Source organism: Salinicola avicenniae (assembly GCF_023736115.1).
GTDB lineage: Bacteria > Pseudomonadota > Gammaproteobacteria > Pseudomonadales > Halomonadaceae > Salinicola > Salinicola avicenniae.
In genome coordinates, this window is the sequence record NZ_JAKQZC010000005.1 from 171009 (window position 1) to 228679 (window position 57671).

The window sequence follows — 57671 nt, forward strand, 5'->3', positions numbered from 1 at the left end:
CCGTCATCATGAAAGGAGAAGTTGACCGAACGGAAGCGCCTTTTTCCGTCGATCGACCGGCAAGTAACCACCGCATAATCGCCTGCAACTTCCTGGGATTACCGAAATGGCAGACGCAATGGCCGCAACGCAAACCTCGCCCCGCAAAGGGCGCTCGCTGATCGTGATCGGACTACTGATCGTTCTGCTGGCTGTCGCCAGCTCGGTGGCAGTGTTTTTCTTTCTGGACTCGCGCAGCAATGCCGGCAGTGCCGAGGTCACCGAGGAGACACCGCCCCCGCCCCCGGTGCCGATCTTCGTGACAATCGCACCGTTCACAGTGAACCTGCAAAGCGATTATGGCGACAGACTGCTCTATGTCGGCCTCTCGCTGCGCGTGAGCGACCAGGCGACCAGCGACTTCCTGACCCAGCACATGCCGGAAGTTCGTAGCCGCCTGCTGATGCTGATGTCGGGCAAGAGCGCCGACGAGCTGATCCGGCCCCAAGGCAAGCTGCAATTGAAACAGGAAATTCTTGGGCTGTTCGACGACCCGATCACCACACCGCAGCCGACGTTATCGGTGGATGACGTGCTGTTTTCCGATTTCATCGTGCAATAGACAGCGCCAGGCTCCCCATGTCCCAAGAAGATTTGCTGTCGCAGGAAGAGATCGACGCCCTACTCAACGGCGTCAGCGGCGACGACGACAAGAAAAAGACCGAGGATGCCTCCGGCGAGCGGCCTATGCGGCCATTCGATCCTGCCAACCAGCACCGGATCATCCGCGAACGCCTGCAAACGCTGGACATCATCAACGAGCGTTTTGCCCGGCTTTTTCGCGTCGCCCTATTCAACCTGATCCGGCGTAGCGCCGATATCACGGTCTCGGGTGTTCGCTATCAGAGCTACAGCGAATTCGCGCGCAATCTGCCGGTACCGACCAACCTCAACCTGATCAGCCTGAAGCCACTCAAGGGCACGGCATTGCTGGTATTTCCGCCGAGCCTGGTTTTCATGGTGGTTGACAACCTGTTCGGTGGAGATGGTCGTTTCCTGACCAAATCGGACGGTCGGGAGTTCACGGCGACGGAGCAACGCATCATCCAGCGTCTCATGTCGCTGGCTCTGGAAGGTTACGAGGATGCCTGGAAGTCGGTCTATCCAGTGGAAACCGACTATATGCGCTCGGAAACCCAGGTTCGCTTTGCCAACATCACCAACTCGCCCAACGAGATCGTGGTCAACAGCACCTTCCATCTCGAGGTCGGAAATCTGGCAAGCGATTTCAACATCTGCATTCCCTTCTCCATGATCGAACCGATTCGCGACGTGCTCTCCAGTCCGATAGGTGCGTACGGTAGCGAGGATACCCAGTGGGAGTCGCGACTGGCCGGCGAGATAAGGCAGACAGAAGTCGAGCTGATTGCCGACTTTTCGGAGATACCCTCGACGCTGGGCGACGTAGTCTCGCTTTCGGTCGGCGACATTCTACCGATCGAACTTCCCAAAACGATCAACGTTCGCGTCGACGGGGTACCCGTCATGGCTTGTGAATATGGCACGCGCCGCGGCCAGCGTGCGCTGAAAGTGAAGCATCTTATTGACCATGGTACGTACTCCGCCATGAAGGACTTCGACAATGAGTGATGATCAGAAACCCGCATCGACCGATGACAACAACCTCGATCCCGATGATTTGTGGGCCGCAGCCATGGCGGAACAGGGCGTCGACCCCGAGGCGCAGGAGGAGGAAGCCGAAGCAGCAAGCCAGCCGGAGCCGAAGGCCGAACCAGAGCCGAAGGCCGAACCGACTGCGGCTTTCTCGTCGCCCGGAGAAGAGGTCTTTCCCTCGTTCGATCAGGGTAGCGATCCCCGCCAGAGCCGGGATCTCGATATCATCATGGATATCCCGGTCAAGCTGTCCGTTGAACTGGGTCGTACGCGAATTACCATCAAGCAGCTGCTGGAACTCGCCCAGGGTTCCGTCGTGGAGCTCGACGGACTTGCCGGCGAACCGATGGATATTCTCATCAACGGCTATCTGATCGCGCAGGGCGAAGTTGTGGTGGTCGACGACAAGTATGGAATTCGGATTACCGAGATCGTGACACCCTCCGAACGCGTGCAGAAGCTGAATCGATGAACGGAGAGTCCGCTCAAGTTGCCGGCGGCAGTGACGGCATGGGCCTGCTGCTGCTTGGCAAGACCGCGTTGTCCCTACTCGTCGTCGTCGGCATCATTCTCCTCTGCGCCTGGCTGCTGAAGCGCCTGGGACCGAATCGCCGTGCCGGCGGCCAGCACCTCCGCGTCGTGGCGAGCACCCCCGTTGGCCAACGCGAGCGAGTGGTCATCGTGGAAGTTGAGGATCGCTGGTTGGTGCTTGGCGTCGGCAGCGGCCAGGTCAGCAAACTGGATACCCTGACACCGCCCCCCGAACCGTCTCACACCACCGAGAAAACGGACACGCCGTTGAGTGGCAGTTTCGCTACTCGGCTGGGACAGGCCTTGCGACACAACGCGAGCCAGTCCCTGAAGCGCCGGCCGGACAGTGGAGCGGACTCTTGAGACTCGCCGTTTTTGGCAAGCCGCTGCTGCTTGCGCTAATCACGCTGCTAGGCCTGACCGTGAGTCAATGGGCTGCAGCGCAAGCGCTGCCCGGCATCATCAGCCAACCCCTCGACAACGGTGGCCAGCGCTGGTCGCTGAGCGTCCAGACGCTACTGTTCTTGTCATCGCTGGCCTTCCTGCCGGCCATGCTGCTGATGATGACCTGCTTCACGCGCATCGTCATTGTGCTGGGGCTGCTGCGCACCGCCATGGCAACCCCTTCGGCACCGCCGACGCAGGTATTGCTGGGACTGGCACTGTTTCTGACGTTCTTCATCATGTCGCCGGTGCTCGACCGGGTCTATGACGAAGCCTGGCAGCCCTTCTCGGCCGACGAAATCTCCATGGAGGAGGCGCTCGAACGTGGCAGCCAGCCGTTCCGAGAATTCATGTTCGCACAGACCCGCGAGGCCGACCTGGCGATGTTTGCACGAATCGCCGACATCGGGGACCTTCAAGGGCCGGAAGACGTTCCCATGCGTATTCTGGTGCCATCCTTCGTCACCAGCGAGTTGAAGACCGCGTTCCAGATCGGCTTCACGGTTTTCATCCCATTCCTGATCATCGATCTGGTCGTCGCCAGCGTGCTGATGGCACTGGGGATGATGATGGTACCGCCGGCGACGATTTCCCTGCCATTCAAGTTGATGCTCTTCGTGCTGGTCGACGGGTGGCAACTGCTGATCGGTTCGTTGACCCAGAGCTTCTACATGTCATGAGCCGCCATCCGGCTCGAAGGAGATGACGATGACACCGGAAATGGTGATGAGTCTTGCCTATCAGGGAATGAAACTGACACTGATGGTGGCGTCCCCTCTACTGCTCACGGCGCTGGCTATCGGCCTGCTGGTCAGTCTTTTTCAGGCAGCAACCCAGATTAACGAAATGACGCTCTCTTTCATCCCCAAGATTCTCGGCGTCTTTGCCATGCTGATCGTCTCCGGCGCCTGGCTGATCCAGTTGCTGACCAACTTCACGACCCAGGTTTTCCAGAACATCCCGATGATGGTCAACTAAGCAACCGCCACGGCGATGATCGATATCACCTACGCCCAGTGGCAAGGGTGGCTCCAGCTCTTTTTCTGGCCCACCCTGCGCATCCTCGCCTTCACCATGGCCTCCCCCCTGTGGAGTATGCCGAGCCTGCCGAGGCAGGTTCGCGTGCTGTTCGGCGTCGGCATTGCCGTAGCGATCGCCCCTGCGCTCCCTGCCATGCCGACCATTCCGATTGTCTCTCTCGAAGGGCTCGGGTTGATGGTTCAGCAGATACTAATCGGCGTCGCCATGGGGCTGGTACTGCGCATCATGATTGCGGTGGTCCTAACGGCCGGCGAATTTATCAGCATGCAGATGGGGCTCGGGTTTGCGACCTTCTACCAGCCTGATTCAGGGACCAACACCATGGTCCTGTCCCGCATTCTGGAGATGTTTACGCTACTGATGTTTCTAGCGATGAACGGTCATCTGATCGCCCTCGAGATTCTCGCCTGGAGCTTCGAGATGTTGCCGATCGGCACGACTTCCATCGATGCCAGTTTCGCCGAGACGCTAGCCCGCTGGGGCGGAACCATATTCACATCCGGCATGCTGATGGCCGTGCCCATCATGACGGCCCTGCTGATGATCAACCTCTCGCTGGGGATACTCAATCGCGCCTCGCCGCAGCTGTCGATCTTCTCGGTCGGCTTTCCCATGACCCTGACCGCCGGACTGGTCCTGATGACCGCTCTGATCCCCAGCCTCGGCAATTTCTGGGGCGACCTGTTCAGTCAACAGCTGCAGTTCATGCAGGGCATAATCGAACAGATGAGCGGCGCCAACGGCAGCTGACTGTCGATCCCCCGGCGCCATCCCCATCGCGGTGCTACCCAAGAGCTATCCCTGAGCTATTCAGGTAACTTGCACGCCATCTCGGTCTATCTCGCTAGCCTGCCCCTTCGACAGCGCACGACGGAATCTTGGTGAGCCCGATAAGGCTAGCGGTGGTCACGGCATCTTTTATTCGCAACGGCCATGGCCAAACAACGACAAAAGCCCGCGCGAACGCGGGCTTGGCAAGAAGGCGGGCTGGGCCGGGCTGGAAGAACCGAGTTGCCCTACATCATCTCGAACAGCGATGTCCCCTGCAGATTCATGAACGCCTGCTGCGCGGCCTGCAAGCCGACCTGGCGCAGCATGTAGTCGGATACCGCGGTATTGTAGTCCAGGTCGATCAGGTCGCTACGCGTCTGCTCGTAGGCAATATTGCGATCGGCACCGACACTGTCCAAGGTATCCAGCTCGTTGAGTCGTGCGCCGACCGAAGCCCGTACTGTCAGCACGTTATCGAGTGCGTTATCGAGCTGACGACTGGAAGTCGACAGCGTGTTGGTAAACGCGGCACGGTCAGCGTCGGAGTCGAGCGGATTTTCGAGAACACCGAGCATATTTTCCAACGTCGTGAAGATGTCCGGATCGGCGTCTGCCGCCGGCCCTACCGTGAACTTATCACCATCGACTGGCTGCCCCTCAAAAGTCAATCGAACACCATTAAGCTCGATGGCCTTGCCCGACTCATAGGGCCGGTCTTCCAGGTTGCCATCCTCATCGTAAGCCTGATAGGTGACATTTCCATCGCCATCCACACTGAATTCAAGATCGAACGTCTCTCCGTAGCGATCTGCACTACTGTCTGCGATCGAAGGGCCTGTAAATGTCACCGTTCCCTGGTTATCACCAGCCCGAGCGACTTGTGACGCACCAGAGGTCACGCTCTGGAAGACGTCGCGACCGGTATCACCGACTTCCATCAAGCGTGACGAGTCGACTTTCTGCTGCCGAATAGAGTCTGATCCAGCATACTCGACAGCGCCGTCGGCGTTTTGGGTAAACGGCGCAGCGTCATCTTGGTACCCCGCAAACAGGTAGCTGCCGTTACCATTCGTGGAGTTTGCCTGACCAATCAGCGCTTCGTAGACACCACGGAGTTCCGCTGCCACGGATTCACGATCAGCATCGGTAAGCGTTCCGTTACCTGCCTGAACCGTAAGCTGCTTGGCTCGCGTCAGTGCGTCGGCAACACTCCCCAACACGCTTTCCTCCTGACTCAGCGAGTTGCGAACGGTCACTCGGCTATCGCTGTGCTGCTGGGTCGCCGCCAACGACTGAGACACACCGATCGCACGTGAGGACGCCTGGGGGTCATCCGAGGGTCGGACAACGCGCTTGCCGGAAGCGATCTGTTCGCCGACATCCATGAACGCGCCCTGCTGACGGTTCATGGAGTTGACGCTACGCTCAAACATCATCACCGTACTAACACGCATGACTCTCTCCTCTCTCGCTTCCCGATCCTATCGAGAAGCTATCATTCAGTCGTCGTTATCGAGCGGCTAGTTCAGCTGCGCAGGCCAAGGATGGTATCCAGCGTGGTGGTACCTGCTTCGATCACCTTAGCATTGGCCGAGTAGTACTGCTGATAGCGCATCAGGTTGGCGTACTCTTCATCCAGGTTCACGCCGGACTCCGCCTGCTGATAGCTATAGATCTGATCACGCAGACCCTCTTGGGTGGCGAGATTCGCCTGGGTGATGGCGGTCTGATTGCCAACACTACTAACCATCGACGCATAGGCTGCATTGAAAGTCGCTCGCCCGCCGACCAGATTGCTCTGCTGCAGATCCAACAGGCGCAATGCATTGCTATTGTCACCACTGCCGGAATATTCGCCACCGGCGGCCGCCAGTTTGCTAGTGTCGGTAAAAGCGACGTCAAATCCGGAAGCCCCGTTACGCGTCGGCTGGACGAGGAAGGAGTCTCCCTCCTCAGGCGTGCCGGAGACCGTCACCGTCACGCCGCCGAACTGCAGCTCATCACCGTCGAGCGTCAGCGTTTCCTTGCGACCACTGGTGAGATTCTCGAGTTGATAGTTGCCATCCTCGAATGTAACTCGGTAATCGTCGGCAGTGACACCGCTGTAGCTCCGCGTCTCGCCCGCCGCCACGGCGTCATCGCCGGTAAAACGCACCGCCATTTCGACATCGCCGCGATTTCGGTCGTTGGATTTCGCTGTCGGGGCACCAAGGCTGAAGAACGCTTCGCCTGCCTCCCCGTCAAGATCGAAGCCTTGCTCCTGAATGGCATTGAAACTACCGCCAACGGAGATGGCCAACTGACCGAGACGATTCTGTACGCCGTCCAGCGTGTCATGCCGAAAACTCAGAAGACCGCCCAGCTCTCCGCCGCCGATCACTCCCTCGTCGATCTGCAGCACATTGTTGCTGCCATCGCGATAGCCCACAGTCACGGCTTCCGGATCGGCTTGATCCTGTATCGCCGCCAGCTCATAGGCCCGATTGCCGGCCACCAGCGAAAGCCCGTTTCCGAGCGATACCTGGTAGGTGGAGCCATCCTGAACCGTGACGTCCACGTCGACCAATTGGCTCATATCGTTGATCAACTTGTCGCGCTGATCCAGCAGCGAATTGGGTTCCTCACCACTGCGAGCACGCGCCACCGTGATCTGCCGGTTGAGATCGGCAACCTGACTGCTCAGATTGTTGACTTGGGTCACCACGTCACCAACCTGACTGTTAATGCCATCCTGCATATCTGTCAGATAGTTGTCGTAGGACCGAAATTGGGCGACGAGGCTCTGGGCGCTGCCCAACACCCCCTGGCGCGCGGCTGGGTCCGCCGGCGAGCCTGTCAGATCCTCGATGCTGGAAAAGAAATTCTGCATCAGCGCGTTCAAGCCGGAATCGGAATCGGCGAGCAGATCGTCGATCTGATTGATCTGTGTCTGATACGTTTCCAGCGATGTCTGGCGACTCTCCGCCTGATTCAACTGCGTCGAGATATATTCGTTGTACTGGCGCTGAATGGCGTCAACGTTGACACCGCTGCCCATGGAGCCGCCGGTGGAGCTCTCGCTCAGCAACGTCAGTTGACGGTTGTAGCCATCGGTATACACGTTCGTGATGTTGTTGCTAGTCGTGGACAGCGCATTCTGGGCGGCGCGCAGGCCGCTGAGTCCAATCGAATACAGGCTCATGTCGAATTCCTGAAAGACGCCGCGCAAGTGCCGCGGCCATTGAATGCAAGGTTATGATTCTTATCGGCGCCCCACAGGCAGACTTGAGTCGACAGTGGGCGTCTTTCGCAACGTTTTGTTAACGCCGCCGACGTGTGACGCACGTCGCCTGCTCAGAAAATGGCGCTAGGTACGCGAGACGGTCCAAAGAGATCGATGTTACCGGCATCGGCCATCAGCGCCTCCCTGCCAGTCGGCGCAAGTGGGCCGATCTGCCCCATGATCGTGTGCAGTTTCTCAGCGTAGCGCGGATCCGTCGCGTAACCGCCCTGCTGCAAAGCGACCGCCGCCGCCTTGGGCGAACCAGCCTCTGTCACACCGCGGTAGCGCGGATTATTGCCGATCAATTGTGCATAGTCGGCGAAAGCGTCCGCGTAAGAGTCATAGACACGGAAGCGATCCGCGATCTTGACCGGCCGGCCGGCGACGTATTCGGTCGTCGTGATCGTGGTGGTTTCCCCGTCCCAGCTCGAGCCAGCCTTGATCCCGAACAAATTATGGCTGTTACCGCCGGAAGCCGTGGGAATTTCGCGCTGACCCCAACCGGTTTCCAACGCCGCCTGGGCCAGAATCAAAGAGGCGGGCACACCGGAGGATCGCTCCGCCCGCTGTGCAGGCTCCGCTAACTGATCGACAAAGGCCGCCACATGCGGCGGGTGCGTCTGGGGAGCGCTATCCGCAGCCCCTGTACTCGGCGTGGCATCCATCTGACGCGATGCGTTCTGATGCGCTAACTCACTCTTTGGCGACGGAATTCGCAGACCATCGTGCAACACTCGCGGCGTCCCCCTCGGGATACCGGCAATCAGGCTGGAAATTTCTTCATTGGCAGCTGTTTTACCGCCAGAGGTCCCCGGCAAGCCACTCCCCTGAAGCTGAGCCACCAGCTGCTCGGCCAGGCCGATGCCCTTGCCCGCCAACACCTGGGCCCACTGTTGGTCCTGCATCGACTGCATCGTGTCCATCTGCTGACTGTGCATAAGGCCCGATTGCGGCGACGCTTCGCGCATACTTTTCAGCATCATCTGCAAAAAGACAGCCTCAAACTGGCGAGCCGCTTCATGAAGGCTCTCTTCCGGCGCGTTCGCCGCCTTGTGTCGCAACCGCTGGACGCTTTGAACATCCAGCGCGAACTGCCCCGAGAGATCGTTGCCAATCGCCATCAGATAATCTCCAGATCGGCATTCAGAGAGCCCGATGCCTTCAACGCCTGCAGAATGGACATCAGATCCTGTGGAGACGCTCCCAGCGCGTTGAGCGCATTGACCACGTCCATCAGGTCGGCGCTGGTCTCCAGCATCTGCAACGCACCGCCCTCCTGCTGAACCGTGATATCCGCGTTGGGCACGACAGCCGTGTCGCCGCCCGCCAGCGCATTGGGCTGGCTCACAATGGGGTTGGCGTCAATCACCACCGACAGATTGCCATGCGCCACCGCCGCCCGATTCAACGTCACCGTATCGGACAGCACCACCGAACCCGTACGCGAATTGACGACGACCCTCGCCGGGCCCCGGTCGGTGGCCACATCAATGGACTGCACTCTAGCCAGGAAACTGACTCGGGAATTGCTGTCACCGGGTAGCTTGAGCTGAACCGTACGCCCATCCAGCGCCGCCGCGATCGGCGCCCCAAACTCCCGATTGATCGCCGCGACGACCCGACGCGCGTTTTCGAAATCGGAGCGTTTGAGAAACAGGTCGAGCGTGCCATCTGCCGTGCCGAGCCGCAGCGGCACCTCCTGCTCGACGATCCCCCCGTCGGGAATGCGACCGGCGGACTGATGATTGATCGATACGCTGCTCCCCGCAGCCTGAGCGCTGGCACCACCGATATAGACGTTGCCCTGTGCCAGTGCGTAAACGCGGCCGTCCGCTCCCTTGAGCGGCGTCATCAGCAGCGTTCCCCCGCGCAAACTGTCCGCGTTACCGACCGACGACACCGTCACGTCGATTTCCTGGCCCTGCCGAGAGAACGGCGGCAGCTGGGCGGTCACCATGACCGCAGCGACATTGCGAAGCTGCATGTTGGTGCCTTCCGGCACCGTCACGCCAAGCTGAGAAAGCAGGTTGGTGATGCTCTGTCCGGTAAAAGGCGCCTGCGTCGTCTGGTCGCCCGTACCGTCGAGACCGACAACCAGCCCATAGCCGACCAGCGGGTTATCACGCACCCCGGCGAAGCTGGCAAGTTCCTGAATGCGCTGCGCCTGCGCACCGATGCTGAAACCGAGTGCGATCAGCAGCAGCAGGCTCTTGGCGAAGGTGAAGCGGCGTATTGAGGTCATAGTCATCAGAACGGCGAGATGTTGAGGAAGAAGCGCTGCAGCCATCCCATGGTCTGCGCCTCATTGATATAGCCATCACCGATATACTCGATGCGGGCATCGGCCACTTCGGTCGAGGGCACCGTGTTGGCGCCGCTGATCGCACGTGGATTGACCACACCGGAGAACCGGATGTACTCGGTCCCCTGGTTGATCGCGATCTGCTTTTCGCCGCGCACCATCAGGTTCCCGTTGGCGAGCACGTTGTAGACCGTCACCGTGATTCTCCCGGTGAAAGTATTGTTGGCATTCGCCCCGCCAGCGCCGTTGAACACGTTCTCGCCCGCCATGTCGATGCCATAGTCTTCGAGGAAGTCGAGCGCTTCAGGAATCTGCGCCAGGTTCAGCGCAGTGGAACCATTGCGCGAGGCGTTGGCCGCCGAGTTCTTGCTCGCACTGACGTCTTCGTTAAGCACGATCGTGATGATGTCACCGACCTGTCGGGGACGGCGGTCCTCGAACAGCGGCTGGAATCCGAAACGGGCCTGATAAATCGAGCCATTCGCCTGCGTCGGCGGCGTCGTCGGGATCTCCACCGGATCGGAGTTCTCGACCACCGAGTGGCGCGGGATCTGCGCGCAGCCACTCAGTATCAGCAAGACCACAAGCGCCAGCGCAATCGCCAAGCGGGAGCCGCCGTTTACCTTGCCCGCGCGCGTCGGATGCGACATCTCACACCTCATTTAGAGCTGACTCAGACGCGCAAGCATCTCATCGGACGTCTCGACAGCCTTGCTGTTGATCTCGTAGGCGCGCTGCGTCTCGATCATGCTGACCATCTCTTCGACCACGTTGACGTTGGAGGTCTCGACGTAGCCCTGATAGATCGTACCGGCACCATCCAGGCCCGGGTTGAGATCGTTGCGCGGGCCGGAAGCCTCGGTTTCGAGATAAAGGTTCTGGCCGATACTCTGAAGCCCGGTCGGGTTGATGAAGGTCGTTACCATCAACTGACCGACTTCGTTGTTCTGCGAGGTCCCCGGCTGGGTAACCGATACCGCACCGTCCTGACTGACACTGATCGACAGGGCGTTCTGCGGCACCACGATCGGCGGATCAACAGGGTAGCCACCCGCGGTTACCAGCTGACCGTTCTCGTTGATCTGGAAGCTGCCATCACGCGTATAGGCGGTCGTACCATCCGGCATTTGAACGGCAAAGAACCCCTTGCCGTTGATCGCCAGGTCACGCGAGTTCTCGGTGTTCTGCAGGCCGCCCTGCGTGTGCAGCCGCTCGGTCGCGACGGGCCGCACACCGGTACCAACCTGCATCCCGGACGGAAGTGTGTCGACGACGGAAGACTGGGCGCCGGGCTGGCGCACGTTCTGGTAGAGCAGATCTTCGAAGACTGCCCGAGAACGCTTGAAACCATTGGTCGAGACGTTGGCCAAGTTGTTGGAAATGACATCCAGCTTGACCTGCTGCGACTCGAGCCCCGTCTTGGCGGTCCACAGTGACTTGATCATGGAGAAAACCTCGTTTCAATGTACCGGGCGGCAGATTAATGGGCGGTAGACCGACCTGAGCCAGGTAGGGGAAATCGTTAGCCCGAGATGGAAAGCAGGCTGTTCGCCCGTTCGGCATTCTGATCAGCGCTCTCGATGACCTTCATATGCATGTCGTAGCGCCGCGAGCTGTCAATCATGGTAATCATTGCCTCGGTCGCCGTGACGTTGCTGCCTTCCAGCGCACCGGGCACCAGGCGCAGCGTGTCATCTGCCGGCACCGGCGCAGCCAATTCCTCGCCTTCCGCCGGTGTCATGCGAAATAGGCCATCTTCGCCCCGCACCAGGTTCTCGTTGCCGGGTGCCACCATTTTCAGGCGGGCCAGCGGTGCCACCGCATCCGGGTTCTGCCCCGGCTCCAACACGCTGATCGTGCCGTCGGGCGCGATGGTGACATCGCCTCCCAGCGGCACCACGATCGCTTGGCCGTTATCGGACAGCACGGGGTTGCCCAGAGACATCAGCAAGCCGGTATCGTCAACCTGGAAATCACCGCGCCGGGTATAGGCCTCGCCACCGTCGGGCGACTGGACCGCCAGCCAATTGTCGTCACCCTGCAACGCCACATCGAGACTGCGCCCGGTCGTGCTGACGTTACCAGACGTGAAGTTCGATCCCGGCGTCGACATCATCGAGGCCACGCGCGTGGGCAGTCGAGCTTCGCCTTCGACTGGCACGGCGCGCATTGCCATCAACTCGCCCCGAAAGCCCGGCGTACTGACGTTAGACAGGTTGTGGTTGTTGACCGCCTGTTGCGCCATCGATTGGCTCGCGCCACCGCCGGCCGTATAAAGAATGCGATCCATGAGGATCTCCCTAGCGAGAGGCGCCGCCGCTCACGACAAGCGGCAGCGCGGACCCATCAGCGCAGCTGCGCGATCTGATCCATGACTTCGGACTGGGTGCGAATCGAGTTGGTATTGGCCTGGTAGTTGCGCTGGGCAATGATCAGGTTGACCAGCTCCTGGGTCAGATCGACGTTGGACGCTTCCAGGGTTTCCGCCTGAATACTGCCCAACGTGCCGGTACCAGCGATTCCAAGGATCTCGTTACCGGAGTCCGCCGTTGCCTGGAACAGGTTGCCGCCGGACGGCGTCAGGCCTTCCGGATTGCGGAAGTTCGCCAGGGCGACCTGCCCGAGGTCAACGCTACGCTCGTTGGTGTAGTTGCCGACGACTCGACCGTCATCGGTGAAACTAATACCGGCGAGCGAACCGGAGGCATAGCCATCCTGCGCCACGCTCTTGACGGTGGAGTCATTGGCGTACTGCGTGGTACCGGCCAGATTGAACATCGCCGTGATGGTGTTGACACCGTCCGGTAGCTGACCTGCGTCACCGTTGCTGACGAACTCGAGGTTCGGCCACTCATAAGCAGGATCGGTGATGTCAGCGATGCCCACCGGGTCGCCAGCCGCATCGAGCTCCGAGAACTGCGTCAAAGCACCATTTTCATTGAATGCAGCGCCGAACTCCTGATCGCTCAACACCCCATCCAGCGCGGTACGAGCCGTCCACTGGTTGTCACCGCCCTTCTGGAAATAGAGCGTGGCGCTGTGTTGCAGACCCTGTGAATCGTAAACGGAGAAGCTGGTCGAATACTGATAGTTCAGCGTCGTCTGATCGACCGGATCGTTGGTACCGTTACTGTCGCCGAGCGTGTCGTACAGCGTGACCGATGAATAGGTCGTGGGATCGCCGGCATCATAGGCAGCAGTGCCGGAATCCAGGTTCAGTTGTAACGCCACACCTTCACCGGAATCCCCCGTGGCGCTGGCAGGCATGTCGGCCGCCGGGACATTGATGACTTGAGGCGCACCACCAACGACGACACCGGAAGTGACATCATTGGCATTGGCCAGCCCGTAACCCATTAGTCGCGCGCCTTGGGCATTCTCCAGATAACCATCAGAGGTCATGGTCAACTGGCCGTTGCGCGAATACCCGATCTGCCCCTCCTGCTGGAAACGCAGAAAGCCGTCACCGCTGATGGCGATATCCAGGTTGCGGCCCGTCGTTTCCAAGCTGCCCGTCGAAAAGTCCTGCAGCACGCCGGAAACGCGCGTCCCCAGGCCGACAGCACTATTGGCGAAGACATCGGCAAACTGGACAGAACCACTTTTAAAACCGCTGGTCTGCGAGTTCGAGATGTTGTTGCCGATCACATCCAATTGCTGGGATGCAGCGTTGACACCACTCAGTGCCTGCGAAAAACCCATGATTGACTCCCTGCTTTTTCAAGCGTTGCGTTATCAAGCGTCGTATATCGTCAAAAACGGTGATGGACGTTCAAATGCACTCAGAGAATTTGACGCACGTCCGCCAGCGTCACGGGATCCTGAGTGGGCCCCAGGTCCAGCCGAGGCGCACCGTCGCTCTGCTGGGTCACACCATTGACCAGCGCATAATTGAGCGTGGTCGGCGCGGAGGTCTCGTCACCATTGATCGCGGTGATCTGGGCGGTGTAGACCGAGTCGGGCGAGGCGTAGCCACCGCTTTCCAACTGGCCATTCCAGGTAAAGCTGTGAACGCCCGAGCTCAGCGGCCCGGTCGAGAAGGTATCCAGCGCCTCGCCATTGGCACCGCGGATCGTGATCTCCAGATCCTCGACCGCGTTGTTGAGGTCGACACCGATCGGCGTCGTGGCCACCTCACCGGTCGTTTCGTCAGCCGCGCCCACCAGAATCCGGTTGCCCGGCACCATGACGCCTTGGCCGATCAGCGCCGTGGCCTGCAGCGCCCGGCCGGCATCGATCTGGTCGTTGATCTGCGCCAGGCTGTCGTTGAGCTTCTCGATACCACTGACCGTGTTGATCTGCGCCAACTGCGCAGTCATGTCCGAGTTTTCCATCGGCTTGGTGGGATCCTGATTCTTCAACTGCGTGACCAGCAGCGTCATGAATCGATCATTGAGATCATCACCGGAGTCCACCCCGGTACTGCGCGAATCACCTGTCGGGGAAGCGTTGATGTTGGCCAGCGTGTTGCTGCCGATTACCGGGCTGGACATCCTTTCTCCTTGCGCTTACGCGCGGCGTTGTATCGTTACCGAACTACCATTCTTACCGAACTACCGTTGCATCCGCGGTTGGCGTGACGGCACTTGAGTCCTTAGCCTTCACCGATTCTCAGCGTCCGGCTCATCAATGTCTTCGCCGTATCCATGACCTCGACGTTGGCCTGGTAAGAGCGGGATGCCGAAATCATGTCAACCATCTCGTTGACGGGATTGACATTGGGCAACTGCACATACCCTTCTTCGTTCGCCAACGGATCGCCCGGACGGTACTCCATGCGCATGGGGGTCGTGTTGTCCTCGACCACGCGATCGACCCTCACACCGCCAGGGCCGCCGCCGTACTGCTCGAGCGCTTGAAACATGACCTGCTTGGCGCGGTAGGGCTGGCCATCAGGACCGGCCACGCTGTCGGCGTTGGCCAGGTTGCTGGCCGTCACGTTCATCCGCTGCGAATTAGCGGTGAGCGCCGAGCCCGAAATATCGAATACACTGAACATGGACATCGACTTACTCCGATTGCATGGCGGTCTTGAGACCCTGAATCCGCCGACTGATGAAAGTCAGGTCCGCCTCGTAACGCAGCGCGTTGTCAGCGAAGGCCGTACGCTCGCGGTCCATATCCACCGTATTGCCATCCAGGCTCGGCTGATCGGGGACACGATAGAGCAGCTCGTCGACACCGCTCGACCCCTCGACGCCGCCAGCAATATGACGCGCCGACGTACGAGACAGAGACAATCCATCACTACCGGCGGCCCGCCCCTGTTCCATGACACGCCCTAACTCCTGTTGGAAGTTGAAATCACGGGCCTTGAAATTGGGCGTGTCGGCGTTGGCGATGTTGTTGGACAGCACCTGCTGACGCTGCGAGCGCAGATTGAGAGCTTCCTGTTGAAAGCGCAGCGCGTTATCCAGCTTGTCGAGCATGCCGAAGACTCCTCCAGAAACTGAGCAGGTCTCTAATCACGACACCTCATCGAGAAGAGGGTCTGTCACCGAGAGATCGCCTGCCCAGGGAAATTGACAGGGTGGAGAATAGCGACCCACTCGTCTCGACAATCGCGTAAACAGACCCTCAATTGCGTGTCATTTTCGCGATTGCCGACCTTCGCCCCTCCGTACAATCGCCTTCAACGCTATCGTTCCGTCCTTCCGATACCCGTTTTCTGGCGTTTCAGGCCTGTCTATCTCGCCCCAGGCCGGTTCTCGGAATCCCCGATGCGCAGGAGACCTCATACGCATGAACGGCGCCCTACCCCCAGACAACTACGAATCTCTGCGCCACCATCGCAAGACACGCCTTCGTCGGCTGCTACTCGCCTGTGCGTCGGCGCTGATCGTGGCGCTGTTCATTATTGCGCTACTGCCACTGCCGACGATTGCGCATGCCGCGGCCGGCAATTCCAGTGCCAGCGAAGCCAGCGCTGAAGATCCTGTCACGACCAGCGTTCGCCACTTCCTTCAGGCACAGACATCCTCACTGGGCGATCACGTCACGATCGAGGTATCTCCCTCGACGGCCGATCTGGGGGAATGCGCCAGCCCGGAACCATTTCTGCCTCGCCCCGGGGTGCCACAGGGCCGCGTTGTCGTCGGTGTTCGCTGCGCAGACGGGGACGGCTCCCGCTATCTGCGTGCCGAGATCTCGGCCATGATTCGCCACCTGGTCGCAAAGCAGGCCGTCGCGCCAGGCGAAATCGTGGATAGCTCGACTCTGGACTGGCAGACGTCGGATATCTCCCGCCTTCGTCGGGGCTATCTCACATCGATGGAAGGGGTCGCAGGTCAAGTGGCGACCCGACGTATCCCTCAGGGCGCCACACTGACCGACGCCATGGTCAGAAAGCCCTGGATGGTCAAGCGTGGAGATACCGTACAACTCTCTGTCATCGGCCAGGGCTTCCGTATCAGTCGTCGCGTGGAAGCGCTCGAGAACGGCAGCATGGGGAGCACGATTCGACTCAGGACCGGGGACAACCGAATCCTGCAGGGCACCGTCACAGGGCCTGATAGCTTGAGCGCCGGTGATCAGCGTCGCTAAATAGCGACGCGAAAGATAAATTTCTTAACAAAACTCAGGCGAAAACGCTTTTAGTTTCCGAGAGGGTTGCCGATAACGTAGGCAAGCACACAGACGTGCACCCAGCCACGAGGTGATCATCTTGAAAATCGATCAGACGCATCCGTTGACCCGCCCTACGCAGAGCGATGCCACGGAACAGAAGAAGGCAACAGCCCCCGCAGCGGATACCCAAACCGTCGCGGGCTCCACAACCACGTTTAGCCAGCTCTCTGCCCAGGATGACAGCAGCGATATCGATACCGCACGTGTCAACGAGATCCGACAGGCCATTGCCGATGGCAGTCTGGAGCTCGACACCAGCAAGATCGCCGACGGCCTGGTCCAGAGCGTTCGCGATATGCTGGGCCGAGACAGCTAACGTTTCTCGCCACTGATTCTGAAAACGCCAGGTAACGCCCCATGACACTTACCGCCTTGTTGAATGAACAGCGCCAGGCCATGCAGCAATTCCTGGCGGCGCTGGAAACCGAGAAGGTCTGCCTGAATGCCGCTCAGGTCGACGGCAAGCGGTTAGGCGAGGTCGCCGAGCAGAAGCAGGCCTTGCTGACTCGGCTGGACCAGCTTGAAGCTGCCCGCCGAGAGCAGCAGCGTGAGCAAGGGTTTGGCGAAGGGACGCGCGGCGCCGAGCGGCTGGCGATTTCGCATGAGGCGGGAGAATGCTGGCAGCAGATTCGACAGCTGGCCGAAAAGGTCAGGCAACATAATACGTTCAATGGCTACATCATCTCTCAGCGCCTGGAACATAATCAGCACGCCATCGATTTTCTGAACCGCGCCGTCGGTGGCAGCGTTTATGGCCCTACCGGCCATTCGCGGCATAAAGGGTTTGGGGGTATCAGCTCGAAGGCCTGACAGCATCGGTGGCACAGCTTCTCCTTCTCCGACCGCGCTATTCGCTGGGCCGCACTCTGGCGTGCTTGCATCAGAGACGGCTCGCGCTCGAGCCTGCTTTCAGGATGCATCCTCCTCTTACCAAACCCACGCCAATTCACCTCCCCCCCCACCGTCGCGTGATGTCGCCCTCGACAGGTCAGCAGTACGATGATCGAGCAGCGGCGTTGCGTCAGTCGCGACGACTCAGGCTCAGCTGACTGGCGGCAACACGGGTCAACATCAACAACGTGGCCGAATAATAATCTTCCTGCGCCCCCGCGCGATCGCCGATGGCCCACGGGCGCCCTACCAGCAGCGCGTTGATGGCACGTCCCCCCTCGGAGAGCGAGTACGGCGCGACCGCATCGGTTTGTAGATCGATCCACGCTGGCGGGGCGTCCCCTGCCCAGAACTGCGCAATATCGTCCAGTGTTTCGACCTCCCTCAGCCCTCCCCAAGTGAAATAGAGCGGGACACGGATGTTTTCGAACCCGAAGCGTGGCTCCCACCCCTCGGCCGGAGCCAGCGAGCCATCCACCGATAATCGGAGCCAGTCGGCGGGCAGATCGAACTGGCCGAACCGGGCGCGCTCCAGCAGCTGGCGACCGGAGTCGATCAGCGCTTGCCAAGGGCCGGCAGGTTCCCGCGCGGCAAAGTCGCGCAGCGCGGGAACGATCCAATAGGAAAGATTGAGGTTTGCCGATCCCGTGTGACGGAAACCACTCTCACCCGGCAATAGCACCGTATACCCAGCGATATCGGTTACCAGATGGTCATTGATCGCCTGGCGAATGTCATGGGCGCGTACCGAGTAACGCTCTTCTCGCCAACGATCTGCTGCCAGCTGCAGGGCCCAGGCCATGAAAAGATCCCCATCACTGGCATTGTTCCAGTCCGGCACCGCGGGGTCGGCCTGCGGATCGTAGCGCCAGGCGAAAAGCGCCACATCCGAACGCGCGAGATGCGCTTCCGTCCAGCCCCACAAACGATCGAAGGCCTCTCTATCGTTGAACTGAACGGCAAGGAACATCCCCCACCCCTGACCTTCCGTGTGGCTGACGTCTCCATTACCGGTATCGACGATGCGCCCCGCGGGCGTCATGAAGCGCGCTCGATAATCCCGCCATCCCGTGTCATCCTGATTGAAACTTCCCGATGCCATCGTCGGCGTGGCCAGCAGCAACTGCAACAACAGCAGCAAAAAGCCTACGGTGAGCAGCGCGCATCGCCTGCCACGGCGTTTCCCATGCCGGTATTCTCTCGTCGCGCCTAGCGTTGTTGTTGTCATGGTTGTCGTCCTGGGCCACCGTAACGGAAGAGCAGCGACTGTCTGTCATCCTGCCGGATGATGCGGACTCGCCCGGTGCCGCCCTGAGTGGCGAGCCACCCTTCATAAAGACCGGCAATGATCGCGCCCATCCCCGCGGCGGCATCTCGGTATACCAACCCGAAGGTCGGCACATCACCATGTTCGATCAGCAGGTACTGCTCATGATCGCGTAGCAGGCACCAGCCCCAGTCCAGTTCGCCCAGACGCCGATTGACGATGTGTTCCAGGGCTCGCAGCGTCGCTGGCGCCCCAAGCGGCAACTGCCTCGCCATCTGCAAACCGACGCGGTGCAGGAACGCTTCATCGTGCTCGCTACTTGAGGGTGCCTCCTCGCTCAGGGGCTCCTGAATCACCGTGAGAAGCGCATTCAACAGAGTCCGGCCGGGGGACAACGTCTCAGCGTCGTGCGCGTCGCTCACGGAGGAGCGAGGCGCCTCGTTGTCGCGTTGCTGCCGTTGGCGCAGCAAGGCACGTGGTGGCGATGTTGATTCGCTTTCGGCTTGCGGATGACGATTCATGGCTGCCCCTCGAGACGATAATCCAGAAAGAGCGATGCCGAGGTCTCCGAGTAATCCCCGAAGGAGTCATACCCCAGCGCCCCGCCTACACTCAAGTTGGGTGCCAACTCGTAGTCGAGTCGCCCCCCCAGCGTGATACCGAACCCGGATTCACTCTCGCCGCGGTAACGTGCACTGTTCAGCAGCCCCACGGACGTCAGGGTTTCCAGCGCCGACTGGGCATCGGCATCATCCGGAAAAATATCGGCATCGTCCTCTTCATAGCTCTGGAACCCCGGTGCGGCGCTGAGACGATAACGCCAGCGGTCCCGTGTTTCCTCGTAGCTTATCGGCAAAGAAAGACTCACATAATTCTGGGGACTGAAGTACCCGCCATGGCCGTAGGTGAAGTAGCGCAGGTTCTTGTCGAACCCCATATAACCGAGATTGACGCCCACCTGCAGCTGGCGATCCGACTCGTTGATCGGCCGCACATAGGCCCCCGTCGTAAAAGTGACTGAATGGTTGTCGGCAACGTGTTCGCCCTGATAGACATAAGCGCCGGCACTGGCATAGGCGCCACTGCCACCATCATCGTAAGTGATGCCAACCTCACCGCCGGTGCGCGTTACCGCCCCCCAGGTCTCGCCGGTCAAGGGATCCTTGACCCCCGCATAGGAGAGCACGCTGTCCTTCACCGCGCGGCGCTCCGCCTTGAGGCTGAGCTGCGTGTTTCGGCTGAGCTTGGGCTGCCAGGCGATGCCGCCCACGATGTTGGATTGCTCGAACCCTTGCGGTGTGGCGCCGATATCCGCGCTCACGTCACCGATCCGATAACCGATATCCAGTCCCACACCGGCATCGCTGATGGAACCGGGATCGCGCGCGGCACTGGGCAGGCCGGCGAGTCGCGTGGCGAGACCTTGCTGCACGCTCGCCAGGCTCCGCTCCAGCAACTGGCGTTGATCGTCGACATCCCCGGCGTCGAGGTCGCTCCAGTCGGAATCGAACAGCCTATCGATGTCCGCCAGCAGCTCGGATTGCCGTGAGGCCGAGAGATTGTCGGTGACAACGAAATCGGTGACCGCCGCGCGGAACTGGGCAAGCTGCTCCCCGCTCAGCGACGCAGTGTCGATGCCGGCCTCATAAAACGGATTGCGCTGCAGCGCCTGTTCGAGCGTCTCGGCGGCGCGTGCCAGACGAAGCTGGATCAACGGATCGTCAGGGTTCTCCTGACGTTGCAGCGACAGTTCCCGGTAGCTGTCCGCCACATCCTGAATACTATCGAGAAGGGTGCTGACGTTGGCGAGTCGAGACTGCAGGGTCTCGGCGGCCACCGTGAAAGTACCGGTACCGTAGCGATCGTTGGCGCTGCCGCTGATCTCGCCGGCCGAGATGTACTCCGGGGAGAGCGAAATTTCCAGACGTCCGCGCTTGAAAGGCGACGCCGACAGGCGCATCTCGCCACCGATCGACGTCAATTCGCTCAAGCCGGACTCACCGTCGCGCAGCCGCAGCTGCACCCCCGGCCGAAGGTAGGTCGCAGTCTCGCTCTCGAGCGATGACAGCAGTCGCTCGACTTCCGCACGGGTATCCGCGTCGTTCGTGCCTTCGGCGCTCGCGGCCGGCGACAGCACCGTCCGCCCCGACACGGCATCGCGACGCGCTGCGGCTTCGCGGGTGTGCCGGAAAGGGTTGCTCCCCGATGCCAGGCTGATACTGGCGGCGGAAGTCGCCGGCAGGATCACGAGCCCTTCCGCCTCGGCATCCAGTTGGCCGCGCGCCTTTTCCAGTAGCGCGATGGCCTGACGTCGGTCCCCCTGTGCCCGCGAGGTGCGTGCCGCCAGCACAACCAGCGCCGGCGATTCCAGCGGCGCATGCTCGACCAGCAAGGCTTCGGCACGCTGCGTATCGTCTTGCGCTAGCGCCGCGTTCACCGCACCGGCCAGGACCGTTTCATTCTCGGGTGCCCGTTCCAGCAGTCGATCGTAGACGGTGCTCGCTGCCGCCGGCATATCACCACTGGTGTACAACCGCCCCAGCGCCAACAGCAACCCTGTATCATCCGGGCTCGCCTGCAGCTGAGGCTGCAGCACATCATAAGCTTCGGCGTAGCGCTGCTGCCCCCGCAGCCGATCCGCTTCCATCACCGCCAGCCCTCGCTCGGTCTCTGCGACACGGGCCTGCAATCCGCTTTCACTTGCCCGGCTCGCGATACGCCCCAGCAAGGCTCGTGCTTCCTCACCATGGCCCGCGCGCGCCAGCACCAGCACATGGTTGAGATAGGCTCCCGGCTGCGCCGCGATATCGGCCCCGTCGAGCTGTCTTCGCACCATTTCCAACGCCATGCCCGGCTGGCCCGCGTCCAGCAGCAGCATCGCGACACTGCCGACGTCGCCCGCCTCACTAGGTGGCTGACGATACCAGGCGTAAAGCGCCTCCCTGGCTACCGGATGGCCATTCGCGAGGTCTTCACGAACTTGTTGCAGACGGCGTCCGAAAGCCACTCGCGAGCGCAGCTTGGCCAAGCTGTCTGACTGAACGTCCGCCGGGAGCCGCGCGATCAGTGTCTCGGCATCGGCCCAGCGTGACTGTTCGGCCGCCAGCATCGCGCCGGCTTGCAGGGCCTCCGGCGTCGCATCCGCCCCCAACACGGGGGACATGACGAAACTCGCCTGATAGGGCTTATCTTCCAACTGATAGAGCCTCGCCAGATCCAGCCGAATCCAGGGGTCTTCAGGTGTCAGCGCCAGCGCCTGGCTGAGGCGCTCGTGCGCGGTATCCCGTTGGCCCCGGGACAGCAATGTTCCGGCCTCGGCGCGTAACTCCCGTGCTTGCTCCTTGCGCGGATCTCCCAACGCCGCCTGCTGCGTGGCAGACAAGCCTCGCATCGCCATCGTCGCCTCCTGCCACCGCTGCTGGTCGCGCAGCACGACGACCAGCCCCTGTCGCGCTTCGACGCTGCCCGGCGAGGCATTCAATACGCGGCGATACCAGCGTTCGGCGTCAACCGGATTGCCGCGACGACGCTCGAGATCCGCCGCCAGAAGACGCGCAGCGCGCCCTGTCTGCCCCGATTCGTTCGTCAGCGGCATCAGTTTGGCCAAGGCATCATTGAATCGATCCGCCGCCGCCAGTTGGCGAACGCCATCCAGCTCGGCGTAGAAGCTGGCGCTGCGAAAGGCGGCCACCCAGTCATCCCGAGGCGCCGGCGCCGCCTGAATCGCCTGACCGAGCCGGTCCCGAGCCTCGGCGAACCGCTCGCGCCGAAGCGCGATCAGCCCCAGCCCCGCCAGGGCGTCCGCATCGGCATCATTGTCCGCAAGTGCCTGTTCGAAAGCGGTCCGAGCGCGAGACAACTCACCCTCGTCCAGTGCCTCGTAGCCCTGCTGCCGAGCCTGTGCTGCCGGATCGGCCTCCGCTGCTGCCGTCTTGGCCAGGAAGTACTCCCGGACGGCCTGATCGTCCGGATATCGCTGCAGATAGCGTTCGTAAAGGCGCTGATCGTCCTCGGTGGCATCCAGCCACAACAGCGCCTGGCGCCAGGCAACGCGAGTCTCCGCAAAAGACGGCATCTCACCGAGATCGTTAATAGACTCTCGTCGGGTCGCCTTGCGATAGCTCAGCACCCGAGCCAGCGCCAACGCGATCTGCGCGTTACCGGCATCGCGTCCGGCCAGTTGCTCGAGGCCGGCGCGCGCGCGCTCCCAGCCACCGTCGGTGCCCGCCAGCGTCTCGTAATACTCCGGTGCGAGATCCCAGGGCGGCGGCTCGTCGCCGAACAGCCGCTCGTACTCCCGCGCGGCGCCTTCAGCGTTACCTGCCGCGGCCAGCGCACGGGCCCTCGACAGCCCCGCCGGATCGATTCGACCGCGATCCAGCGCCTGTCGAAGTCGCTCGGCAAGGGCGCCATCTGGCGCCACCTCACGCAGCCTCTCTAGCCAGCGCTCCGCGCGATCATCCTCGCCGGCATCGATCGCCAGCCGCCCGAGCCGATAGAGGGCCTGCTGGTTCTGCGGGTCCGATTCCAGCACCCGTTGCAAAGCTTGTGCCGCGAGGTCGCTCCTTTGCCGCGCCTGCCAGAAGGCTGCCTGTTCGAAGAGTGGGGAGAGTACCGTCTCGCTCTCCTTTGCCCGACTTACCTGTGTCCGGCTTTCCTGTATCGGGTCTTGTTGTGTCTGAACGCCTCGTCCTGGGAGTTCCTGCGCCTGGAGACCGACGCTCCCGCTCGCGATGGCCGTCAGCATGACCCAACGCCGCAGCTTTGTTCCTTTGGCGCGCCGCACGCCCCAACCACACTCATCCATCCTGTTCCACCTCGGCCATGGGCGAGCGCGAGCCATGCTGTCGTTGCTCGGCGCGCCGCTTCAACAATGGGTAGACCACCGCGGTGCACAGCAATAGCGAGCCGATCAGTAGCCACATCAACCACCAGGGGCGCTCGCCGAAAATCCAATACCAGCGCAACCACCAGGGCAGATCGCCGACTTGGTACGGCCGAGCGACCTGGAAGGACGTCACGCTGCCGTCCGCGTCGATGAGCGCCACATCGCCTCTCACCGCCTCGCTGACCCGCCGTTGCCCCAGCAGGTCAACCATTGCCGGTAGCGATTGCGCTTCGCTGGCCGTCATGACGACTACGCTGCGGCCTGCCTGCCAGGGGGACTCGAATCCCAGCAAGGCGTTGACATGACGTCGGCTAACCAGCGCACGACGCAGGATTTCACGGTCATCGCGCCAGTTCCCCCGCAACCAGTCACCGAAACGCGCCTGCAACGACGGCGGGCGTGTGGTCAGCGCCCCCGCCGCCACGTCGACCCGTGTCCCAGCCAACGCCGCCGCGAGAAGCGGCGTGTCCGTCGCGCCAATGATCAAGAGGTCGCGATCCTTAAATCGAGCAATGCCGCTCGCGCCCACGCCAACGCCCAAGCGAAGCGCGGCCATACCCGTGGATTCGCCCACTCGCGCGGCGAGATCAAGCACGGCTTCCAGCTCCGCATCGTCAGGGTCGACCGGCACCACGAATGCGCTCTCGGCCAGGTCCGGCTGTCGCGTGAAGGGAAAACCGGCACCGACGAAATAGGAGAGATTCGGCAGCGTCGCGAAATGTCGTGCAGTGCTAAGGTCGAGCGTCGAATCAGGCGCAATACGGCTCAGGCTGTCCTCGCCGAAGGCCGTCGACGCCGCCTCTCCCGTACCGTCAGCGCCGAGTACGACGTCGGCGCCGCCCGGTGGCGTCGTTCCGTCACCCGCCGCCTGCAGGCACGTCTGTCCGGGCCTGGCGCGCAGGTCGAAGTAGAGGCTGAGCGTGTTTTCGCCGTAGATCAGATAAGGCGGTATGTTCAGGGTCGCGCTGTCCTGCCTGACATCCCCGCCCAGCCACCCCCAGAAACGCTCCAGCAAGCCGTGGTGATTGACCCCGAACGATCCGAGATAGGTGTCGTTCAGGGTGACATCGAGGCGGGAGGCCGACTCGTCGAACCAGTCGGCTTTGGGAAAGGTGTAATTCAGGGTCAGCGGGAAGGTCTGCCCCGGCCAAAGGAAGAGGTCCGGCGAGGCACGAAAGTTGATATCGATCGCCGAGTGCGACAGGCCCGCACTCTGGAGTACTGCGGGGTCGACCAGCGACGACAGCGTCACCGGTTGCGAGGAAGAGATCCAGGCCGGCGCGCCGAGGCTTGGCCAGTCGGGCAAGGCCACGGAGTCCGCGGTTCGCTGCTCGCCCGATAGTGTCGTCTGGTTGATGACAAAATCGCGAGCGGCGGCGACCAGCCCGGCGGCATCGTCGCCATGCACCAGCATCAAGGTACGCGCGGGGTTACGCGGATTGGCGACGAGACGCACCCCACTGCCCATGTGAAGCGACGCCGGCAAGCCGGGTAGCGCGTCGTCGCCCTCGAGAAACACGATGGCGTCAGCATCCGGCAGGCGATCTCGAGAGACTTGGAAAGCCAGCGAGCGCGTCGCCGTCTGGCTACCGAGATGCGAGGCGAGCAGTGCCGCCGCTTGCAACGCACCTGCGTCGGGACGGGTCGGAAACACCATCATTACCGACGAGGAAGCCATCGCAACATCGCTGTAAAACGGCAGCGGGAACCGGGCCAGGTCCCTCTTCAGCGGCAGCCGCTGCAAGGCAAGCTGCAACAAGGAACTTTGCTCAATGACCAGCGCGCCCCCGGGGTTTGCCGGCGCCAGGCATTGACGTTCCCGCTGCTCGGCCAGCGAAAAATCCAGTCGGTTATGTGTCACTAGCAGGTGCGGTTCGACCGGCAATTCCAGCTTGAACAGTTCGCCGGGGGCGTGTTCCAGCATCAGGCTGCGCAGGGATACACCATTGAGTGAGACGTTCAGACGTAGCCGCTCTCCCCGTGCTGCCGTAGGCATGCGCATGTCCAACATCAGCGACGCCTCGGTGGCAATGTCGTCCGGACGCAGGGAAAACGCGATTCCCGCCCGGGCGCCAGGCCCGCCAAGGCGAATGTCGCGGCCGACCAGTCTGCCGAAAGTCGCGCTTTCCCAGACTGTCGATGCCGGCTCGGTGATCTCTGCCGGGTAGTCGAATGCCGGAGAATGGGAGCCCGACTGTTTGGCCGCACTCGATGTCGGCAGCAACGGCGAGAAAGACAGTCTGCCGTCCGCATGGACCGAGGGCGCAGGCAATGGCCCTGTCGAGGACAGCGGTTGGCTCATGGCCGAGCGAGCAGAAAGCAGCAGCAACAGCGTCAGCGCGGCCAGCCCCAGCACGCGCCCGGCAATCCAGTGGGCGCCGACGCCAGCACCGGCGCGGAACGGCTTCCCCTCATGACGCTGACGCTGCCAGGATGTGAAGAACAGCCCGAACACCGCCTTGAGTACCCACCAGAGCGAGCGCAGCGGGTGGTCCACGAAGCGCGGCCGATCCAGCCACGCATCCGCCCGCCCCATCACGGCAGCCACCAGCTGGCGACGCTGGGCGATATCCAGTCGCCCGAAGCGCAACCGGATGCTGTTTCCGTGACGCGCTATCTCGCGGACCGGCAGACCCGACAGCCGATAGCCTTCCCGAAACTCGATCCACGCCAGTGGCGCCCCGGCGTCAGCGACCGCCGAGCTCGTATCGAACTCGACCAGCACACCGCCCATGGAGAGATTGCGCGTCACGGCCTGCTCGACCCGCCCATCATCACGATAAACAACCGTCGGCAGACTGACATCGAGTCGCACATGGTGGCGGATCTGGCGCGCTTCCCGCGCGACGGCAATCGCCGCCAGCAGCATTACCAGACTGAAGGATGCCCAGAACAGATTGAGCAGCATGACATTGCGCTCGATACCGAACGTCTCGTTCCAGATCAGCCGCACAATGCCCCAGACGATCCCTGCACAGAGCAGACCGGCGACCACAAGATGTGGGCGAACGATGCGAAAATCGAAAAAACCTTCCGGCAGCAAGCCGCCCTTGTCGGTCACGTTGAATTTTCCCCGCCGGGGACTGAAGAGCGTGACCAGAGTCGTGCGAACCAGATGGAAGGAGAGCACCGTTTCGTAGATCTCCGCCCAAAAACTGAAACGGTAGCGCCCCTGTAACAGTGAATTCAGGATCAACGTATGCGCCAGGTGCGGCACGGCGTAGACGAAGATCATGGCGGCTGACGCCGCGATGATGTTCTGTCCGATCAGCAGGTAAGCCAGCGGTGCTGTCAGAAACACGATTCGCGGCAGGGCGAACTGGAAATGCAAGATGGCGTTCAGATAGCAGAGCCGTTGCATCAGTGAAAGCCCACGGCCGAACAGCGGGTTATCCAGGCGCAGGATCTGCGTCATGCCTCGCGCCCAACGCATGCGCTGGCCGACATGCAACGACAGCCGTTCCGTGGCCAGTCCTGCCGCCAGCGGCAGATCCAGATAGGCGGTGCGCCAGCCACGGCGCTGCAGCTTCAATGCCGTATGCGCGTCCTCGGTTACCGTCTCGACGGCAAAGCCACCGATCTGGGCCAGCGCAGTGCGTCGGATCACGGCACACGAGCCACAGAAAAACGTCGCGTTCCAGAAGTCATTACCCTTCTGAATCAGCCCGTAGAACAGCTCATCCTCGCTCGGCATACGCTCGCCGACACTCAAATTGCGCTCGAACGGATCGGGGGAATAGAAATGATGAGGTGTCTGCAGCAGTGCCAGCCCGGGGTCGGCCATGAAACTGCCAAGAGTCATCTGCAGGAAGCCCCGCGTAGCGACATGATCGCAGTCGAAGATGCAGATCAGTTCGCCCTGCGTGCAGGTTAGGGCATGATTGAGATTTCCCGCCTTCGCATGCGCATTGTCGTCGCGCACGATATAGCCGATACCGGCGGTGGCGGCGAACCCGGCAAACGACTCACGCCGGCCGTCATCGAGCAGGTAGACGTTCAGCTTGTCGGCCGGGTAGTCGAGGTTCTGCGCCGCCAGCACCGTGTCCTGGACGATTTCCAGGCTCTCGTTGTAGGTCGGAATGAAGACATCCACGCTCGGCCAACTGGCCATGTCCGCGGGCAGCGGTACCACTCGGCGCTGCAATGGCCACAAATTCTGTAGATAGCCCAGGATCAGAATGATCCAGGCATAGACCTCAGCCGCGAATAGCCCGTAGCCCAGCACGGCTTCCAGCGTACTCTGGAAGACCAGCGTTTCCGTGGCCCGCCAATAGAGATAGCGCGTCGAGATGGCCGCCGACAGCAGAATCAGGAAGATCGCCAGCGGCCGGGAGCGCGCCCGCAACCGCAACAACACCAGCATGGCCACAACCGTGATCAGTCCGAACAAGCCCTGATTCGCGACCGACATCGGCGTTGTCACGGTCAACATCACGATCGGCAGTGCCAGCAGCACCACCACGACGGCGATCACGGCAGACAGTCGCCCGGCGCACAGAGAAGAAAATCTGGATTGACTCATGGGGTATCCGGCTCACCCAGCGGACTGGCGGTCGGTTGCCGTTACGCCTCCCGACGCATAAAGCGGGAACCGAGAAGCCACCGCTCTGGCCGCCTGTTCGATGTCGTGCGCGGCGGCACTGAAAGGCGACTGAAGGATGACCGGCCGCTGGTCCGCCAGCGCCTCGCTCATGGCTTCATCGCGGTGAATCGCGCCGACCAGCTCGGGCGAAAAGCGCTCCAGCATCATCTCGGCGATTTCCCGCTTGAGCGGCGAGCGGGAGTCAATCTGATTGATCAGATAGCCGAGACGTCCGTCGGTATGGGCCGCCTTCCAGGGTGCCGGTGGTGGCGCCCCCAAGGCGGCTTCCCACTGCGGCAGAATGGCCAGAGACCCCGCGTCAGCCATCAAAGTAACCAGCGTCAGGTCCGCCGCCTGTGTCAGTGGCGCACTCGTGGCATCGTGAAGCACCGACGTATCAACCAGGACCAGCGTGTGGGACGTCTCTTCCAGCGAGCGTAGCCGCGGCAACAGCCAACCAGGCGACGCCAGCGAGGCCTGCCGCTGGGGTAGCGTCAGCGAGCTACCGAATGGCACAACGGACAGCATATCCTCCAATGGCACCGACAGATGCCGCCAGCTCTGCTCGTTCGAGAGAAAGCCATCGACATAATCGATCAAGCCGTGTTCGCCGCCGCCTGGCAGTGCAAAGTGGCGGATCAGCGCATTCTGCGGGTCCAGATCCACGAGGAAGACCGAATAACCCAGCCTGCCGAGCGCGACACCAAGATTGACACACAGCGATGTCCGACCGACGCCCCCCTTGGGCGATACGAATTGAATCAGGGGCATCAGGATATCCTCTGGAAGAGCTCGGTCAGCGGCGTATCCGACTGATGCTGGCTCACCTCGCCACCAGGCGGTCGCGTATCGACCCACGCGACGCTAACGGGTTCATGAAACAGCGGTCGACTCGCCAACCGCGAGGTCCCCAAAGGCGTCAATGTCGATGCGGCCTCCCCCAGGCCGGTTTCGGCACCTGGCCACGCTTCCGTTTCGGAAGACCGGCCACGATCACCTGCCGCGTTTTCCGACGCACCTTCACTGGCGCACGTTGCCGCTCCCCGCAACAGTGCCCAGCGGCTGTCGCCCGGACGTTTAGACGGTATCCGGTAGACCGCCATATCGCTCTCGACTGCCGATAACAGCCGCGAGACATCATCAGGGGGAGTCATCGATTGCCCTCGCTTCCACGTTCCGCGCGGCACAATGTCGGTAAACACTGACGCCCGCGTATCAGTTTGTAAGATACTGGCTATTATTTAGTAACAAAACGTTTCTTAGAAGAATCAATCCACACTCAGCCATATAGATGAAAAATCTCATACTCATAGCGACCAGGGGAGCGAGAGCAGCGCCAAGACTGAAGGGAGAGCGCGTTTCTAGGCAAACCAGCGCTGACGGATTGGTACCGACACGCACCGACAGCCATCCAAGCGGAGGGGCAAATGCGACGACTGAAACATTTCACTACATCAAAAAAGCCTACAACGGCCTAAAGCAAAACCAGGCAGCGCCGATAAATGGGGCAACGGCCACGGGGCCGTTGCAGCAAGGTCGATACACAACGCCCCAGCGATTGGCAGACCTCGCCAAGTAGAGCCCTCTCAACCGAGAAAGGAATACAGACAATGGCAGTTATCAATACCAACATCACATCGCTGATCGGTCAGAACAACCTGAACAAATCTCAGGATATGCTGGCCCAAGCTCAAGAGCGCCTCTCCTCCGGCCTGCGTATCAACAGTGCCAAGGATGATGCTGCCGGTCAGGCTATCGCCAACAAGATGACTGCCCAGATCAAGGGTATGGATCAAGCAAGCCGTAACGCGAGCGACGGCATCTCGCTTGTCCAGACGATGGAAGGCGGACTGGATCAAATCAATGATAACCTCCAGCGTATCCGTGAGCTGGCAGTACAGGGTGCCAACGACACCAACACTGCCGAAGACCGTGCCGCCATCACCACCGAGATCAACGAGCGTATCGCCGAGATCGACCGCGTCGCCGGTAGCAACAACTTCAACGGTACGAACCTCCTGAACGTAAGCGGTGGTGGTACGCTGAATATTCAAATCGGTTCCAACACGACCAACAACGATGTAATCGAAGTTGGCACAATCGATGCGACCAGCAGTTCGCTTGGAGTGAGTGGGTCTGCTGCCGCGCTTTCCGGCTCCGGTGCCACTCATGCCAACTTCCAGACGCTGATCGATGACATCGACACCGCTGTCGAAACCCTGGACACCAACCGCGCAACGCTGGGTGCCACGCTGAACCGCTTCGACTCCGTCATCGATAACCTGGCAACGACGTCGACCAATCTTTCCGAAGCTCGCTCGCGAATCGAAGACGCCGACTATGCGAAAGAGGTCTCTAACATGACCCGCGCCAATATCCTGCAGCAGGCTGGCACCTCCATGCTGGCACAGGCCAACCAGACGCCACAGTCGGTTCTCTCGCTGCTGCAGTAACTTCTGGACATCACGCCAAGATGTGGGTTAACGACGGGGCCAATTGGCCCCGTTTTTATGTTTGTCCACCTATTTTTTCTAGAAAATTATCGCTTTCGCTACAGAAACATCTGGCGATGCCGTTAATGAACATACCGGCGACGTAAGCGCCGTGGAGAAGGCCTTCCAGGCCACCTGCACAAATAGAGGATAAGTCACATGTCCGTTATCAACACCAATATCACGTCGCTGATCGGTCAGAACAACCTGAACAAATCTCAGGATATGCTGGCTCAGGCTCAGGAGCGTCTCTCCTCCGGCCTACGTATCAACAGTGCCAAGGATGATGCTGCCGGTCAGGCCATCGCCAACAAGATGTCTGCACAGATCCGGGGGATGGACCAGGCAAGCCGTAATGCCAGCGACGGCATCTCTCTTGTCCAGACCATGGAAGGCGGCCTCGATCAAGTCAACGACAACCTGCAGCGTATCCGGGAGCTGGCAGTCCAGGGCGCCAACGATACCAATACCGCCGAAGACCGCGCCGCCATCACCACCGAGATCAACGAGCGTCTGGCTGAGATCGAGCGCGTTGCCGGTAGTAACAATTTCAACGGCACCGAACTACTCAACGCCAGTGGTAGCCTGAGCATCCAGATCGGCTCCAACACCGATGCCGAAGACGTCATCAGTGTAAGTACCGTCGACTCAACCGTTGCGGGTCTGGGTCTGGCGAGCGGAAGTGAAATCACCGGTACCACCTTTACCGTAAGCGGTGGCGCGGCGGCTCACAGCAGCTTCCAGAACCTGATTGATTCCGTTGACACAGCTACCCAGACACTTGATACCAACCGTGCAACACTGGGCGCGACGCTGAACCGTTTCGACTCTGTCATCGACAACCTCGCCACCACCTCCACCAATCTGTCTGAAGCCCGTTCCCGTATCGAGGATGCCGACTACGCGAAAGAAGTGTCCAACATGACCCGCGCCAATATCCTGCAGCAGGCTGGCACCTCCATGCTGGCGCAGGCCAACCAGACGCCACAGTCGGTTCTCTCGCTGCTGCAGTAATTCTGCAAAACTGTAAAGATGCATTCATCGACGGGGCCAGCTGGCCCCGTTTTTTCGTTCTTACCATGCTTGCACTGAAGCAGAACAATTGCATTTCGGCCTACAGAAACGCATAGCACAGCCGTTAATTTACATACCGGCGACGCAAGCGCCGTGGAGAAGGCCTTCCAGGCCACCTGCACAAACAGAGGATAAGTCACATGTCCGTTATCAACACCAATATCACGTCGCTGATCGGTCAGAACAACCTGAACAAATCTCAGGATATGCTGGCTCAGGCTCAGGAGCGTCTCTCCTCCGGCCTGCGTATCAACAGTGCCAAGGATGATGCTGCCGGTCAGGCCATCGCCAACAAGATGTCTGCACAGATCCGGGGGATGGACCAGGCAAGCCGTAATGCCAGCGACGGCATCTCTCTTGTCCAGACCATGGAAGGCGGCCTCGATCAAGTCAACGACAACCTGCAGCGTATCCGGGAGCTGGCAGTCCAGGGCGCCAACGATACCAATACCGCCGAAGACCGCGCCGCCATCACCACCGAGATCAACGAGCGTCTGGCTGAGATCGAGCGCGTTGCCGGTAGTAACAATTTCAACGGCACCGAACTACTCAACGCCAGTGGTAGCCTGAGCATACAGATTGGCTCCAACACCGAGTCCGAAGATGTCATCACAGTCGATACCGTAGACTCGACGGTTTCTGGGCTCGGCCTGGAGGCTGCAACGTCGGGTGGCACTGCCGCAGCGGTAGCGGGCGGTGAGTTCATTGTCGCCGACGCTTCAGGTGGCGCGACTCACACCGAGTTCCAGAACCTCATCGACGGCATCGATGCCGCTACGGAAAAGCTCGATACCAACCGCGCTACTCTGGGCGCAACCCTGAACCGTTTTGACTCGGTAATCGATAACCTGTCCACCACCTCGACCAACCTGTCTGAAGCGCGTTCGCGAATAGAAGATGCGGACTACGCCAAAGAGGTCTCCAACATGACGCGTGCCAATATTCTCCAGCAGGCCGGTACCTCCATGCTGGCCCAGGCCAACCAGACGCCTCAGTCGGTTCTCTCCCTGCTACAGTAATATCGCTAGCGCATCACACATTGTGTAACGACGGGGCTGAAGGCCCCGTTTTTCGTTCTGAGCCATCGACCCCGTACCCGTTCTTCCCCACGAAATTTGGCCTGGTCAAAGAAGGCGAGCGTCGTTTTGACAGCGCCTTCCTGAATACTGTTTACATAAGAATTGGCCGATTCTTCGAATACCCCACGAAATACGGTCAGACTCTCTCATTTGGCTATGGTGAAGCACAGTAGGCTAGGCACATTACCCTTTGTCCGCGAGTCGCCCCATGGCCAAGAAAAAGCCCCCCCACACCACCAATGAGCAACGCCGACCACGGTTACTGTGGGCAAACCCCTTCTGCCTGCTGGATACATCGAGTGGCGCCAGTATGACTGTGCGCCAGATGCTAATGCAGTTAGTCGCGAGCGGGTATGAGGTCCAAGTGCTGGGAGCCACCGTCTTCGACAACCCCAAGGGCATGGCCGTGCTAGAGGAGCAGTTTCCTGACCTCGATGACCATCTACATCAGATTGTAGAAGCAGTTGATGGGCCTCTGACGCATCAACTGCTCGTAAGCTATAGCCATAATCGAAACCACTTCACGACGCACGAGGAAGGACTCTGGTACAGCCAATACCTTTATCTGCTGGACTCCTATAAACCCGATGTGGTGTGGTTCTACGGTGGCCAGACCGTCGACATGTTGATTGCCGATGAAGCGCGCGATCGCGGTATTCCGGTAGCTTTTTATCTGGCGAATGGCAATTACAAGTCATCTCGCTGGTGCCGTGATGTCGATTTGATCATAACCGACAGTCAAGCCACGGCAGATATGTATCGTCGGGAAGTGGGGTTTGTTGCGAAGCCAGTGGGAAAATTCATCGCCACGGAACGCTTCATCGCTGCGGAGCACGAGCGCAAGCGGCTGCTTTTCGTGAACCCAAGTTGGCAGAAAGGCGCTAGCGTGTTTGTGCAGCTAGCCGAGAAACTCGAGCGCGAGCGCCCCGATATCGACCTCGAAGTCGTGGAAGCACGTGCCGACTGGTCGGCGGTGTTACGTGAGACCACCCGTCGTATGGGCCAGCAGCGCAGTAGCCTGAGCAACGTGACAGTAACGGCTAACACGAGCGACATGAAGGAACCCTACAGCCGCGCACGTATATTGGTAGCACCCAGCCTCTGGTGGGAGAGCTCCGGACGGGTACTCGCTGAGGCCATGCTCAATGGCATACCTGCGCTGATTACCAATCGCGGCGGCATGCCTGAGATGGTTGGAGACGCAGGTATCGCCCTTGACTTCCCTGAACAATCTTACGAAGAACCTTACCAATACCTCCTCAGTGAGCAAGAGCTTCAACCACTATTCGACGCGGCAGTGTCTTTCTTCGACGATGACGCGCTTTATCAGGAGTACGTGACGCGAGCCTTCAGCATTGGGGAACAGAAACATCATATCAATCACGCCACTGAAAGATTGCTCAATGCCATGGCGCCCTTGGTCGGGGCGCGCGCGGGTAATAAAGACTTCTCAATCAGCCAGAAGAAACGTCACCGACAGCGCCTTTCGGGTCGAGCCATTAAACCTGAGCTGAAAGTGGATCGCTCGCTAGAGCAATTGATCAGGGATAGAACCTCAAACCGGCTGAGTGCTAATAGCCAAGCCTCCAGACTTCACCTGACAGATGATTTTACCTGGCAACTGAAGGGAAAAATCATCGTACTCGATAACCGTGCCAGCTTGATCAAGAGCGGCCTGGCTAACCAGATGGCAGAGACAGGAGCCTTCGGTATCGTGGCCTTCGATCCGGCCAGCGAGGTCAAAGAGCCTAAGCAGTACGAAGGTAGCGACACCATTCAGCTATTTCAGCATGCGCTATTGGGCGACGGCCACCCAACCACCCTTCATGCCTGCGTGTCTCCCGAGATGACCAGCACACTGGCGCCCCTGCCCGCCGACAAACTACCTGAGCGTCATCACCTAAACCTTCAAAAAATCGCCGAACTACCGATTACGTCGGTCGCGCTGGACAGCATCACGGGGTTGGAAAGTCTTGACTGGCTCATTTTGGATGAGCTAAGCGATGCAATGGCTGTACTGGAAAACGGTAAGCAGTATCTTGAGAAGACGCTGTTGATTCAGGCGCGCGTGCCGTTTCAACTGACTCACGACAAACAACCTAGTCTCGCCGAGCTGCAGCACTGGGCTGGCCGCAACGGGTTCCGATTCTACCGTTTTCACGATATCAGGCATTATAGTCATTTACCGGAGAAGCTGAATGCATACTCGCCCTGCGCTAGCGAGCAAGAGAGTGCCGACATTCTCTTTTTGCCAAGCCCGGAACGTATGGCAACATTCGCGGACAAGGAGAAGGTAAAGCTGGCTTTCGTCTTAAGCTCCGTGTTTGCCGCGCATGATATGGCATTCGAGCTGCTGACAGATGTGAGTCATGAGAAAGCGATAGAGTTTCTCGAGGGGCAGTGCTACTTGCCAAAACCGACAAACAAAAGTCGCCACGCCACTGCCAAAGGCATCAATGAGTTAAAGAATAAAATAGAAAATGCGCCACTGTCAGCAATCAAAAGCAGTCATCCTCTGCCGGGCGATCTGGTGGTGTCATTAACCTCACATACAAAGAGATTTGAAAACCTTCATTTGACCTTACGCAGTCTATTGCTTCAGAAGGTGAAGCCGGACTCTTTGATTCTCTGGATAGCAGAAGAAGAGAAAGCAGAGCTTCCTTCAGGTGTGTGGGAGCTAAGAAATTACGGTTTAGAAATTCGTTTTTGCGAAAATATTCACTCATACAAGAAAATCATCCCAACGCTAAAAGCGCGACCTAATAGCTTTGTCGTGACGGCTGACGATGACGTTTACTACTCACCCGAATGGCTTAAATCACTCCTTGACTCCTGGGATGGGGACAGAAAGTCGGTTATCGCGCACAGGGCGCACAAAATTATTCTAGATAAGCGCGGCAGACCATCACCCTATCGCCAGTGGCAGTGGGAAGTCAGTAAAAACGAGGAAGTCGAGGGCTTGACTTTTCCGACCGGCTGCGGCGGTGTTTTATACCCACCAGGAGTTTTCCATCCTGACGTTACTGACATTGAAAAATTCATGGAGCTATCTCCAGGCACCGATGATATATGGCTATACTGGATGGCGTCTCTAAACGGTAGTAAAGTCAGGAGTTCAGGAAAAGGCTTCGACATTATCGAATGGCCCAACCTCAATACTTCGAGCTTGTGGGTCGAAAACATTGAGAATGGTAGAAACGATAGAAATATTAGCAAGCTCATAGGCTTCTATGGAATGCCATGGCTCCATCAAAAACAGGGTCGCAATCCGTCCTCTTTTTCAGTAGGAAAATATTGGGAACAACGTTATCAACGTGGCGGGAACTCTGGTGCAGGCTCCTACGGTCGGTTAGCCATGTTCAAGGCGGAGATAATCAACGGCTTCCTTAAAGAGAACCAGGTTGGCGATGCGATCGAATTTGGCTGTGGAGATGGGAACCAGCTTTCGCTCATTAGCTACGCCTCTTATACCGGCGTAGACATTTCACCAAAAGCAGTTGAAAAATGCAGGCAAAAATTTGAGTTTGACCGCTCAAAGAGCTTTATGACTCTAGACCATTTTGATAAGCACCCCCTATCCGCCGACCTCACTTTGTCACTGGATGTCATATACCACTTGATAGATGAAAAGATCTACCATGAATATATGGAAAGGTTGCTTTCATCATCGAAAAGATTTTGCATCATATACTCTGCCAACGAGAACAAAAACACACTAGACGCGCATGTGAAAAAACGCAGATTTACTGACTGGATTGAAAAACATGCTCCTGATTGGGTGCTTTTTAAATTCATCCCCAATCGCTACCCCATGACATCGACAAGCGACCCTAATAACACATCGTTTGCAGACTTCTATATCTTTAAAAGACGGTAGCCCCGCCCGATTTAAAAGGTCCCAGCCGCAGATTCTGGATGCAACACCTGACCATTCCGGTAAGGTGTTGCCCCATGTTTACGTCGAACTCAGCATTGAAGAGCGTGCCACCCTTCAGGTTAGCCGAGCCCAAGGCATGAACATCCGGCAAGTCGTCGCCGTCATGGAGCGTTCCCCTCGACGATATGTCGCGAGTTTCAGCGTAATCAGAAGCCGGCGGCGCGCTATTGTGCACGACATGCTCAGCAGATGCGTCAGCAACGGCGAGAGGTCTACCGCCCCGATAATAAGCTGCTTCCGGGCAGCGAGCGTTTTGAACTCATCACTTACCTGCTGCGGCAACGGTTGTCACCCGAACAGATAACCGGCAGGCTCAAGACCATGGATATAACCAACCTCAAAAAGGCTTACGTCTGTCGCGAGACGATCTACGACGCGACAGCCACGTCGGCCGTTCAAGGGTTTAGTGCCGCCTTGAGTCGTATGCCGATGACGGCGCGGAAAACGCTGACCTACGATCGAGGCCGCGAGATGGCCCGACACGCACAGATCACCCAGAATACTGGCTATCCTAAAGGCACTGATCTGTCAGTAGTGATGCAGGATGAATTGGATGCCATCGCCTATGAGCTCAACATACGGCCACGGAAGCGGTTCGACTTCAAAAATCCGATCGAGATGATGGTGAAACATCAGAGCTCTCCAGAATCAATTCAGTAACCAATTGCACTCAGAACCTGCGTCCGCCTTGCAATACGTTTATCAAATCCTAACTCCAGTCTGCAATGGAGAAAACACACCGGCTTATCAACTCATATGCCAATGAGTTTGGATTCATCAAGAGAGCCCATACCACGTCCAGTATATAACGCCTAGCTTCGCACCATTGTCGTGGCACGCGACCTGATTGAGAAATTTCGCCGAAGGTCGAGGACTGGGTGGTAGACTCATCCCGCAAAGAGGCAACGGGCAACCCCTCGGCATACGTTCGTAGGACCTCTATTCCATGCACGGGAAATCCATTCTTTCAATAGTTCATATCCTTCTCCACCCCAGCGCGGTTAAAGTCTTTTCTTATCCAGCCGATAGTTAGTTCAAACCTCATAACTCCCCGAAACAGCCGCTTCTTCGATCTTGGGATACCCATATGTCCGGTTCAACGAGTCATATTGTCGTCACCCCGTCTCTCACACCATCCCCCGCCCAACAGCGCCTGGAACAAATGCTCAGAGATAGTGGCCTACCGCCTGTCGAGCAGCTGATGGCGATAGAGGCGCCGGTCCCCTTCGATCCCATCATGAGCGGCCCGCTCGGCGATCAAGTCACCGTGATGAATGACGTGATGCGCCAGTACGGTCTGCGTTTCGAGTTAAGCGAGTTCGACAGCCGCGTGATTACGCAGGTCATCGATCGTGAGACCGGTGATGTCGTTCGCCAGATTCCCGCCGAAGAGATGCTGACCATTGCACAGGCCTTCGCAGAAAACCAAGGTCGGCTGCTCGACGACTCGGCCTGAACCGCCTATTGCCCGAGTTTCTCATCGCGGGCGATTTCACTGCAGGATGTCGGTGATGGAGGTCCGGTTATACCGCGCATCCACTGGTGTCGATGAGTCACGGGGCCGTTGGTCGCCTATCAACAACCTCACGATCAAGGCCGCCCAAGCCCTGACCAACACACGTGGCTCCCCTCTTGTCTCGGCACCGCCTGGGACTGACATTCCGACACGCTGACATCCCGCCAGGCTGACGTGTCCACCGAACTCGACTTGCGCCACCCGCGCATCAAGCGCACCATTTAGCACTTTTGATGATAAGTTTATGAACAAGAGTCGAGTCTCGCGATGAGCCTGTGGCGCTGGAAATCGAGCGACGATCCCCGAGAGCAGATTCATTTTCGTGCCCGTCTGGCGCGTTACTTTCCCATCAGCGGCTGGTTGCCATACTACAACCGACATTTGCTGAGCGACGATCTGGTCGCCGCGATAATCGTCACGCTGATGGTGATTCCTCAGGCTCTAGCCTATGCGATCCTGGCCGGCCTGCCGGCAATCACAGGTCTCTATGCCAGCATGCTACCGTTACTGGCCTATACGGTCTTCGGCACCAGTCGAACGCTGGCCGTGGGGCCGATGGCGATCGTTTCCTTGATGACGGCCGCTGCTCTGTCACCGCTCTATGCCGCCGGCACGCCCTCCTATAGCCAGGCGGCAGCGACGCTGGCGATGCTGTCCGGGTTGATCCTCGCGGTCATGGGACTGCTGCGATTGGGCTTCTTCGCCAACTTTCTCAGTCATCCGGTGGTCTCCGGCCTGCTGACGGCCTCCGGCATCCTGATCGCTGCCAGCCAGTTCGCCGGACTGCTCGGTATCGGCGGCTCCGGCTTCACATTGATCGATCAGCTCGGGCATCTGGTCACGCATCTGGACGCCCTTCACTGGCCGACGTTCGCGCTCGGTGCGTCGGCGCTCCTCTTTCTACTGTTGATGCGCCGTGCCGGCCAGGTGCTGCGGCGCCTCGGCCTGGGGCCCGGAGCAGCAACCTTCATCGTGCGTCTTGGCCCGGTCATCGCCGTGGCGACGACGACGCTGCTTTCCTGGTGGCTGGATCTTCCCGCAAAGGGGGTCAACGTCGTCGGCGACATCCCCGCGCACCTGCCTCCCTTGGCCCTCCCCTCGTTCGATCCGTCGTTGCTGCGCGACCTGCTGCTGCCAGCCTTTCTGATCAGCGTCGTCGGCTTTATCGAATCGGTCTCCCTCGCCCAGATGCTGGCCGCCCGCCGGCGGGAACGTGTCGCCCCCGATCAGGAACTCGTCGGGCTCGGGACCGCCAATCTGGCCGCGGCCTTCTCGTCCGCCATGCCGGTCACGGGTAGCCTTTCGCGCACCGTGATCAATTTCGACGCTGGCGCCCGCACGCCCGCGGCGGGTGCCTTCGCGGCCGTCGGCGTGGCGCTGGTCATCCTTTTCCTCACCTCGCTGATCGCGTATCTACCGGTGGCTACACTAGCCGCCAGCATCATCGTCTCGGCGCTGACGCTGGTCGATCTGCCTGGCCTCCAACGTACCTGGCGCTATTCGCGCAGCGACTTCGCCGCGATGTGCATGACCATCCTACTGACCTTCGTCGAAGGCGTAGAGGCCGGTGTCATGGCCGGGGTCGGCGTTTCTCTCGCGCTCTATCTCTATCGCACCAGCCGGCCGCACACGGCCGAGGTCGGCCGCCTGCCCGGCACCGAGCATTTCCGCAACGTGCAGCGCCACGATACCGAAGTCGACGGCGAGATCGCGCTGCTACGCATCGACGAAAGCCTCTATTTCGCCAATGCGCGCTATCTCGAGGACACGGTCTACGCGCTGCTCGCCGACCGCCCCTCGATGCAGCATATCGTGCTGATCTGTTCCGCGGTGAATCTGATCGATGCCTCGGCGCTGGAGAGCCTGGAGGCGATCAACAATCGTCTGAAGGATTCCGGCATTACACTGCACTTGGCCGAAGTAAAAGGGCCGGTCATGGATCGACTCAAGAAGAGCGATTTTCTGGAGCACCTGACCGGCGAATCCTATCTCAGCACCTATGCCGCCTGGACCGACCTGCGGCATCGGCTCCACGACGAAAGCCTGGCCGAAGCGACGACAAGTACGCCGCCCCGCGAGTCCTGAAGCCTCGTGCCATGTGCGTTACGCGAACCACTGGCTTACGAAACCTCTAGCCTAGAGAACCTATGTCCTAGGAAACCACTGAGCAAGCGAGGGCTAGGCTGCCAACCGACGACGCATGATCGTCAATAGCGCATGACAGGCCATCAGGCTGGCCTGATCCGTCTTGCCGGCCGGGCTCTTCTCTCGCGAATAGCGCCGGTTTTCCGGCGTCAGTGTCGCGAACCAGGCGCCATGACGGTGATCGACAAACACCTGCCAGCAGTAGTGGCCGAGACGGTCAAACCAGCGCCAATAGCGCGCCTCGCCGGTGAGATCGCCCAGCCAGGCAGCAACGGCCAATGCCTCGGCCTGAACCCAGTAGTGCTTATCCCGATCCAGCGGCAGGCGATTGAAATCCAAGCTACGCATCAGTCCGCCATGACGGGTATCCCAGGCGCTGTCGACCGTTTCGATGAACAAGCGTTGCGCGATCTCGCGCATCCAGGATTCCGCCCCCTCGAGACATGACAGTCGAATGAGTTGGTGCGCCCACTTGAGCTGATCGCCGATCTGGAACCCCCAGGGCCGAAAAGCATCCTCCGGCCGATCGCGGTGGAACGTGAAGTCGGGCTGCCAGTCAGCATCGTAATGCTCCCAGAGCCAGCCATCATCAAGTAGCATCCGTTGCCGCCACAGCGAGCGTGCGACATCGCGAGCGCGCGTCAGGTAGCCAGAAACCTGTGTGGCCTCGTAGGCATCCAGCAGCGCCTCGACGACCTGCAGGTTGGCTCTCTGGCTGCGATAGTCTGTCAGTTGCCAATTCGGATCAGCCTCGTCCGCATAGCGCTGCCAGTGCGGCTCATAGAAGTGCGTCTCCAACAGGTGGTACACCCGCGTCAGCCCACGGCTCGCCTCCTGGGCACCCGCCCGCAGCAGTGCGGCGTAGGCAAGCAGAATGGCGGCCAGCCCCTCGCAGCGCGGCGTAGCATCGTCGGGGCGATGGTGATCCAGCGTCCAGGCATAGCTCTGACGCCGAGTCTGGTAGTGATACGTTTCGAGATAGCGCAGCCCGTGTCGCGCCCAGGCGAGATACTCGTTGTCTCCAGAGTAAGCGGCATGACGGGCGTAGATAGCGATATAGCCCGCGCTCGAGAGCAAATGGCGTCGCTCTCGGTTATAGCGCTGCCCGTCATCGGTCAAATAGTGGAAAAAACCGGCCTGTGGGTCGATGCAACGCGGATGGTAGAACGCCATGGTGGCAGCGATCTGATGCTGAAGCTGAGCGGGTTCGGTGAACGGCATGGGCGCCCCCGGCGATAGCGGCATATCTGCCCTCAGTCTGACCGGGACTTGCAGCGGGAGCCATACGCCTTACGTCGGCGCCCCGGCGGTGATTCCGCGGGTCTGCTCTCCCACCGGTGGCCCACGCGCCACGATCGGCGTCGTTCTCTGCCTTGTGCGTCTCGCCCGGCTCAGGTATTGGTCTGTCGGTCGAAACTTGCACTATGGCATCAGCTGGTGATAGCGATCGCAGGGCGGCAACGCTGAGCGGTCGTGCGCCAACAGCAGCGCCGTCCGTTTGCCCAACCAGCGATCCAGCGTCACCTGAATTCGCGCGGCGGTCTCACCATCCAGACCGCTCAGCGGTTCGTCGAGAATGACCAGCGGCGAATCCCGTAGGATCACGCGTGCGAGAGCGATACGCCGTGCCTGCCCGCCGGACACTTGGCGCCCTTGTTCGCCCACCCAGGTCTCGAGGCCCTGCGGCAACCCTTCGGCCCACTCGCGCAGTTCGACCTGAGCCAGCACCTGCCACAGCGCCTCGTCGCTCGCCTCCGGTGAGCCCATGCGCAGATTGGCAGCGAGCGTGTCGTGGAATAGCTCGGTGCGCTGCGTCAGATAGCCGATCCTGGCGCGCAACGACTCCGGGTCGAGATCGGCCACGAGCCGGTCGTCGAATCGCACTTCGCCTTCATCCGGATCGAACGCTCTGACCGCCAGCTGCGCCAGCGTCGACTTGCCGCTACCGGAGGGACCAATGACCGCGACACGCTCACCCGGCGCGAGAGCCAGCGAATAATGCTGTAGTGCGACATGCGCCGCATGCCTGACGCCGATATCCCGGTAGCTGAGGCTAGGTGCCGCCCCGCCCGTTGTCAGCGACTCGCCGACCAGCTTAGAGCCTAGCTCCGTCTGACGATTGAGCCGCACCGCGGCGCGCTGAGTCGCGCCTAGCTGCGTGAAGGCCGCCGGCAGCCCGCCGAGCCCTTCACCCAGTGCCAGGGTGCCGAGTGCCAGCATGACCATGACCGGCCCGCTGACCGTACCCGCTTGATACGCCATGATCGCCAGCACCAGCACCGCCAACGCCGACGCCTGCACGATCAGCGTCACTAGCGCATTGCCGGCGGCGGCTCGCCGGCCCAGCGTCCGCTGATGCGCCAGCAGCGTCGCCTCTTCCTCGCGCCAGTGACGTCGGTGCTCGGCTAGAACCCGATACGCCGTCAGCTCAGGCAGTCCATCGACGTGCTCGATGGTACGCACACGCAACGCTTCCTGGCCGTCGACACGCTGTTGGGCGTGACGCCAGCCCCAGGCGGCGCAACCGAGCGTGATCAGACACCAAAGTGGCAGCATCAAGGCCAGTAGCGTCCCCGCCACAACCGGTAGAAACAGCGCCGCCAGACCGGCGAACGTGAGGATCCCGACAAGGGCCACCAACGGGGGGGCCAGTAGCCGCAGGTAGAGATTGTCCAGCGTATCGATATCCGCCGTGAGCCGGTTCAACCACTGCGAGGCGCGGGCTCGCGATAGCGTGCGCCCATCGAGCGCCACCAGCTGCCCGAAGGCACGGGTTCGCAAATCTGCCAGCAGGCGCAGCACCGTATCGTGGTTGTAGAGCCTTTCGAGATAGCGTGCGACCGTACGCGACACGGCAAACCCACGAATGCCGGCCCCCGGCGTGAAGACATCGAGATACGCGGCCTGTGCCGCCAGCGCGGCAACAGCCGTCGCCGTGATAAACCACCCGGAGAGCGACAGCAACCCCAGCGCGCTGGCCAATGTCACCAGCATCAGCGCCGCGCCGAGCAGCAGACGACGACGGCGCTCGAGCATCACCTTCAACCAAGGCCGCAGTTCGAGAAGTGCCCGCATCAAACCTTCTCCTTTCTGGATCGGACCATTCAGAGCACCTCCGCCCCTTGGGAAGCTCGCACCGCCGTGACAGCCACCAAATGCCCCTGCTCGATCGCGTAGAGACGCCCCGCCATCCCCATGATCGCTGGATGGTGCGTCGCAACCAGTAGGGTTCGCCCCTCTGCCGCCAAACGCCTCAGACCTTCGATCACCAGCTGCTCCGTCTTCGGATCCAGCGCGGCGGTCGGCTCATCGAGCAGTACCAGGTGCGCCGGTGAAAGGAAGACACGTGCCAGTGCCAGCCGCTGCGCTTCCCCGCCCGACATGCCCACGCCACGCTCCCCGAGCGCCGTGTGAATGCCCGCCGGTGCGGCGGCCAGCCAGGCCCCGAGCCCGGCATGGCAGAGTGCCCGTTCGAGTTCGGCATCGCTCGCCGCCGGCGCCACGAGTCGCAGGTTTTCCGCCACGCTGCCTTGGATCAGCAATGGCCGCTGATCGAGCCAGGCGATCGCAGTATCGGCACCGACCTCGACACGGCCGGCTGAAGGCGCTGCAAAACCGGCGATCAGCTGCAGCAGACTCGACTTGCCACTGCCGGAAGGCCCGACCAGCGCGACGACCTCGCCGGGTGAGACATGCAAAGCAACCGGCCCCAGCACCTGGCCACGACCTTCGTGTTCGAGCTCGATCGCTTCCAAGGCGATCTCTCCCGGCGCCAGCGAGTTTGTCGCCACGGCAGAGGCCCGTTCATCACCACCCTCGACCGGCGTGCCATCGAGCAGCACCAGCAAACCTTCCGCGGCACCCAGCGCCGAGGCGCGGTCATGATAGTGCTGAGACAGAGCCCGCAGCGGCTGAAAGAATTCTGGCGCCAGCATCAGAATCAGCAGGCCGCTGAACAGCGTCAGCTCGTCGGCGGGTCCATAGTCGATGAATCCCAGTAGCCCGAAGCCAATATAGATCGCGACCACGGCCACCGACACTGCCGCGAAGAACTCGAGCACAGCGGAAGAGAGAAACGCCACCCGCAGGGTCTTCAAGCTACGCCGCCGGTAATCATCGGCCACGTCCGCCACCTCCGCCGTGCTGCGCGCTGCCAGTCCGAACAGCTGTAGCGTGGCGATTCCCCGGACTCGATCGAGAAAGTGCCCCGACAGCCGAGTCACAGCCTGAAACTGCGCCTCGTTCAAGCGCTGAGCACCCATGCCGATCAGGGCCATGAAGAGCGGAATGAGGGGGGCTGCGATCAATAACCAGATACCCGCCAGCCAGTTCAGCCAAAGCACCACGACGAGATAGAGCATCGGGATGGCCGCCGCCAGCACCATCTGCGGGAGAAAGCGCGCGTAGTAGCCGTCCAGCGCCTCCACCTGATCGACCAGCTGGCTGGCCAGGCCGGCAGTGTGCCGCGACGCGAGCCGCACGGGCCCCAGTGCTGCCAGGCGGTCAAGCAGTGCGTGACGAACCTGTTGCCGCACGCGCAGGCCTGACTCGATACCGCAGCACTCCTGCCCCCACTGTGCCAGCGACCGAACAACCAGCGCGACGCCGATGACCAGAAGTGCAACGACGACATCGCCCGGCGCCTCGTCGTGCGACACCAGCCGGTCGACGACCCAGGCCATGCCCCCCATCTGAAACAGCGTCGCCATTGCCGCGAGCAGGCCGCAGGCGACGGCGGCACGGTGCCAACCTCTGACACCGGCCGCCTGCCGCTTCAGCCAGTCGCGGGACGGATTGCCCGCACGCGTGGCTCGACTCAATGGTAGCCCTCGCCCACGCGCACCTTGCCGCGGAAGACCCAGTAGGTCCAGGCGGTATAGGTCAGGACGATCGGCAGGACGAAGAGCACGCCGATCAGCAGGAAGAACTGCGACTCCGGCGCCGAGGCCGCATCCCACAGCGTATATTGCGGGGGAACGACATAGGGCCAGCGGCTGACGATCAGCCCCAGGTAAGTGAAGATGAACAAGCCGAGCGTCAACAGAAAGGCAGAACCCTCGCGGCCATGGCGGTTACCCAGGAAGATGCCAAGCGCGCAGAGCAGCGTGGCAAACGGCAGCACCCAGATCACTTGAAGGTTGTCGAACCAGCGCTCGTAGACGCCTTGATCGATCAGCGGGGTCCAAAGGCTGACAATGGCGAAAATCACCAGCACGCCGATCAACAGCTTCGGCACCAGACCGCGTGCCCACTCCCGCACGTGCCCTTCCGACTTGAGCACCAGCCAGGTTGCCCCCAGCAGCGAGTAGCCGATGACCATGCCGACGCCGGTCAGAACGCTGAACGGCGTCAACCAGTCGAACGCCCCGCCGGTGTAGACGCCGTCGGCCGTTTCGAAGCCCTGAATATAGGCCCCGACGACACAACCCTGGGCGAACGTCGCGACGAACGATCCCCCCGCGAAGGCCCAGTTCCAGAAGCTTTTGGAGCGATGGGACTTGAAGCGGAATTCGAAAGCGACGCCGCGGAAGATCAGCCCAGCCAGCAGCAGGAAGACACCGAGATAGAGCGCCGGTAGCAGAATGGTATAGACCAGAGGGAACGCCCCGATCAGACCGGCGCCGCCCAGTACCAGCCAGGTCTCGTTACCATCCCAGACCGGGGCGACAGAGTTCATCATCACATCGCGAGAATCCTCGTCGGGGGCGAACGGGAACAGAATACCCAGCCCCAGGTCGAAGCCGTCCATCAGTACGTACATGATGACGCCAACGGCGATGATGACCGCCCAGATTAACGAAAGATCGAACATTTCCATGGCTTAGCTCCGAGCCGAGTCAATGCCGCCATCGAACGGCACATGGGTGGCGGAAAACGGACGCGCCGGGCGATCGGAATCCTCGATGCCCTGGTTCGCGTGGCTATCATCCAGTCCCTGCCGAATCACCTTGAACAGGTAGTAGACGCCGGCGTAGAAGATCACCGCGTAGACCGCGATGTAACCGATCAATGTGGCTAGCACCATGCCGCCGGTCAGCGACGGCGTAACGGCATCGGCATAGTCCATTACCCCAAAGACAAGCCAAGGGGAACGACCGATCTCGGTGACGTACCAGCCGGCAAGCACCGCCAGGAACGGCGCCAGGCTCATGCCCTGCAACCCCCGCAGGAACCAGCGCGACGTGGCATACCGCTCGCCGCGGCGCAGCGCCAGCCCGGCCACGGCAAAGAAGATCATCAGCAGCCCCATCGCGACCATGACGCGGAAGCTGTAGAACACCATCCAGACCGGCGGCTGCTCGTCCTCCGGCACCTGATCCAGCCCCGGCACCACACCGTCGGCATCATGGCGCAGGATCAGACTGGCGCCATTGGGAATGCCAATTTCCATGCGATTGGCCTGCAAATCACGGTCGGGCAGTGCGAACAGCAGTAGCGGCACATTCGACTGGGTTTCCCAGTTACCTTCCATCGCAGCCACTTTAGCCGGCTGGTGCTCGAGCGTATTGAGACCATGTTCGTCACCGATCCACGCTTGCAGAGGGGTGAGAATCAGCAGCAACCAGAGGGTCATCGACAGCGCGCGCTTGTGTACCTCGACGTCGCGGTTGCGCAGCAGGAACCAGGCACTGACACCGCAGACCACGAAGCCACCCGTCAGAAAGGCCGCCATCGCCATATGCATGAAGCGATAGGGGAAGGACGGCGTGAACATGGCTTCCATCCAGGACGTCACGTGCATGACGCCCTCGCGAACTTCGAACCCCTGCGGCGTCTGCATCCAGCTGTTGCTGACCAGAATCCAGAAAGCGGAGACGAAGGTACCGACGGCCACCATGAGCGCCGCGAAGAAGTGCACCGACGGCGAGACCTTGTTGCGACCGAACAGCAGGACACCCAGGAAGCCGGCTTCAAGGAAGAAAGCCGTTACCACCTCGTAACTCAGCAGCGGACCAATGAGGTTGGCGGCAAACTGGACGAAATTGCTCCAGTTGGTCCCGAATTGAAACGCCATGACGATCCCGGACACGACGCCGATGCCGAAAACCACGGCAAATATCTTGGTCCAGAAGTAGCCCAGGCGATCCCAGACTGAATTGCCGGTGGCGACATAGAGGCCCTGGAGCACGGCGACATAGGATGCCAGGCCGATCGTGAAAACAGGGAATATCGCGTGGAAGGACACCACGAATGCAAACTGCAATCGTGATAGCAGGATTGGATCTAACGCCATGGCTGACTCCTCGCAAGCGCGCCGGGATCCGTTCGTCGGCCTGAAGCCGACCGGAAACCCCGACAGCGGTGGACATCGGATAACCGATCGAGAGGCCGGCATCGGCGCCTCGTCGGTCGGCCGAATCGTGTTATCCGGGTGTTAACCAATCGTGTCGATCAGTCAACAACGCCTATCTTATGGAGCGTTTCCGTCATTGCCGAAGTGCCGCGGTGTCGCACATCCTGTCGCACGTTTAAGTTCCCTTAAGTCCCCTGATACCACGACGCTCTCCGAACACTAGGCAATACTCGCGAAAGTCGCCAACTACGCGGGTTGCAGCGCTACCCGGCGCTTTATCCCGCCCCCCCTGTATCAGGCGACGCAAATTCATCTATGCGACAATCTGCCCGGTTCGCTTTTTGCCGTCGGAGAATGGCGCTGGCTAATAAGCCGACTGACGCAGCCTATCCCAAGGTCGCCTTTTCTGGTTCTCCCTCTCGAGTCCTTCTCCTCCAATCCTTCCCTTCTAGTCCTTACCCTCTAGTGGTCGCCTGCTGGGCTTTCGCGTAAGGTGATTGGATACCGTCATCATTGCTAGCGTGCTACCGGCATCACTGGCGGCCGCGCCATGCCGTCGTTTATCGACCGCTCGTCGTTTATCGCGGTCGCCCCCATGCTCATCGCCTCTGATACCGCCCGGAGATTGACTTGCCCCACCCCACCGGTTCGTCGCCGCGACAAGCCACCGACACCTCAGCCACGCCGCGCCAGCTACCGCCATTGTGGATGCTGGTACTGGTTACGCTGGCCGGCACGCTGGCCATGCATATCTTCGTCCCCGCGTTACCGGCCGCCGCCCGCGATCTTGTCACCGACAACGCCCGTATTCAGCTCACCATCAGCCTTTACATCTTGGGACTGGCGATCGGCCAACTCTTCTACGGGCCGCTGTCTGATGCCGTCGGGCGCCGACCAGCGCTGTTGCTGGGCCTGGGTATCTACACGGTGGCGGGCTTTGTCGCTTGGCGAGCGGCCAGCGTCGAAACGCTGCTTGTCGCCCGATTCTTTCAGGCGTTCGGCGGCTGCGCCGGTTTGGCGCTGGGCCGTGCCATGGTCAGGGACACCGCGCAGCCCGATCAGGCGGTGCAGCGTCTGGCGATACTCAATCTGATCGTCGCCATCGGGCCGGCGCTGGCGCCGCTGGTGGGAAGTCTGCTCAGCATGACGCTGGGCTGGCGGTCGATCATGCTGGTGCTTTGCACGCTGGGGGCGGCCAATTTGCTGTTCGTCTGGGGTCGACTACCGGAGACCGGCAACGCCACAGGGCGTGTCGACCTGACGATGCTACGCCGCGAGTATGCCACGCTGGTGCGCTCGCCGGCCTTTATCGGCTATGCCATCGGCGGCGGCTGCATGACTACCTCGATGTACGCCTTCATTGCCTCGGCGCCATTTATCTTCGTCGAGCAGTTGCATCAGCCATCGAGCCATGTGGCTTTCTATATTTCCCTGCTGATCGTTAGCATCTCGATCGGCAACTTCATCACACACCGGGCCATTCATCGTGTCGGCTTGGTGCGTCTGATGTTCATAGCCAGTCAACTCAGCCTGGTTGCCGCGCTCGGCCTATTAACGTTCGTCCTCGCGGGCTGGGCATCGGTCCCGACGCTGGAGGGCGCCATGTTGCTGTTTACGCTGGGCCTGGGCATGACGGGCCCCTCGGCACTCACACTGGCGGTCGGCGTCAATCCGAAGGTCGTCGGATCCGCCGCGGGTCTCTACGGATTTACCCAGATGGGGATCGGAGCGCTGTGTACCGCCCTCGCCGGCCTGGGCGGCAATCCGGCACTGACATCGGCGATCGTTCTGGGCGTGGCGGCAGTGATTGGCCAGAGCGCGCTGCAGATCGCCGTGCGTTGCGACCCGCAACATCGAAGCCGATCCGGACAGGCGTCCGAAGCGGCGTGAAGATCGTTGCGCTCGGTGCCTCTCAGCTGCCGATCACCCCGACGACTAGCCAAGCGGTGTAGGCGATAAAGCACGAGAGCAAGATGCCACCCTCGAGACGGTTGATACGCCCCTGCCCCCTCCACCCCATGCCGAATACCAGCAGGACGAGCGTCAGCCCTGCCATGACGGGCCAGTCGCGCACGAGCACTGCCGGATCGACATCGATCGGTTCGATGACCCCGGCCAGACCCACCACCCCCAGGGTATTGAACAGATTGGAGCCGACGACATTGCCGAGAACCAGATCATGTTCGTTCTTGCGCACCGCGCTGATCGAAGAGGCGAGCTCCGGCAACGAGGTACCGATGGCCACGACCGTCAGACCGATCACTAGATCGCTGATACCGAATGCGCTAGCGATCTCGATCGCCCCCCACACAAGCAGCCGCGAGCTGACAATCAGCAATACCAGCCCGACCAGCGTCCAGGTCACGCCGCTTTTCAATGACATGGAGTCGCCGCTAATATCGGCGTCGACATCGGCCTGCAAGGCATCCGGATCCGACTGGCGAGAGCGCCAGATGCTATAGCCCAGGAAGACGGCCAGCAGCATCAGCAAGCCCACTGCATCCCATCGCGAGATACGGCCGTCATGAAGGCACCACAAGGACGCCAGCGTAACCAGCATCAGCATGGGCAGCTCGCGCCGTACGACCTGGGAATGCACCAGCAGCGGGCTTACCAGGGCCACCAAGCCAACGATCAAGGCGATATTGGTAATGTTCGAGCCATAGGCATTGCCTAGCGCCAGGCCGGGATTGCCCTGCAAGGCCGCCAGGGCCGACACCATCATTTCGGGTGCCGAGGTGCCGAAACCGATCACCAGCATGCCGATCAACAACGGCGAGAGACCGAGATGGCGCGCGGTGGCAGCGGCGCCATCGACGAAACGGTCCGCGCTCCAGGCCAGCAGTGCCAACCCTGCCAAGATCGCGATCAGGGCGATTACCATATCAAGCCTCCTTGCCGGCCGGGTTCCAGAGCACCGCTCCCTATTCTACTAGGCATCGTTATTGCCGTAAGTGATTGTACTTCTTCGGCACAGGCCGTATCACCTGCGGATATCACCTACTATAGTGTCCAATCGACCGATGACATGGATGGTCAATCGACCAACCTCCGAGCCCGCGGAATTGTCTATGGTCCGATAACCGGGCAAAGTTTTCCTAGCGGTTAGTGAACAGGGCTTCTTCTTGGTATCGACAAGCAAGGATAGATCAGCAGCGCATGACGCCGTGACGTCAAAGACTGTCGCCAGCGAATCGCGCCAGACGCGCCGGCGGCTGCGTGCCTGCCAGGAGTGTGACCTGCTGGTGGCGCTGCCTCCGCTGGCGCCGCATCAGCGTGCCGGCTGCCCTCGCTGCGGTCATACGCTGAGTCATCGCCACTATCGCCCCGCCGAGCGTAGCCTGGCATTCGCCATCAGCGCCTTGATCGCGCTAGCTGCCGCCCTGAGCTTTCCGTTCATCAGCTTCGAGGCCAGAGGGGTCACTAACGCGATCGGCGTCATCGACACCGCTGCCGGGCTGATCGACTTCCACGCCCCGATCGTCGGCATCCTGGTGCTGGTCACGATTATCGTACTGCCCGCCTGCTACCTGCTGGCAGTAATCTGGCTGCATACCGGCCTGTTGCGCCGACACCCTCTGCCGCGCAGTCGACCCATCGCCAGAGCGCTGGCCCATCTTGGGCCCTGGATGATGGCGGATGTCTTCGTCATCGGCGCGCTGGTGAGCCTGATCAAGATCGCCGGCATGGCATCGGTGGATCTGGGACTTTCCTTCTGGTCCTTCTGCATCTACGCCCTGCTGCTGCTGCTGACAACCCGCTCGATCGATAGCGACTGGATGTGGTTCTCGATTGCCGGGGAACCTCTGGCCCCGGAAGGCTGCCGAGTGGGCCGCACCGCCGCCACCCAATCGCTGACCGGCTGCCCGACCTGCGGGCTGGTCAATCGCCTGGGCCACTTTGGCCGCGGCCGCTGTCAGCGCTGTAGCGAACCCCTGCGTTTTCGCAGCCCGCATAGCGTGCAGAAGACCTGGGCGCTCCTCGCCGCCGCGCTCATCTTCTATATTCCGGCGAACCTCTACCCGATCATGACTACCACGTCGCTGGGCAACACGACGCCGTCGACGATCATCGGCGGCGTCCTGCTCTTCGTCGGCCACGGTGACTGGCCAATTGCCCTGGTCATCTTCACCGCAAGCGTGGTGGTTCCCATCGGCAAGATGCTGGCCATGGCCTGGCTCTGCCTGACCATCAAGCGCGGGGGCAATGCGGCTTTCAAGCACAAGCGTCAGAAGCTCTACCGCATCACGGAGTTCATCGGACGCTGGTCGATGATTGATGTCTTCGTGGTGTCGATCCTGGTAGCACTGGTGCATGCCGGCTCGTTGCTTTCGATTACCCCGGGCCCGGCGGCGCTGGCCTTCGCGGCCGTGGTCATCATCACCATGCTGGCGGCCAACAGCTTCGATTCCCGTCTCATCTGGGACAGCCGGGACATGCAGCCGCCAATGCCGGCCTCGCTCAAGCGACAATCTCCCTACTCGCCCGTCAAGGAAGTCGACGATGCCTGATTCGATGCAACGCGCCACCCGGCTGTCGCAGTCGCGGCTATCCCCCATCTGGATCGTGCCGCTCCTGGCGGCGCTGATCGGCGCCTGGATGGTCTGGGACAATATCTCCAGCCGTGGGCCTCTGATTACCCTCAACATGGAAAGTGCCGAGGGCATCGAGGCCGGCAATACGCTGATCAAGACGCGCAATGTCGAGGTCGGGCACGTCGAAGCGGTACGCCTCTCCGACGACCTCTCGCACACGGTGGTCACAGCCCGCATGTCTCGTGATGCCGAGCGCATGCTGAATAGCGCCTCGAGCTTCTGGGTGGTCAAGCCAAGGATCGGTCGGGAAGGTATCAGTGGCCTCAATACCGTGCTGTCCGGCGCCTACATCCAGCTGGCACCAGGCGACAGCGACGAGTACCAGACCGACTTCGATGTCCTGGAACAGCCGCCCGTGGCGCCCCCCGACGCCCCGGGGCTGCGCGTCAATCTCGTCAGCCAGGTCGGCAACTCCCTGAGCGCTGGCGACCCGGTCACCTACCAGGGTTACACGGTCGGTCGCGTCGAGAGCACCGACTTTGACCCGGACGCGCGCGAGATACGTCATCGGCTCTTCATCCAGTCGCCCTACGACAGTCTGGTGACCGACACGACGCGCTTCTGGAGTTCCTCGGGCATCGATGTCCAGCTGGACTCCGAGGGAGTCAACGTCAACCTCGACTCGTTCGAGACGCTGGTCAGCGGTGGAGTCACCTTCGGTGTGCCGGAGGATGTGGCCCAGGGCAGTCCGGCAAAACAGGACGCCACCTACACGCTCTACAACAACGAAGAGAGCGCGCGCGAAGGCACCTACGATCAGTACATCGAGTACGTGCTGCTGGTCGACGACACGGTTCGCGGCCTCAGTCGGGGCGCGCCGGTCGAGTATCGTGGCGTGCGAATCGGCACCGTCGAGAGCGTGCCTTGGCATTTCACCGCCCCGCAGCCAGATTCACTCACCAACTTTGCCATTCCGGTGCTGATTCGCATCGAACCCCAGCGGCTGGAGAGCAGTGAAAACGTGGATAGCGACATCGATGATCAGCAGATTCACGATCGCTTCGAGCGCATGTTTAACGACTACGGTCTGCGCGCGACGCTGAAGTCCGGCAACTTGCTGACCGGCGCCCTGTTCGTGGACGTTAATTTCAATGACGATGCGCCGCCCTACGACGCGATGACCTTTGACGGCAAGCCGGTTTTCCCGACCATCTCGGGAGGCTTCGCGCAGATCGAGCAGAAGGTCTCCAACCTGCTCGACAAGCTCAACGATCTGGAGGTCGAACCGATTCTTTCCCGACTCGATCAGACCATGCAAACGTCGCAGCAGACGCTTGAGCAGGTCAGGCAGATCGCGGAATCGGTCAACGCCATCGTCTCCGACCCCGAGACCCAGGCGCTGCCGGGTAGCGTCAACGATACGCTGGAAGAACTCCAGCGCACGCTCAATGGGTTCTCCTCCGGATCGTCCGGCTATCGCCAGCTTAACGACACGCTACAGCAGCTCGAGACACTGATGCGTGATCTTCAACCGGTCGCACGGACACTGCGCGAGAAACCCAACGCCTTGATTTTCGATCGCGAAGTTCAGGCCGATCCCACGCCGAGGGCACCACGATGATCCACCCTACGCTGCCACAGCCCGTTGACTCCCGCTCGCGACCTCGTCGGCCACTGGCCGGCGTGGCCTGCCTGCTGGCGATCGCCGGCAGCCTCGTGCTGACCGGCTGCGCCGGATCGACGTCGACGGCCTCCCGCTACACGCTACCCGAACCCTCGGCAGCGTTAGCGCAAACTGACGCAAACCCGACGGTGCGTCAGCTTCAGGTCATGCCGGTCGACGTGGCCAGCTATCTCGATCAGGAAGGTATCGTGATGCAGCTCAGCGACATCGAGCTGACCACCGCCAACCAGAACCTCTGGGCCGAGGATCTGGGAAACCAGCTCAGCCGACGCCTGCGCCAGACACTGGCCATGTTCCTGCCGGAGACAACGATTCTGGGCCCTGGCGCACCGGCGACAGACGCTCTGCGTCTGGCGGTCGATGTCGACCAGTTTCAGGGGCGTTACGACGGACAGGCGGTGATTTCGGGGGAGTGGCAACTACAGCAAGGCAACCGTCTCGTCGAACAGCGACATTTCGCCGTGCTGGAGCCGCTGGAGGATGATGGCTACCCGGCACTGGTGCGCGCGCTGGGTCAGGCGTGGGAACGGTTGGGGGCCACGATTGGCGAAGCGGTTGTCTCGACGCCAGCCAGCGCCGACTGATAAGCAATCGGCGATACCACGAAGCGGGCGCAGCGCCCGCTTCAGTGGCTCAGTTTGGCGCGCAGCCGAGAAACCGCCTGACTGTGGAGCTGACAGACGCGGGATTCGCTGACGCCGAGAACAGCACCAATCTCCTTGAGATTGAGCTCTTCCTGATAGTACAGGCCTAGCAGCAGCTTCTCGCGCTCCGGTAGCGCATCGATGGCGGCCATCAACTGAGTACGGTTGTCATCGCTGATCAAGGCGTCGAAGGGTGACGGCGGTCCCCCGTCAGCGACGGCGGTCACGCCATTCTCGCTATCACTTTCATCGTAGGCGAGCAGGAAGCCATTGTTGGCATCGGCCAGCAACTGGTGATACTCCTCGGCGGAGACGCCCATTTCGGCAGCGATCTCTCGCTCTTCCGGCGCGCGGCCCAGCCGCTGTTCCAGCCGGCCGACGGCCTGATCGAGCGCGCGGGCATTGCGGCGAACGCTTCGTGGCATCCAGTCACGACTTCGCAGCTCATCGATCATGGCACCGCGCACCCGCTGATTGGCATAGGTCGAGAAACTGGCGCCGTGGGAGTTGTCATAACGCCCCATGGCATCCAGCAGACCGACCATACCTGCCTGGATCAGGTCGTCCAGTTCCACGCTGGCAGGCAAGCGTACCTGCAGCGAGAGCGCGTGGCGCCTCACCATCGGCATGTACTGTTCCATCATTGCCTGCTGATCGATTTTGCCCTGTGCGGTATACATCGAATGGCCTCGTGGTTAACGCCGTCCTGGCCGTCAAGAGCGGTGGCCAGCTAGCCCATTATGGCGGGCAGCGTGGTATCCAAGTTTGTGAACTCCCCGTCTTCCGACGGCTATTTCCGGTTTTTGCCGCCAGCGCAGGTTCGATACGGCACCTAACGGCGATAGTCGACGATCAGCTGTCCATTAGTCACCGTCGATACCCCGGCGTGATTGGCAACGGGCAGACGCTGGAATCGAAACGCCAGTGTCCTGTCCGCGGCGCGACCCGCAAATTGCTGTGTTGTACCCTGCTCGCCGCGAAGCGCGATGCAGAAGTTGCCCTGACATAACCAGGCACGCATCGCCCCGGCCGGGGCGTCGCTGGAGAAACGCCATCTCACTCGTGTCACTTTCGCGCCGGCACTTTCCGGGGGAGGCGCCAATTGATGACTCTCGAGCGGGCGATCCGAGACCGGCACGACCAGACGCGAGAACGTTCCGACCCAACTTCCCGCTGTCGCCCAACCAGGCTGCCACGGCACCAGCCCCAGCAGAAGACATCCGACCAACACGCCATTGGCCCGCCAATGCCTGGCCATTAATTCGACGCGCCGATGGTCGTGGTGACGCGCAGGTGGCGATCATCATGGATCTCTGCCTGGGAAAGCACGACCAGCGACTTGATCTGGCGGCGCAGAAAGCGCGCGAGCAGCGCCCGCAGACCATGCGGGACTACCAGCACGGTGGGCTCATCCCGGCGCTGCTGGCGCTCGACTGCCGCGGCGGTCTGCTGCATCAACGTGTCGGCCAAGCCGGGCTCCAGCGCACCGCCGTTGCCAAGCGCCTGCGACAAGACCTGCTCCAGCTTGGGGTCCAGGCTCATCACGTGCATTGGATCCTTGCCGGGGAACCACTGCTGGGTAATCGCGCGACCCAGCGCCACGCGCACCAAGGCTGTCAGCTCGTTGGGATCGGTCTGCTGCGGCGCGAATTCCGCCAGCACATCCATAATCGTGTGCATATCGCGGATCGGCACATCCTCGGCCAGCAGGTTCTGCAGAATTCGCTGGACCGTTGTCAGCGGCAGTAGTTTGGGAACGACATCCTCGACCAGCGACTTCTGCTGTTCCGATACCTTGTCCAGCAACTGCTGCACTTCTGCTCGGCCCAGCATGTCGCCGGCATTTTCATGCAACAGGTGATTGAGATGCGTCGCCACCACCGTACTGGCATCCACCACCGTATAGCCGTAGATCTGCGCCCGCTCCCGCTGCGCTTCTTCGATCCAGTAGGCCGTCAGCCCGAAAGCGGGATCCTGAGTCCGGGTTCCATCGATCGCCCCGGAGACATGCCCCGGATCGATGGCAAGCCATTTGCCGGGATACGCCTCCGCACGACCGACTTCGACACCCCGCAGCGTAATGACATAGGTATTGGGACTGAGTTCGAGGTTGTCGCGGATATGCACGACCGACGGCAGAAAGCCGACATCCTGAGCGAATTTCTTGCGCACGCTCTTGATTCGTCCCAGCAGTTCGCCCTTCTGTCGCTGGTCTACCAGGGGGATCAGACGATGGCCGACTTCCAAACCCAAGGTATCGACCAGCTGGACGTCGTCCCAGCTGGCCTCGGGCGTTTCTTGTACCGTCGGTGGCGCGCGCTCCTCAACCTCACGCGAAACCTGCGCCTGATCGCGACGCGTCAGCCACCAGCCGACCGACGCCAGCGACGTCGCAAACAGCAGAAAGACGAGATTGGGCATCCCCGGAATGACACCGAGCAACGCCATGACGCCAGCCGCCAGATACATGACGCGAGGATTGCTGAAGAGCTGGCTGAGAAGCTGCTGGCCGACATCCTGATCGGTATTGACGCGGGACACCGTTACACCCGCGGCGGTCGAGATCACCAGGCCCGGAATCTGCGCAACCAGACCGTCACCCACGGTCAGCAGCGTATAGGTGCGCGCGGCCTCACTGAACGGCAGCCCGTGCTGCGCCACACCGATCATCAGTCCGCCGATCAGGTTGATGACCATGATCAACAGGCCGGCAATGGCATCGCCGCGTACGAACTTGCTCGCCCCATCCATGGATCCGTAGAACTCGGACTCCTGATTGAGCTCGCTGCGACGCGTGCGCGCGTCCTCTTCACCGATCAGCCCCGCGTTGAGGTCCGCATCAATGGCCATCTGCTTGCCGGGCATGGAATCCAGCGTAAAACGCGCGCCAACCTCCGCGATACGTCCGGCCCCCTTGGTGATAACCATGAAGTTGATCACCACGAGAATCAGGAAGACGACCAGGCCGACTGCGAAATTGCCGCCGATCAAGAACTCCCCGAACGCCTCGAT

At 60.8% G+C, this 57671-nt stretch carries 45 protein-coding genes and 1 pseudogene (1 of these 46 only partly in view); 21 read left to right on the forward strand and 25 right to left on the reverse strand.

Features of this window, described 5'->3' with window-relative positions:
* Window positions 1–106: 106 nt before the first annotated feature.
* From fliL to fliR, 7 genes are read left to right on the forward strand one after another with little or no spacing between them, the layout of a single operon-like run.
* Window positions 107–601 carry a flagellar basal body-associated protein FliL gene (fliL, locus tag MC381_RS12925; RefSeq protein ID WP_251978167.1) on the forward strand — a complete coding sequence of 165 codons (495 nt, stop codon included), beginning with the start codon at window positions 107–109 and terminating at the stop codon, window positions 599–601.
* 17 nt (window positions 602–618) lie between these two features.
* Window positions 619–1629: a flagellar motor switch protein FliM gene (gene fliM / locus MC381_RS12930; protein WP_251978168.1), complete on the forward strand. Its 1011-nt coding sequence runs from the start codon at window positions 619–621 to the stop codon at window positions 1627–1629.
* Window positions 1622–2125: a flagellar motor switch protein FliN gene (fliN, locus tag MC381_RS12935; RefSeq protein ID WP_251978169.1), complete on the forward strand. Its 504-nt coding sequence runs from the start codon at window positions 1622–1624 to the stop codon at window positions 2123–2125. Before fliM ends, fliN begins: the two co-directional genes overlap by 8 nt.
* Window positions 2122–2547 (forward strand): flagellar biosynthetic protein FliO, encoded by a 426-nt coding sequence (gene fliO, locus MC381_RS12940; protein ID WP_251978170.1) that lies wholly within the window; start codon window positions 2122–2124, stop codon window positions 2545–2547. The genes fliN and fliO overlap by 4 nt, the downstream gene beginning before the upstream one ends.
* A gap of 23 nt (window positions 2548–2570) precedes the next feature.
* Complete coding sequence (fliP, locus tag MC381_RS12945; protein WP_251978481.1) at window positions 2571–3308, forward strand: flagellar type III secretion system pore protein FliP; 738 nt, start codon at window positions 2571–2573, stop codon at window positions 3306–3308.
* A gap of 28 nt (window positions 3309–3336) precedes the next feature.
* Window positions 3337–3606 (forward strand): flagellar biosynthesis protein FliQ, encoded by a 270-nt coding sequence (fliQ, locus tag MC381_RS12950; protein WP_251978171.1) that lies wholly within the window; start codon window positions 3337–3339, stop codon window positions 3604–3606.
* Between the two features lie 15 nt (window positions 3607–3621).
* A complete protein-coding gene (fliR, locus tag MC381_RS12955) occupies window positions 3622–4419 on the forward strand; it encodes a flagellar biosynthetic protein FliR (RefSeq protein WP_251978172.1) in 798 nt (265 codons plus the stop codon).
* Window positions 4420–4685: 266 nt separating this feature from the next.
* Here fliR and flgL read toward each other — a convergent pair whose 3' ends face one another.
* From flgL to flgB, 11 genes are all read right to left on the reverse strand, one after another.
* A complete protein-coding gene (gene flgL / locus MC381_RS12960) occupies window positions 4686–5894 on the reverse strand; it encodes a flagellar hook-associated protein FlgL (RefSeq protein WP_251978173.1) in 1209 nt (402 codons plus the stop codon).
* A 71-nt stretch (window positions 5895–5965) separates the two neighbouring features.
* Window positions 5966–7621, reverse strand: a complete 1656-nt coding sequence (gene flgK, locus MC381_RS12965; RefSeq protein WP_251978174.1) for a flagellar hook-associated protein FlgK — start codon at window positions 7619–7621, stop codon at window positions 5966–5968.
* Window positions 7622–7773: 152 nt separating this feature from the next.
* On the reverse strand, window positions 7774–8823 hold the full coding sequence (gene flgJ, locus MC381_RS12970; protein WP_251978175.1) for a flagellar assembly peptidoglycan hydrolase FlgJ: 1050 nt from the start codon (window positions 8821–8823) through the stop codon (window positions 7774–7776).
* Window positions 8823–9950, reverse strand: a complete 1128-nt coding sequence (locus tag MC381_RS12975; RefSeq protein WP_374708174.1) for a flagellar basal body P-ring protein FlgI — start codon at window positions 9948–9950, stop codon at window positions 8823–8825. The genes flgJ and MC381_RS12975 overlap by 1 nt, the downstream gene beginning before the upstream one ends.
* Window positions 9950–10654, reverse strand: a complete 705-nt coding sequence (locus tag MC381_RS12980) for a flagellar basal body L-ring protein FlgH (protein ID WP_251978177.1) — start codon at window positions 10652–10654, stop codon at window positions 9950–9952. Before MC381_RS12980 ends, MC381_RS12975 begins: the two co-directional genes overlap by 1 nt.
* 12 nt (window positions 10655–10666) lie before the next feature.
* Window positions 10667–11449, reverse strand: coding sequence for a flagellar basal-body rod protein FlgG (flgG, locus tag MC381_RS12985; RefSeq protein ID WP_251978178.1), 783 nt, complete (start codon window positions 11447–11449; stop codon window positions 10667–10669).
* 77 nt (window positions 11450–11526) lie between these two features.
* A complete protein-coding gene (locus tag MC381_RS12990) occupies window positions 11527–12294 on the reverse strand; it encodes a flagellar basal-body rod protein FlgF (protein WP_251978179.1) in 768 nt (255 codons plus the stop codon).
* A 56-nt stretch (window positions 12295–12350) separates the two neighbouring features.
* Window positions 12351–13706 carry a flagellar hook protein FlgE gene (locus MC381_RS12995; protein ID WP_251978180.1) on the reverse strand — a complete coding sequence of 452 codons (1356 nt, stop codon included), beginning with the start codon at window positions 13704–13706 and terminating at the stop codon, window positions 12351–12353.
* Window positions 13707–13786: 80 nt separating this feature from the next.
* On the reverse strand, window positions 13787–14497 hold the full coding sequence (locus MC381_RS13000; protein ID WP_251978181.1) for a flagellar hook assembly protein FlgD: 711 nt from the start codon (window positions 14495–14497) through the stop codon (window positions 13787–13789).
* A gap of 101 nt (window positions 14498–14598) precedes the next feature.
* Complete coding sequence (gene flgC, locus MC381_RS13005) at window positions 14599–15009, reverse strand: flagellar basal body rod protein FlgC (protein WP_251978182.1); 411 nt, start codon at window positions 15007–15009, stop codon at window positions 14599–14601.
* A gap of 4 nt (window positions 15010–15013) precedes the next feature.
* Entirely contained in the window at window positions 15014–15433 is a 420-nt protein-coding gene (gene flgB / locus MC381_RS13010; protein ID WP_251978183.1) for a flagellar basal body rod protein FlgB, read from the reverse strand.
* Window positions 15434–15746: 313 nt separating this feature from the next.
* Between flgB and flgA the strand changes: the two genes are divergently transcribed.
* From flgA to MC381_RS13025, 3 genes are all read left to right on the forward strand, one after another.
* Window positions 15747–16547 carry a flagellar basal body P-ring formation chaperone FlgA gene (gene flgA / locus MC381_RS13015; RefSeq protein ID WP_251978184.1) on the forward strand — a complete coding sequence of 267 codons (801 nt, stop codon included), beginning with the start codon at window positions 15747–15749 and terminating at the stop codon, window positions 16545–16547.
* Window positions 16548–16668: 121 nt separating this feature from the next.
* On the forward strand, window positions 16669–16947 hold the full coding sequence (gene flgM, locus MC381_RS13020; RefSeq protein ID WP_251978185.1) for a flagellar biosynthesis anti-sigma factor FlgM: 279 nt from the start codon (window positions 16669–16671) through the stop codon (window positions 16945–16947).
* A 41-nt stretch (window positions 16948–16988) separates the two neighbouring features.
* Complete coding sequence (locus tag MC381_RS13025; protein ID WP_251978186.1) at window positions 16989–17441, forward strand: flagellar protein FlgN; 453 nt, start codon at window positions 16989–16991, stop codon at window positions 17439–17441.
* A gap of 211 nt (window positions 17442–17652) precedes the next feature.
* On the opposite strand, the gene MC381_RS13030 is transcribed toward MC381_RS13025, so the two are convergent.
* The 5 genes from MC381_RS13030 to MC381_RS13050 all read right to left on the reverse strand — a co-directional run bounded on the left by MC381_RS13030 (window position 17653) and on the right by MC381_RS13050 (window position 29030).
* Entirely contained in the window at window positions 17653–18750 is a 1098-nt protein-coding gene (locus MC381_RS13030; protein ID WP_251978187.1) for a family 8 glycosyl hydrolase, read from the reverse strand.
* Window positions 18747–19211 (reverse strand): cellulose biosynthesis protein BcsD, encoded by a 465-nt coding sequence (bcsD, locus tag MC381_RS13035; protein WP_251978188.1) that lies wholly within the window; start codon window positions 19209–19211, stop codon window positions 18747–18749. Before bcsD ends, MC381_RS13030 begins: the two co-directional genes overlap by 4 nt.
* 95 nt (window positions 19212–19306) lie before the next feature.
* Window positions 19307–23536, reverse strand: a complete 4230-nt coding sequence (locus tag MC381_RS13040) for a cellulose biosynthesis protein BcsC (protein WP_251978189.1) — start codon at window positions 23534–23536, stop codon at window positions 19307–19309.
* A 52-nt stretch (window positions 23537–23588) separates the two neighbouring features.
* Window positions 23589–28199 carry a UDP-forming cellulose synthase catalytic subunit gene (bcsA, locus tag MC381_RS13045; protein WP_251978190.1) on the reverse strand — a complete coding sequence of 1537 codons (4611 nt, stop codon included), beginning with the start codon at window positions 28197–28199 and terminating at the stop codon, window positions 23589–23591.
* A gap of 12 nt (window positions 28200–28211) precedes the next feature.
* Window positions 28212–29030 carry a cellulose synthase operon protein YhjQ/BcsQ gene (locus tag MC381_RS13050; protein WP_251978191.1) on the reverse strand — a complete coding sequence of 273 codons (819 nt, stop codon included), beginning with the start codon at window positions 29028–29030 and terminating at the stop codon, window positions 28212–28214.
* Window positions 29031–29869: 839 nt separating this feature from the next.
* Here MC381_RS13050 and MC381_RS13055 point away from each other — a divergent pair.
* The 7 genes and pseudogenes from MC381_RS13055 to MC381_RS13085 all read left to right on the forward strand — a co-directional run bounded on the left by MC381_RS13055 (window position 29870) and on the right by MC381_RS13085 (window position 40442).
* Window positions 29870–30712, forward strand: a complete 843-nt coding sequence (locus MC381_RS13055; protein WP_251978192.1) for a flagellin N-terminal helical domain-containing protein — start codon at window positions 29870–29872, stop codon at window positions 30710–30712.
* 198 nt (window positions 30713–30910) lie between these two features.
* The gene (locus MC381_RS13060) at window positions 30911–31765 is read left to right on the forward strand and encodes a flagellin N-terminal helical domain-containing protein (RefSeq protein WP_251978193.1); all 855 of its coding nucleotides are present in this window, start codon (window positions 30911–30913) and stop codon (window positions 31763–31765) included.
* Between the two features lie 200 nt (window positions 31766–31965).
* Window positions 31966–32844: a flagellin N-terminal helical domain-containing protein gene (locus MC381_RS13065; protein WP_251978194.1), complete on the forward strand. Its 879-nt coding sequence runs from the start codon at window positions 31966–31968 to the stop codon at window positions 32842–32844.
* Window positions 32845–33112: 268 nt separating this feature from the next.
* Complete coding sequence (locus MC381_RS13070; RefSeq protein ID WP_251978195.1) at window positions 33113–36781, forward strand: glycosyltransferase; 3669 nt, start codon at window positions 33113–33115, stop codon at window positions 36779–36781.
* Window positions 36782–36848: 67 nt separating this feature from the next.
* Window positions 36849–37501: pseudogene (locus MC381_RS13075) on the forward strand (transposase).
* A 502-nt stretch (window positions 37502–38003) separates the two neighbouring features.
* Window positions 38004–38297: a flagellar protein FlaG gene (locus MC381_RS13080; RefSeq protein ID WP_251978196.1), complete on the forward strand. Its 294-nt coding sequence runs from the start codon at window positions 38004–38006 to the stop codon at window positions 38295–38297.
* A 327-nt stretch (window positions 38298–38624) separates the two neighbouring features.
* Window positions 38625–40442: a SulP family inorganic anion transporter gene (locus MC381_RS13085; RefSeq protein WP_251978197.1), complete on the forward strand. Its 1818-nt coding sequence runs from the start codon at window positions 38625–38627 to the stop codon at window positions 40440–40442.
* Between the two features lie 93 nt (window positions 40443–40535).
* Here MC381_RS13085 and MC381_RS13090 read toward each other — a convergent pair whose 3' ends face one another.
* From MC381_RS13090 to MC381_RS13110, 5 genes are all read right to left on the reverse strand, one after another.
* Window positions 40536–41723 carry an AGE family epimerase/isomerase gene (locus tag MC381_RS13090; RefSeq protein WP_251978198.1) on the reverse strand — a complete coding sequence of 396 codons (1188 nt, stop codon included), beginning with the start codon at window positions 41721–41723 and terminating at the stop codon, window positions 40536–40538.
* A 201-nt stretch (window positions 41724–41924) separates the two neighbouring features.
* Complete coding sequence (gene cydC, locus MC381_RS13095; RefSeq protein ID WP_251978199.1) at window positions 41925–43577, reverse strand: thiol reductant ABC exporter subunit CydC; 1653 nt, start codon at window positions 43575–43577, stop codon at window positions 41925–41927.
* Window positions 43578–43606: 29 nt separating this feature from the next.
* Window positions 43607–45322 (reverse strand): thiol reductant ABC exporter subunit CydD, encoded by a 1716-nt coding sequence (cydD, locus tag MC381_RS13100; RefSeq protein ID WP_251978200.1) that lies wholly within the window; start codon window positions 45320–45322, stop codon window positions 43607–43609.
* Window positions 45319–46320 carry a cytochrome d ubiquinol oxidase subunit II gene (gene cydB, locus MC381_RS13105; RefSeq protein ID WP_251978201.1) on the reverse strand — a complete coding sequence of 334 codons (1002 nt, stop codon included), beginning with the start codon at window positions 46318–46320 and terminating at the stop codon, window positions 45319–45321. Before cydB ends, cydD begins: the two co-directional genes overlap by 4 nt.
* A 3-nt stretch (window positions 46321–46323) precedes the next feature.
* A complete protein-coding gene (locus tag MC381_RS13110) occupies window positions 46324–47736 on the reverse strand; it encodes a cytochrome ubiquinol oxidase subunit I (protein WP_251978202.1) in 1413 nt (470 codons plus the stop codon).
* A 690-nt stretch (window positions 47737–48426) separates the two neighbouring features.
* Between MC381_RS13110 and MC381_RS13115 the strand changes: the two genes are divergently transcribed.
* Window positions 48427–49686, forward strand: coding sequence for a multidrug effflux MFS transporter (locus tag MC381_RS13115; RefSeq protein WP_251978203.1), 1260 nt, complete (start codon window positions 48427–48429; stop codon window positions 49684–49686).
* 22 nt (window positions 49687–49708) lie between these two features.
* Here MC381_RS13115 and MC381_RS13120 read toward each other — a convergent pair whose 3' ends face one another.
* On the reverse strand, window positions 49709–50680 hold the full coding sequence (locus MC381_RS13120; RefSeq protein ID WP_251978204.1) for a calcium/sodium antiporter: 972 nt from the start codon (window positions 50678–50680) through the stop codon (window positions 49709–49711).
* 283 nt (window positions 50681–50963) lie between these two features.
* Here MC381_RS13120 and MC381_RS13125 point away from each other — a divergent pair, with 283 nt between their 5' ends.
* Genes MC381_RS13125 through MC381_RS13135 form a run of 3 tightly spaced genes read left to right on the forward strand, consistent with a single transcriptional unit; the run spans window position 50964 to window position 54599 of the window.
* Window positions 50964–52307: a paraquat-inducible protein A gene (locus tag MC381_RS13125; protein ID WP_251978205.1), complete on the forward strand. Its 1344-nt coding sequence runs from the start codon at window positions 50964–50966 to the stop codon at window positions 52305–52307.
* Window positions 52300–53952 (forward strand): intermembrane transport protein PqiB, encoded by a 1653-nt coding sequence (gene pqiB, locus MC381_RS13130; protein WP_251978206.1) that lies wholly within the window; start codon window positions 52300–52302, stop codon window positions 53950–53952. Before MC381_RS13125 ends, pqiB begins: the two co-directional genes overlap by 8 nt.
* The gene (locus MC381_RS13135; RefSeq protein WP_251978207.1) at window positions 53949–54599 is read left to right on the forward strand and encodes a PqiC family protein; all 651 of its coding nucleotides are present in this window, start codon (window positions 53949–53951) and stop codon (window positions 54597–54599) included. The genes pqiB and MC381_RS13135 overlap by 4 nt, the downstream gene beginning before the upstream one ends.
* A gap of 41 nt (window positions 54600–54640) precedes the next feature.
* Here MC381_RS13135 and MC381_RS13140 read toward each other — a convergent pair whose 3' ends face one another.
* From MC381_RS13140 to flhA, 3 genes are all read right to left on the reverse strand, one after another.
* On the reverse strand, window positions 54641–55339 hold the full coding sequence (locus MC381_RS13140) for an RNA polymerase sigma factor FliA (protein ID WP_251978208.1): 699 nt from the start codon (window positions 55337–55339) through the stop codon (window positions 54641–54643).
* 152 nt (window positions 55340–55491) lie between these two features.
* On the reverse strand, window positions 55492–55917 hold the full coding sequence (locus MC381_RS18285; protein WP_264297438.1) for a flagellar protein FlhE: 426 nt from the start codon (window positions 55915–55917) through the stop codon (window positions 55492–55494).
* A protein-coding gene (gene flhA, locus MC381_RS13150; protein WP_251978210.1) for a flagellar biosynthesis protein FlhA crosses the window boundary here: on the reverse strand, window positions 55917–57671 show its 3' portion. It continues 330 nt past the right edge of the window; only the last 1755 of its 2085 coding nucleotides appear in the window; the start codon falls outside the window, past its right edge; it ends in the stop codon at window positions 55917–55919. Before flhA ends, MC381_RS18285 begins: the two co-directional genes overlap by 1 nt.

Excerpts from the sequence above, each read along its gene's own strand:
- MC381_RS13060 (WP_251978193.1), top strand. The coding sequence starts at position 30,911 with ATGTCCGTTATCAACACCAATATCACGTCGCTGATCGGTCAGAACAAC.
- flgK (WP_251978174.1), bottom strand. The coding sequence starts at position 7,621 with ATGAGCCTGTATTCGATTGGACTCAGCGGCCTGCGCGCCGCCCAGAAT.
- MC381_RS18285 (WP_264297438.1), bottom strand. The coding sequence starts at position 55,917 with ATGGCCAGGCATTGGCGGGCCAATGGCGTGTTGGTCGGATGTCTTCTG.
- MC381_RS13085 (WP_251978197.1), top strand. The coding sequence starts at position 38,625 with ATGAGCCTGTGGCGCTGGAAATCGAGCGACGATCCCCGAGAGCAGATT.
- flgC (WP_251978182.1), bottom strand. The coding sequence starts at position 15,009 with ATGTCCATGTTCAGTGTATTCGATATTTCGGGCTCGGCGCTCACCGCT.
- MC381_RS13120 (WP_251978204.1), bottom strand. The coding sequence starts at position 50,680 with ATGGTAATCGCCCTGATCGCGATCTTGGCAGGGTTGGCACTGCTGGCC.
- MC381_RS12980 (WP_251978177.1), bottom strand. The coding sequence starts at position 10,654 with ATGTCGCATCCGACGCGCGCGGGCAAGGTAAACGGCGGCTCCCGCTTG.
- MC381_RS12990 (WP_251978179.1), bottom strand. The coding sequence starts at position 12,294 with ATGGATCGCATTCTTTATACGGCCGGCGGTGGCGCGAGCCAATCGATG.
- cydC (WP_251978199.1), bottom strand. The coding sequence starts at position 43,577 with ATGCGGGCACTTCTCGAACTGCGGCCTTGGTTGAAGGTGATGCTCGAG.
- fliR (WP_251978172.1), top strand. The coding sequence starts at position 3,622 with ATGATCGATATCACCTACGCCCAGTGGCAAGGGTGGCTCCAGCTCTTT.
- fliQ (WP_251978171.1), top strand. The coding sequence starts at position 3,337 with ATGACACCGGAAATGGTGATGAGTCTTGCCTATCAGGGAATGAAACTG.
- MC381_RS13110 (WP_251978202.1), bottom strand. The coding sequence starts at position 47,736 with ATGGCGTTAGATCCAATCCTGCTATCACGATTGCAGTTTGCATTCGTG.
- MC381_RS12975 (WP_374708174.1), bottom strand. The coding sequence starts at position 9,950 with ATGACTATGACCTCAATACGCCGCTTCACCTTCGCCAAGAGCCTGCTG.
- fliM (WP_251978168.1), top strand. The coding sequence starts at position 619 with ATGTCCCAAGAAGATTTGCTGTCGCAGGAAGAGATCGACGCCCTACTC.
- flgA (WP_251978184.1), top strand. The coding sequence starts at position 15,747 with ATGAACGGCGCCCTACCCCCAGACAACTACGAATCTCTGCGCCACCAT.
- flgJ (WP_251978175.1), bottom strand. The coding sequence starts at position 8,823 with ATGGCGATTGGCAACGATCTCTCGGGGCAGTTCGCGCTGGATGTTCAA.
- cydB (WP_251978201.1), bottom strand. The coding sequence starts at position 46,320 with ATGGAAATGTTCGATCTTTCGTTAATCTGGGCGGTCATCATCGCCGTT.
- MC381_RS12995 (WP_251978180.1), bottom strand. The coding sequence starts at position 13,706 with ATGGGTTTTTCGCAGGCACTGAGTGGTGTCAACGCTGCATCCCAGCAA.
- MC381_RS13055 (WP_251978192.1), top strand. The coding sequence starts at position 29,870 with ATGGCAGTTATCAATACCAACATCACATCGCTGATCGGTCAGAACAAC.
- fliO (WP_251978170.1), top strand. The coding sequence starts at position 2,122 with ATGAACGGAGAGTCCGCTCAAGTTGCCGGCGGCAGTGACGGCATGGGC.
- MC381_RS13135 (WP_251978207.1), top strand. The coding sequence starts at position 53,949 with ATGATCCACCCTACGCTGCCACAGCCCGTTGACTCCCGCTCGCGACCT.
- bcsA (WP_251978190.1), bottom strand. The coding sequence starts at position 28,199 with ATGAGTCAATCCAGATTTTCTTCTCTGTGCGCCGGGCGACTGTCTGCC.
- MC381_RS13070 (WP_251978195.1), top strand. The coding sequence starts at position 33,113 with ATGGCCAAGAAAAAGCCCCCCCACACCACCAATGAGCAACGCCGACCA.
- flgG (WP_251978178.1), bottom strand. The coding sequence starts at position 11,449 with ATGATCAAGTCACTGTGGACCGCCAAGACGGGGCTCGAGTCGCAGCAG.
- MC381_RS13000 (WP_251978181.1), bottom strand. The coding sequence starts at position 14,497 with ATGTCCAGCCCGGTAATCGGCAGCAACACGCTGGCCAACATCAACGCT.
- MC381_RS13080 (WP_251978196.1), top strand. The coding sequence starts at position 38,004 with ATGCTCAGAGATAGTGGCCTACCGCCTGTCGAGCAGCTGATGGCGATA.
- MC381_RS13025 (WP_251978186.1), top strand. The coding sequence starts at position 16,989 with ATGACACTTACCGCCTTGTTGAATGAACAGCGCCAGGCCATGCAGCAA.
- MC381_RS13090 (WP_251978198.1), bottom strand. The coding sequence starts at position 41,723 with ATGCCGTTCACCGAACCCGCTCAGCTTCAGCATCAGATCGCTGCCACC.
- MC381_RS13050 (WP_251978191.1), bottom strand. The coding sequence starts at position 29,030 with ATGCCCCTGATTCAATTCGTATCGCCCAAGGGGGGCGTCGGTCGGACA.
- MC381_RS13030 (WP_251978187.1), bottom strand. The coding sequence starts at position 18,750 with ATGACAACAACAACGCTAGGCGCGACGAGAGAATACCGGCATGGGAAA.
- MC381_RS13065 (WP_251978194.1), top strand. The coding sequence starts at position 31,966 with ATGTCCGTTATCAACACCAATATCACGTCGCTGATCGGTCAGAACAAC.
- pqiB (WP_251978206.1), top strand. The coding sequence starts at position 52,300 with ATGCCTGATTCGATGCAACGCGCCACCCGGCTGTCGCAGTCGCGGCTA.
- flgL (WP_251978173.1), bottom strand. The coding sequence starts at position 5,894 with ATGCGTGTTAGTACGGTGATGATGTTTGAGCGTAGCGTCAACTCCATG.
- flgB (WP_251978183.1), bottom strand. The coding sequence starts at position 15,433 with ATGCTCGACAAGCTGGATAACGCGCTGCGCTTTCAACAGGAAGCTCTC.
- MC381_RS13140 (WP_251978208.1), bottom strand. The coding sequence starts at position 55,339 with ATGTATACCGCACAGGGCAAAATCGATCAGCAGGCAATGATGGAACAG.
- MC381_RS13040 (WP_251978189.1), bottom strand. The coding sequence starts at position 23,536 with ATGCTGACGGCCATCGCGAGCGGGAGCGTCGGTCTCCAGGCGCAGGAA.
- fliL (WP_251978167.1), top strand. The coding sequence starts at position 107 with ATGGCAGACGCAATGGCCGCAACGCAAACCTCGCCCCGCAAAGGGCGC.
- fliN (WP_251978169.1), top strand. The coding sequence starts at position 1,622 with ATGAGTGATGATCAGAAACCCGCATCGACCGATGACAACAACCTCGAT.